Annotated in this window: 5 protein-coding genes and 2 pseudogenes; 6 read left to right on the top strand and 1 reads right to left on the bottom strand. The window is 51.5% G+C overall.

From position 1 onward, the window contains the following. On the top strand, window positions 1–530 hold a 530-nt coding region (locus ACGF63_RS18295), incomplete at its 5' end, for an ISAs1 family transposase (RefSeq protein WP_387632572.1). Window positions 531–574: 44 nt separating this feature from the next. Here the strand turns inward: ACGF63_RS18295 and ACGF63_RS18290 are convergent. Continuing rightward, window positions 575–940 (bottom strand): annotated as a pseudogene (locus ACGF63_RS18290) (transposase); the annotation flags it as partial. Between the two features lie 1,216 nt (window positions 941–2,156). Between ACGF63_RS18290 and ACGF63_RS18285 the strand changes: the two are divergent. The 5 genes and pseudogenes from ACGF63_RS18285 to ACGF63_RS18265 form a co-directional block, all read left to right on the top strand. Beyond that, entirely contained in the window at window positions 2,157–17,747 is a 15,591-nt protein-coding gene (locus tag ACGF63_RS18285) for an amino acid adenylation domain-containing protein (RefSeq protein ID WP_387632571.1), read from the top strand. A 737-nt stretch (window positions 17,748–18,484) separates the two neighbouring features. Further along, entirely contained in the window at window positions 18,485–18,859 is a 375-nt protein-coding gene (locus ACGF63_RS18280) for a LecA/PA-IL family lectin (protein WP_036850572.1), read from the top strand. Window positions 18,860–18,985: 126 nt separating this feature from the next. Next, a pseudogene (locus ACGF63_RS18275) lies at window positions 18,986–19,316 on the top strand (IS1634 family transposase); the annotation flags it as partial. 1,024 nt (window positions 19,317–20,340) lie between these two features. Beyond that, window positions 20,341–30,273, top strand: a complete 9,933-nt coding sequence (locus ACGF63_RS18270) for an amino acid adenylation domain-containing protein (RefSeq protein ID WP_387632569.1) — start codon at window positions 20,341–20,343, stop codon at window positions 30,271–30,273. 1,148 nt (window positions 30,274–31,421) lie between these two features. Continuing rightward, window positions 31,422–45,504 (top strand): amino acid adenylation domain-containing protein (locus ACGF63_RS18265; RefSeq protein ID WP_387632567.1); only part of this gene is annotated, 14,083 nt, incomplete at its 3' end.

Below are 45,504 nucleotides of genomic sequence, written 5' to 3'. Positions count from 1 at the left end.
AGCCGACCCTGGCCGCTGAAGTCAGCGCGCAATTTCACGCTTTTTGGGCGAGTACACCAAAAGATATTGCCGGACCCTCTTTCTGCGAACAATTTGATAATCAGCATGGTCGCCGGGAACATCGCCGATGCTGGCAATTCCCTGTGGGTGAGCAGATGCCCATTTGTCAGAAATGGAAAGCAAAGACGATAATAGCAGTTCAATCTGAGCGGACAGAAAAAGGACGTGGGCATGATTTTGTCCGATTTTATATCAGTAGCCAGCCAATGAATGCGGAGAAAGCCTTGCAAGCGACACGCTCTCACTGGTTGGTGGAAAATCATTTACACGGGTCACTTGATGTTGCGTTTCGAGAAGATAAACTCCAGGCCCGGATGGGATTTGCGGGTGAAAATTTAGCTGTACTAAGAAAATGGATTTTGAACATGCTGAAACAGAATAAATCCCGTAATTTAAGCATGGAAAATAAACGCAGGCTCTGTTGTTTAAATGATGATTATTTATTCGAATCCTTGGGTTTGTTTATATAATGAGCTTTGATGCGTTAGCCCTGTCACATAAGCCCAGTCTTTCACCAACTATTCATGCCGGGAACGGTGTAACTGATATCCCACCCTTCTTTGACAAGACGGATAACCGCCTGTGTGGTGGGCAGAAGATTCGCGGTCAGATAAGCGATAAGTTCCTGAGTCTGTGTTTCGCTGAGATGGTTCTGAGAGCCGCCGTTTTCGGGTTTCAGTTTGCGGTGATTAAGGTCATCGCTGATATGACGATTAACGGTCGTTTCATGAAGACGCAGGGCCTGAGCGATCATAACTGAACTCCAGCCCTCAGAGGCCAGCAGAACCGCTTTTATGCGATCACACTCCCTCTTATCACGGCAGGTGTGATGGAGGTGTTCAAGTTCGGCTTTTTGTTCATTGGTAATGAATATTTTCATGACTGATACAACTCAAGTGCCCCACCGTTTTTTTATGCTCTCCTGTTTCACCTTCCTTGATAAAGATCGCTGTTATTGCGATTAGGTACCATTCCGGCATATAAGTAATTAACGTCAACATGTGTGCCTTTTCGGTATACATCTATAATCACGTGAGCTTTTTTAAGTTCAATTTTGTTGATTCAGGGTACAACCTGTAAGCAAACAGTATCACAAATAAATTTGATATTAAGGGTAACATAGATTTTTACATACCGAATAATTTTTAAGGAAATTATATCTGACTGACAGAATTAATGGATATATATTCCTAATATTATAGTCAGCTTGTTTTTATATTAATCTTTATCAGGCTAAAATACTGACTATTTATAGATATTGGCTGGAAGCTGTAATTTCATGTCACTCATTCTGCCATCAATGGAAATCAAATATATATTTGGATAAGTAATTATTTATGTTATTTTTTATTTTGATATTGTTTATTTCAGGTATTAAATTCAATTGATTTTCATATTTATAATATTTTTCTATTATTGCAAAGGAATATATACGAAAAATTAGTATTAATTTGAAATTATTTACCATCGGTGTTAAATATAATTAGCGTTTACATTAGTTGTATAATTTGATTATTATAAAATAATATGTAGTGAAGCTAGTTTATGTTTTATATGGGAAAATATACATGGGTTTATTGTAACGTTATGATAAATAATATTTTATTGGATTTTTCTTGTTCCTTGGTTATTGGAGGCTATTGATATTTATAAACATCTAATTTTATCTGAAATAATTTCAGTCAGATATTAATACTAAACGGAAAAAATACAGCAAGGACTTAGCGCTCATGCCAGTAGATATATTCAATAGATCCATTTTTATTTAGTTATGGAATTCAGCGTTGGCCAATAAAAAATTGACGTAAATCAAAGGCGCTTATCTAAAAAACAGGAAAAAATGGAATACCTTATTTCGGTTCATCTGATGAACCATTTATTCCGTTGTCAGGAAAATTATCGTCGCAAAATTGTTAATTATGCGGATGTTAACCGGGCTATTACATCCAACAGCTGAGAGAAAGTATTGCTGGAGTATCTTTTGATGCCTGATGTGCTCGTTGTTATTTTTCCGAAAAGTAAAAGAAAAACATTTTTGATGGTTGTTGGAAATAACAGTTTTCAAATATCCAATAGATTCTTGAGGTAGTAAGCAGATGAAAGACAGTATTATCAGAAAGGAAAATACCCTTCAAGCGGGGTTAGTGAGTGTGTCATCAGAAAAGGTGAGTGATGGCATATTTGCGCGAAAGTTTAATGGGTTATCTGAGGCTGAACGCACATTGTTGCTGGAAACCTGGAACGCCACAGAAACCCCGTATCCTGACCATTTATGTATTCATCAGTTGTTTGAACAACAGGCAGAGAAAACCCCAGCAGCCACGGCGTTAATCTCCAAGGATCAGATCCTGAGTTATGCGGAACTGAATGCCCGCGCTAACCGGCTGGCCTGTCAACTGATTGAACAGGGTGTGTACCCGGATGACCACGTGGCGATTCTGTTAGAACGTTCGGTTGAACTGGTAGTGGCTCAGTTGGCTATCCTTAAGGCCGGTGCGGTTTATGTCCCTGTCGATCCCAACGTACCGAATGAGCGGAAAAGCTGGCTGATAAACGATTGTGCTGCCAAATTACTGCTTACTGATATGCAGACGGAAACCCCGGCTGACTTGGTTATTCCGCGGCTCCGTCTTACCCCCGAGACAGAACCGATCCGGGAAGAAGAGCGTTGCAATCTTGATTTATTGGGTTCCAGTACCGGGCCGGCGTATATCATGTACACCTCCGGTTCGACGGGGACACCCAAAGGGGTCATCGTGCCTCATCGGGCTGTTGTCCGGATGGTCATCAATAATGGCTATGCTGACATCAAACCCAATGACCGAATTGCCTTCGCCGCTAACCCGGCTTTCGATGCCAGCACCTTCGAAGTTTGGGCACCGTTGCTCAACGGTGCTGCGCTGGTGGTTATTGATCATACTACGTTGCTGACGCCGCTGGATTTTGTCCAGGCGTTACAGGCGCATTGCATTACGGTCCTGTGGCTGAGTGTCGGGCTGTTTAACCGGCTGGTGGCAGAGCTGTCCCCGGTGTTGCCTCAACTTAAAATGCTGCTGGTTGGGGGAGATGTCCTCGATCCGTATGTCATTACTCAAGTGCTGCGTAAGAACTCGCCACAACAGTTGTTGAATGCCTACGGTCCGAGTGAGGGAACTACGTTTACCACGACCTACCGTATTGACGCGTTAACGTCGGGGACGATTTCTATCCCTATTGGTCGACCCATTGCTAACACCCGGATTTATTTGCTGGATGCCGACGGCCAGCCGGTACCACTGGGGATGACCGGTGAGATTTATGTCGGGGGTGACGGAGTGGCCTGCGGTTATTTCAATCGCCCTGAACTGACCGTTGAACGCTTTCTCACAGACCCATTTAGCGATAAACCGAATGCGCGTATGTACCGGACCGGGGATTTGGCCCGTTATCTGCCGGACGGTAATCTGGAATTCCTGGGCCGTAACGACCAGCAGGTGAAAATCCGCGGTTTCCGGATTGAACCGGGGGAAATTGAGGCCCGGCTGGTGGAATATCCGGCGATACGTGAAGCTGTGGTACAGGCGTTAGGGGAGGGACAGGACAAACAATTGGTTGCCTATGTGCTGACCCAAGAGAATGACGGATTGGCTGCCCGCCTGCGTGAATACCTGAGTGCGCGGTTGCCGGATTATATGGTACCAGTGGCGTTTGTGCGTCTGGATGAATTCCCATTGACGCCGAATGGCAAACTGGATCGCCGGGCGTTGCCGGCACCGGGGGAGGACGCCTTCGCCCGTCAGGTTTATGCCGCGCCGCTAGGAGAGATGGAGATTGTTCTGGCGACCCTTTGGCGCGAATTACTGGGTATTGAGCGAATTAGCCGACATGACAGTTTCTTTGCGTTGGGCGGTCATTCTCTGCTCGGCGTAAGGCTGATTGAACGCCTGCGCAGCCTGGGATTGACACTGGCCGCCCGTAACCTGTTCCAGTGCCCGGTGCTGTCAGAATTGGCCCAGACATTGGCGCAACATCAGGTTGTCGTGGTGCCGCCCAATATCATCACATTAGCGACCACGGCGTTGACGCCAGAAATGTTGCCACTGATTGATCTGACTCAGCCTGAGATTGACCACATTGTTGAACAGGTGCCGGGCGGGATCGCCAATATTCAGGATATCTATGCCCTATCACCGTTGCAAGACGGTATCTTGTTCCATCATCTACTGGCGGAGGAAGGTGATCCCTATCTGCTGGCCTATCCGATGATTTTTGCTGACCGTGCGCTGCTGGACCGCTATCTGGTGGCGATGCAACAAGTGGTTGATCGCCATGATATCCTGCGGACCGCATTTATCTGGCAGGGGTTATCTGCACCGGCGCAGGTGGTCAGGCGTCAGGCGTCTTTATCGGTTACTGAACTGATCCTGGACCCGGCTGACGGGCTGGTTGGTGAGCAATTGGCTCACCGTTTTGACCCGCATCAGTATCGTTTTGATCTGAGTCAGGCCCCATTGTTGTGCTTTGTGGTGGCGCAGGAAACCGATGGCCGCTGGCATGTGCTGCAATTGCAGCATCACCTGATTGGCGACCATACGACAATGGAAGTGATGCACCGTGAAGTGCAGGTCTGTCTTGCCGGGCAGGGCGACAACTTGCCGGTACCGGCACCTTTCCGCAATCTGGTGGCACAGGCCCGGCTGGATGTCAATCAGGCAGAGCATACCCGCTTCTTTACCGACATGCTGGTTGACGTGGATGAGCCGACGTTGCCGTTTGGCCTGATTGAGGTGCATCGTGACGGTTCGCAGGTCACACAATCGCACCGGATGTTATCGTCGGAGCTAAATGATCGCCTTCGTCAGCAGGCAAAACGTCTGGGTGTCAGTGTGGCAACATTGTGTCATCTGGCCTGGGCGCAGGTACTGTCACGGACCAGCGGGCAGAAGAAAGTGGTGTTCGGCACCGTGCTGTTTGGGCGTATGGCAGCGGGGGAAGGGGCTGACAGCGGCATGGGGCTGTTTATCAATACCTTGCCGCTGCGGCTGGATATGGATGACACGCCGGTACATGACAGTGTACGGCTGGCACAGTCCCGGCTGGCCGGATTGTTGGATTATGAACATGCATCACTGGCGCTGGCCCAGCGTTGCAGTGGGGTAGCGGGCGGCACGCCACTGTTTAGTGCCCTGTTGAACTACCGGCATAATGAGCAGCCGCTGATCTCTCATGAGGCTGTACCGGGTATCGAATTCCTGGGTGAACAGGAGCAGACCAACTACCCGTTTGTGCTGTCGGTGGAGGATGGTGGCACAACGCTGGGGCTGACGGTCCAGGTGGTAGCGCCGTTTGAGCCAGACCGGGTATGCGGTTATATGCAACAGTCGCTGGTAAGTCTGGCAGAAGCGCTGGAGCGAGCGCCGGAAATGCCGGTACAGGCACTGAACATTCTGCCTGAAACGGAACGCGCGTTATTGCTGGAAACCTGGAACGCGACTGAAACACTGTATCCTGAGCAGTTATGCATTCATCAGTTGATTGAACAACAGGTAGAAAGAACGCCTGACGCCACCGCGTTGGTGTATGAAGGACAGCTCCTGAGTTATGCCGAATTGAATGCCAATGCCAACCGGCTGGCCCATCAACTGATGGCACTGGGAATAGCACCGGATCAGCGGGTGGCGATCTGCATGGCAAGTTCACCGGCGCGGGTGGTGGGATTGTTGGCGGTGCTGAAAGCCGGTGGCGCCTACGTGCCGCTGGACCCGACTTATCCGGGTGAACGTCTGGCGCATATTCTGAATGATGCGGCTCCCTCAATAATATTGGCTGATGTAACCGGACGGGTAGCGTTGGGTGAGGAGGCGCTTACCGGGCTGACTCTGCTTGATCCGAATACCTTGCCTGATCAATCGGACAGCAACCCGAAAGTACCGGCGCTGACTTCCCGTCATCTGGCCTATGTGATTTACACCTCCGGTTCTACCGGCGTGCCCAAAGGGGTGATGGTTGAACATGGTGGGCTGGTCAATCTTATTCGGGATAAAATTGTCCAGTTTGGTATTCATTCCGGTAACCGGGTGTTGCAGTTCGCTTCATTTGGTTTCGATGCCAGTGTCTGGGAAACCATGATGGCGCTGACCGGTGGCGCGAGTCTGGCTATTCCGGCCGACACGGTTCGTCAGGATCCGCATCGCCTCTGGCATTATCTGGAAGAGCAGGCGGTGACCCACGCTTGTTTAACTCCGGCTCTGCTGCGGGATGGCGCTGATTTACCGGCGCTGACGATAAAGCCGACGGTGATACTGGGCGGTGAAGCGCCCAGCCCGGCACTACTCCAGACATTGAGCCGTCAGGCCACGCTGTTCAATGCCTATGGCCCGACAGAAATTACCGTGTGTGCCACCCACTGGCGTTGTCCGTCAAACTATGCTGATGCGTTGGCACCTATTGGGCGTCCGACAGCGAATACCCGGATTTATCTGCTGGATGACGATGGTCAGCTAGTGCCCTTGGGGGCGGTGGGGGAGCTGTACATTGGTGGTACCGGTGTGACGCGCGGTTATCTCAATCTCCCTGACTTGACCGACGAACGTTTTCTGGCTGACCGGTTTAGTGATGCAACTGATGCGAGAATGTATCGCAGCGGGGATTTGGCTCGTTATTTGCCGGATGGCAATCTGGTGTTTGTTGGCCGTAATGACCAGCAGGTTAAAATCCGTGGATTCCGGATTGAACCGGGTGAAATCGAAGCCCGGTTGACAGAATATCCTGCGGTGCGCGAAGCGTGGGTGCTGGCGCTGGGTGACGGGCAGGACAAACGTCTGGTCGCTTATGTTGTGGCGGAAGAAGCTAACGGATTAGCTGCCCGTTTGCGTGAACATCTGAGTGCTATTTTGCCTGATTATATGGTGCCGGCGACTTTTGTGCGTCTGGACGCCTTCCCGCTGACCCCGAATGGCAAGCGGGATCGTCAGGCATTACCGGCTCCGGGTGAAGATGCCTTTGCCCGTCAGGTTTACGAAGCACCACAAGGAGAGACAGAAACTGCACTGGCGGCTATCTGGCGTGAATTATTAGGCATTGAGCAGATCAGCCGGCATGACAACTTCTTTGCGCTGGGGGGGCATTCACTGTTGGCGGTACGGGTCATGAATCGTATCGCTGCTTTCGGTGTTGAACTGCCGCTGGTTGCCTTATTTACGTCACCGTCACTTGCGGCCTTTGCGGAGAGGATCTGTGCCCAGCGCAATGTGGAAGGGGGGAGATTATCTGAAATTGTTCCCGTCTCCCGTGAGAGTGCTTTACCGCTGTCATTCGCTCAACAGCGTCTGTGGTTTCTGGCGCAGTTTGATGGCGTCAGTGATACCTATCATATTCCGCTGGAATTGCATTTACGTGGTCAGCTTAATATTACCGCCTGGCAGCAGGCGCTGAATCGTCTGTTTGCCCGCCACGAAGCGCTGCGTTCAGTCTTTATCATGGTTGACGGGCAGCCTCAGGTTAAACTGTTACCGGCGGAGTTTGGTCTGCCGGTGAAACAATACGATCTGCGTAACGCGCTTGAAGTCGATGAGCAACTTAAGCTTCTGTGCGTACAGGAGGCGGAAACGCCGTTTGATCTTGCCCGTGGTCCCCTAATCCGTTGCGCGCTGATACAACGGGCCGATGAGGATTACATCTTCTTGCTGACCCAGCATCACATTGTGTCCGATGGTTGGTCCTTAGAGATATTGACATCAGAACTGGGCGCACTTTATACGGCCTACTTAAATGAACAGCCTGATCCCTTGCCACCATTGGCGATTCAATATCCTGATTATGCTGTCTGGCAGCGTAAGGTGTTCTCTGGTGAAGGGTTGCGGGTGCAAAGTGAGTACTGGCACCACACGCTGGCCGATGCTCCGGTATTGCTGGAATTGCCGACAGATCGGCCCCGTCCATCCCGGCAATCATTTACCGGCGGCCGGATACCGGTGCAGATTGATGCCACGTTGGTACAGGCCCTGAAACAGCTGGGAAAACAGCACGGCACCACATTATTTATGACATTGCTGACCGCCTGGGCGGCATTATTGTCGCGCCTGTCCGGGCAGGATGATCTGGTGATCGGCATACCGAGCGCCAACCGCAACCGGCGGGAAATCGAGCTGCTGATCGGCTTCTTTGTCAATACCCTGGCGTTGCGTATTGATTTGTCCGGTACACCGGATATGGTCACGCTGCTCCGGCGTGTGCGGCAGACGACACTGGGCGCGCAGGAGCATCAGGATCTGCCTTTCGAGCAGGTGGTTGAGATTGTACAACCGCCCCGCAGACCGGAACATACCCCGCTATTTCAGGTGATGTTCGCCTGGCAGGAGAGCGACACCGAAGCGTGGCAACTGCCGGGATTAGCGGTGACGCCAGTCGTACAGGGATACGATATTGCTAACTTCGATCTGCAACTAGAATTGACGGAAAAGGCGGGCGAGGTTGTTGGGGAGCTGAATTATTCTTCTGCCCTGTTCAACCCTGAAACGATTGAAAGACAGGTCGGCTATTTGCAGGCCCTATTGCGGGCGATGGTGAACCATCCTCAGCAATCAGTCACGACCGTCAATATCTTGTCATCCACTGAGCGGACATTATTACTGGAAACCTGGAATGCCACCGCAGCGCCGTATCCGGAACAGTTGTGTGTTCATCAGTTGGTTGAACAACAGGTGGAGAAGACCCCGGACGCCATAGCGGTAAATTATGAAAATCATATGCTTAGTTATGCCGAACTGAATGCCCGCGCCAACCGGCTGGCGCATCAGCTTATTGCATTAGGTGTAATACCTGATCAACCGGTAGCCATTTGTGTGACACGATCACTGGAAAGAGTCGTGGGATTGCTGGCGGTGTTGAAAGCGGGCGGGGCTTATGTGCCATTAGATCCGGCTTATCCGGGTGAACGTCTGACTTATCTGCTCACTGATGCTGCGCCAACGATTTTACTAGCAGATGATATCGGACGGGCAGCATTGGGTGAAGAAACACTGGCAACGCTAACCGTGCTCGATCCGAATACCCTGCCGGACCAACCGGACAACAACCCGCAGGTCCCTGATCTCACCTCACGGCATCTGGCGTATGTCATCTACACTTCCGGCTCCACTGGCAGACCGAAAGGGGTGATGATCGAACATCAGAGTGTGGTTAACCTGACGCTGGAACAAATTGTCCAGTTTGATGTTGGTATAACCAGCCGGATGTTGCAATTTGCCTCATTTGGTTTTGATGCCAGCGTCTGGGAAATTATGATGGCGTTGAGCAGTGGGGCTATGTTGGTTATTCCGACTGAAACAATCCGGCAAGACCTGCACCGTCTCTGGTATTACCTGGAAGAACAGAAAGTAACGCACGCCTGCCTGACACCGGCCATGTTCCACGATGGTGCCGGTTTACCGGCGATAACCATAAAGCCCACATTAATATTCGCAGGAGAAGCGCCGGCTACCGCCCTGTTTCAGACATTGTGCGATCAAGCCGATCTGTTCAATGCTTATGGCCCGACGGAAATCACTGTTTGTGCCACCATCTGGAATTGCCCATCAGACTATACCGGGGGATTAATTCCCATCGGCAGTCCGACGGCCAATAAGCGTCTTTATCTGCTGGATAAACACGGTCAGCCGGTGCCGTTGGGCGCAGTAGGTGAGTTATATATTGGCGGTGTCGGTGTAGCGCGTGGTTATCTCAATCGCCCTGAACTGACCGCCGAACGTTTCCTCACTGATCCGTTTAGTGATGACGTTGATGCTCGGATGTATCGCACTGGGGATTTAGCCCGTTACCTGCCGGACGGCAATTTAGTGTTTGCCGGCCGTAATGACCAGCAGGTTAAAATCCGAGGTTTCCGTATTGAGCCGGGGGAAATTGAGGCGCATCTGACCGAACATCCAGCGGTGAGCGAAGCGTTGGTACTGGCGTTGGGTGACGGTCAGGATAAGCGTTTAGTTGCCTATGTAGTCGCGGAGCAGGATAACGGATTGGCCGCCAGTCTGCGTGAACATCTGAGTGATATTTTACCTGACTATATGGTACCGGCGGCTTTTGTGCGTCTGGATACTTTCCCGTTGACGCCGAACGGTAAGTTAGATCGCCGGGCGTTGCCGGTGCCTGATCAACATGCCTTTGCCCGCCAGATTTACGAAGCGCCGCAAGGGGAAATTGAGAGTGCGCTCGCCACTATCTGGCGTGAATTACTGGCAGTTGAACAGGTTGGCCGGCACGACAGCTTCTTTGCGCTGGGTGGTCACTCGCTGCTGGCTGTCAGGATGATTGAACGTTTGCGGCGTATGGGGCTGGGCGTATCGGTCCAAACGCTATTCGAGCATCCGACACTCAGTGTTTTGGCCCAGTCTCTGGCGCAACATTGTGAAATCCCGGTACCTGACAACCGTATTACACCGGATACTCTTGTGCTGACGCCAGAAATGCTGCCGTTGATTGATCTGACTCAGCCTGAGATTGACCGCATAGTTGAACAAGTTCCGGGAGGGATTGCCAACATTCAGGATATCTATGCCTTGTCACCGCTACAGGATGGTATTTTATTTCACCATTTACTGGCAAACGAAGGCGATCCTTATCTGCTGATAACCCAACAGGCTTTTGCGGATCGATCTTTACTGGACCGTTATCTGGCCGCGGTTCAACAGGTGGTTGACCGCCATGATATCCTGCGTACTGCTTTTATCTGGGAAGGGCTATCAGCGCCGGCTCAGGTGGTTTGTCGTCAGGTTCCCTTGTCCATCACAGAATTGACACTCAATCCGGCTGACGGATCGATCAGTGACCAACTGGCCCAACGTTTTGATCCGCGCCGACATCGTATTGACCTGAGTCAGGCTCCGTTGTTGCGCTTTGCAATTGCTCAGGATACTGATGGCCGCTGGATCCTGCTGCAACTACTGCATCACCTGATTGGCGACCATACCACGCTGGAAGTGATGAACAGCGAAGTGCAGGCATATCTTACCGGACGGGGAGACAGCTTACCGGCTTCGACACCTTTCCGTCATCTGGTGGCGCAGGCCCGATTGGGCACTGGCCAGTCAGAACATACCCGTTTCTTTACCGATATGTTGGAGACGGTGGATGAGCCGACGCTGCCGTTCGGCTTGACGGAAATACACCATGACGGCTCGCAGGTGATGGAATCGCACCGGATACTGACGCCTGCACTGAATAGTCGTCTGCGTAATCAGGCTCGGCGTTTGGGGGTCAGTGTGGCGGCGCTGTGTCATTTGGCCTGGGCGCAGGTGTTGTCGCGTACCAGTGGTCAGAAGCAAGTAGTGTTTGGCACGGTGTTGTTTGGGCGTATGCAGGCTGGCGAAGGTGCCGACAATGGCATGGGACTGTTTATTAATACCCTGCCGTTACGGTTGGATATGGATGAAACCCCGGTGCGGGAGAGTGTACAGACCGCCCATACCCGATTGGCGGGATTATTAGCGCATGAACATGCATCACTGGCGCTGGCTCAACGTTGCAGTGGGGTAGCCAGTGGGACACCGCTGTTCAATGCGTTGTTGAATTATCGGCATAATACCCAGCCGGTCACGCCGGATGAAATCATCAGCGATATTGAATTCCTTGGCGCACAGGAGCGGACCAACTACCCGTTTGTGTTGTCGGTAGAGGATGGTGGTTCCGATTTGGGGTTGACTGCTCAGGTCGTGCAGCCATTTAATCCGGAAAGGATATGTGGTTATATGCAACAGGCGCTGGAAAGTCTGGTGATAGCACTTGAACAGACGCCGGAAACGCCGGTACAGACGTTGGAGATCCTGCCGGAAACCGAGCGCACATTGTTGCTGAAAACCTGGAATGCGACCGAAACAACCTATCCTGACCCACTGTGCATTCATCAACTGTTTGAACAACAGGTGGAGAATGCCCCGGACTCTACCGCGTTAGTATATGAAAACCAATCCCTTAGCTATGCGGAATTGAATACCCGTGCCAACCGGCTGGCGCATCAGCTGATCGCGCTGGGTGTCGCACCGGATCAACGGGTGGCGATTTGCGTGGCAAGTTCACCGGCGCGGATAGTGGGGCTGCTGGCAATATTGAAAGCGGGTGGTGCCTACGTGCCGCTGGATCCGGCTTATCCGGGTGAGCGTCTGATTCATATTTTGACCGATGCGGCACCGGCTATTTTATTGGCAGATAATACCGGACGTTCAGCATTAAATGAGCAAATGCTTGCACAGCAAATTGTTCTTGACCCGAATTCATTGCCTGATCAGCCGGACAACAATCCACAAGTTTCTGCATTGACCTCCCGTCATCTATCGTATGTGATTTACACCTCCGGCTCGACCGGTACGCCGAAAGGCGTGATGGTTGAACATGGTGGGCTGGTCAACCTGATCCGGGATAAAATCGCCCAGTTCGCCATTCATTCTCATAGCCGGATGTTGCAATTCGCTTCATTTGGTTTCGATGCCAGTGTCTGGGAAATTATGATGACATTAGGCAGTGGTGCCAGTTTGGCTATTCCTGATGATGCTGTTCGTCAGGACCCGCACCGCCTCTGGCATTATCTGGCAGAGCAATCGGTGACGCACGCTTGTTTGACACCCGCCCTGCTGCGGGATGGCGCTGATTTACCGGCGATGACCATCAAACCAACATTAATACTGGGTGGTGAAGCGCCCAGTGTGGCCTTGCTCCAGACTCTGAGTGGCCGGGCCACGGTATTCAATGCTTATGGCCCGACAGAAATAACCGTTTGTGCCACCGCCTGGCGTTGCCCGTCAGATTATCGGGATGAATTTATTCCTATTGGACGTCCAACCGCCAATACCCGTGTTTATCTGCTGGATGCCTGCGGCCAGCCGGTGCCTTTGGCAGCGGTGGGTGAGCTGTATATTGGTGGTACGGGTGTGGCGCGTGGCTATCTCAATCGCCCTGAACTGACCGGCGAACGTTTCCTGACTGATCCGTTTAGTGACGCAACCAATGCAAGGATGTATCGCACCGGGGATTTGGTTCGCTACCTGCCGGACGGCAATCTGGTATTTGTTGGCCGTAACGACCAGCAGATTAAAATCCGTGGTTTCCGGATTGAACCGGGAGAAATCGAAGTTCGGCTGACAGAATTTTCTGCGGTACGTGAAGCGCTGGTATTGGCTCTGGGTGATGGGCAGGACAAACGTCTGGTTGCCTATGTGGTGGCAGAAGCGGATGACGGGCTGGTTAACCGTCTGCGTGAACATCTGAGCGCGTCGTTGCCTGACTACATGGTACCGGCGGCCTTTGTACGTCTGGACGCATTTCCGCTGACACCTAACGGCAAACTGGATCGCCGGGCGCTACCGGTACCGGGGGAGGAAGCCTTTGCGCGCCAGATTTACGCAGTGCCACAAGGGAAAATGGAAACCGCACTCGCCGCTATTTGGCATGACTTACTGGGCGTTGAGCAGATAAGCCGGTATGACAGCTTCTTTGCCTTGGGTGGTCATTCATTGCTTGCGGTGCGGATGGTTGAACGCTTGCGTAACCTGGGTTTAACGCTGGCAGTACGTGACCTGTTCCAATCTCCGGTACTGGCTGAACTTGCTCAAACCTTGAAACTGAATCAGGGCGAAGGTGTGCCTGCCAACGTCATTACATCGGCAACGGTGGAGTTGACACCGGAAATGTTACCGTTGATTGATCTCACTCAATCTGAGATTGATCACATCGTCGAACAGATACCGGGCGGGATCAGCAATATTCAGGATATCTATGCGTTGTCGCCGTTACAGGACGGCATTCTATTCCATCATCTATTGGCAAACGAAGGCGACCCCTATTTATTGGCAGGTCAGATGGCTTTCGCTGATCGGCCTCTGTTGGACCGTTATCTGGCTGCGGTTCAACAGGTGATCAACCGCCATGACATCCTGCGTACCGCTTTTATCTGGGAAGGGTTATCTGTTCCTGCTCAGGTGGTTTGCCGTCAAGTGCGATTGTCGGTGACTGAACTGACACTGGATCCAACTGACGGGCCAGTCAGTGACCAGTTAGCGCAACATTTTGATCCGCGCCGGCATCGTATTGATTTGGGACAGGCACCGTTGTTGCGCTTTATTGTGGCACCGGAGACCGATGGCCGCTGGATTGTACTGCAACTGATGCATCATCTGATTGGTGACCATACCGCGCTGGATGTGATGAGCAACGAAGTTCAGGCCTATCTTGATGGACAGCTTGACGGACAAGAAAGCAATCTGCCTGCACCGGCACCTTTCCGCAATCTGGTGGCGCAGGCCCGGCTGGGGGTGAGTCAGGAGCAGCATATTCGCTTCTTTACCGACATGTTGGCCGAGGTGGATGAACCCACGTTGCCGTTCGGATTGACTGAGGTACATCATGATGGCTCACAAATGACAGAATCATACCGGATGTTGACTGCCGGGCTGAATGACCGCTTACGCAGTCAGGCCCGGCGTCTGGGCGTGAGCCTGGCCGCCTTGTGTCATCTGGCTTGGGCGCAGGTGTTATCGCGTACCAGCGGACAGGAGCAAGTGGTATTCGGCACGGTATTGTTCGGGCGCATGGCCGCCGGTGAAGGTGCCGACAGTGGCATGGGACTGTTTATCAATACCTTGCCGCTGCGGCTGGATCTGGATAATACCCCGGTACAAGACAGTGTACAGGTGGCACATCGTCGGCTGGCGGGATTGTTGACACATGAACATGCGTCACTGGCGCTGGCTCAACGTTGCAGTGGGGTGCAAGGTGGAACTCCGCTGTTCAGTACCTTGCTGAACTACCGGCACAACGCATTGCCGACGGCTTCGAATGAAATCATGGACGGTGTTGAATTCCTTGGTGCACAAGAGCGGACCAACTATCCGTTTACGCTGTCAGTGGAAGATTTTGGTGAAGCGCTGGGTTTAACCGCGCAAATTGTCCAGCCATTTGACCCGGAGCGGGTATGTGGTTATATGCAACAGGCGCTGGAAAGTTTGGTCGCGGCACTTGAACAGGCCCCGGAAACGCCGGTGCGGATGCTGGAAATCCTGCCTGAAACCGAGAGGAATTTGCTGCTGAAAACCTGGAACGCGACGGAAACCGCGTATCCTGACCCACTGTGCATTCATCAACTGTTTGAACAACAAACGGAGAAAAATCCGGATGCCACGGCGTTGATCTATGAAGAGCAAGCCCTCAGTTATGCGGAGCTGAACGCCTGTGCCAACCGGCTGGCTTATCAATTAATTGAACTGGGTGTGCAGCCTGATCAACCGGTGGCGATTTGTGTGAAGCGTTCGCCATCAAGGATTGCAGGGCTATTAGCCGTACTGAAAGCGGGTGGTGCCTATGTGCCACTGGATCCGGCCTATCCGGGTGATCGTCTGGCTTATATGCTGAATGATGCCGCTCCGTCGGTGGTACTGGCGGATAATACCGGCCGTGCCGCACTGGGTGAAGAAGCACTTGCGAAATTAACCGTACTTGACCCGAATACTCTGCCTGACCAGCCGGACAACAACCCACAGATTCCTGCGTTAACTTCACGGCATCTGGCTTATGTGATTTATACTTCCGGCTCGACCGGTATGCCGAAAGGGGTGATGGTTGAACATCGTGGGTTGGTCAACCTTATCCGGGATAAAATCAGCCAGTTTGACATTCATTCCCATAGCCGGATGTTGCAATTCGCCTCATTTGGTTTCGATGCCAGCGTCTGGGAAATCATGATGGCATTGTGTGGTGGTGCCACCCTGGATATTCCTGCCGACACGGTTCGTCAGGATCCGCTGCGCCTTTGGCATTATCTGGAAGAACAGGCGGTGACTCACGCTTGCCTGACACCGGCTCTGCTGCGGGATGGGGCTGATTTACCGGAAATAACCATAAGACCAACATTAATATTGGGCGGTGAAGCGCCCAGCGCGGCATTGCTTCAGGCACTGCGTGGCCGGGCCACGCTGTTCAATGCTTACGGCCCGACAGAAATCACGGTATGTGCTACTACCTGGCGTTGTCCGGCAGATTATACAGATGCATTAATTCCCATCGGCCGTCCGACGGCCAACACCAATGTTTATCTGCTGGATGCTTGCGGCCAGCCGGTCCCATTGGGAGCGGTAGGGGAATTGTATCTTGGTGGTGACGGTGTTGCGCGTGGCTATCTCAATCGCTCTGACCTGACCACTGAACGTTTCCTGGCTGATCCGTTTAGTCAGTCACAGGATGCTCGGATGTACCAAACCGGGGACTTGGCCCGCTACTTGCCGGATGGCAATCTGGTATTTATTGGCCGTAACGACCAGCAAGTTAAAATCCGCGGATTCCGTATTGAACCGGGTGAGATCGAAGCCCGGCTGGTGGAGTACCCTGCTGTGCGTGAGGCTATCGTACTGGCTCTGGGGGACGGGCAGGATAAACGTCTGGTGGCTTATGTCGTGGCACCAGCGAATGATGGATTGGCTACCTGTTTGTATAGCCATCTGAGAGCACTGTTGCCTGACTACATGGTACCGGCGGCGTTTGTACGTCTGGACGCATTTCCGCTGACCCCTAACGGTAAGCTGGATCGCCGGGCGCTGCCGCAACCTGATCAGCATGCTTTTGCTCATCAAGCCTATGAAGCACCGCAGGGGGAGGTTGAGATCGCATTGGCTGCTATTTGGCGTGAATTGCTGGACGTTGAGCAGATAGGCCGGTATGACAATTTCTTTGCCTTGGGTGGACATTCGCTGCTTGCCATGCGGATGATCAACCTTGCCGCAGGTCGTGGTTTGATGTGTACATTGAATAATCTCTTCCAATTCCCTGTGCTGGCTGAATTGGTATCAAAAATCACATTAGATCCACTGTCCCAGCCGCAAAGCAGTGCGATACCTGTGCGGCCATCCGGAATGGAGCCGCCGTTATTCTTTGTGCCCAGCGGCATGGATGATTACTCCTATGTTTTTGGATTAGCTCAACATATTCAGTCAGACTATCCGATTTATGCATTGCCATGGCCGTCCATCAATGAGGAACAGGTATCAACTATTGAAGCGTTGGCTGCCAAAATGATCACCTTTATGAAGGCGGTTCAACCGGAAGGCCGATACCGGATCTACGGTTACTCTTCTGGTGGAGTATTGGCTTATGCTATTGCCCAGCAACTTTTGAACGCCGGTGAGACCGTCGATTTCCTGGGTTTGATTGATACGCCTGCCCCTCACTGCTTCAAGCAGCAGGTCATTCAACTAAAACTCCAGTTTCTGGCTGAACTGGCAAAACAGTCGGGAGGGGAACATGAAGAGGAGATTGCGGTATTGCATCAGAGAATCGATAAACTGAATTTGGTGCAATTTATTGCCGCGGCGCAGGAACTGGAACTATACCCGGCAAATCTGTGTCCTGATTTGATCGCAAAACGTTGGGAACAGATGGGGAATTATATGCAAATGGTCAAAGAATATGAACCACAAGCTTTGGCGATAACGCTCCACCAATTCTATGCGATGGAATCTTATCCGCAGATCCCTTTCGTTACGGAAGCCACATTGCCTTCCTTGAGTATGGAACCGTCGTTAGGTTGGAAGCAGGTCGTGCCTGATTCTTCGCTCCAGCTAACCTCTGTACCGGGCGATCATTTTAGCCTGATGGAAGACAGTGAAAATAAAACCATTTTGGCTAAAACCTTAAGTATGGCGTTGGCAATGAATTGTGAAGCGGAGGCGGTGTAATGTCAGTGATATTACAGGAATAAAAAGCGGTTATTGACGATAATGTTGTCCGGTTAAAGATGTTTATAATGGCCGGACATCTCTTCTCAAGTAAAATTAAGGTAAAGAACTCGCCACGCTTTTTATCGTTAAATTTATTTAATAACGCCTTATTACATCAACAATAGTGAAAAGTCTGACGGATTAATTAACCTGAAAGGTTATAATGATTAAATGGGTATTTAAGCATTGATAGATTGCAAAAATAGCTTGGAAAATAATGAGTTGTATTTATTTTGGCGTTAAATCGCATTCAAGGAATAAAATAGGTGTGAACAAGTTTAAGTTGGTGTATTTAATGTATCGCGATTTTGTATAAAAATACAATATACTTATGCTGTAAATAATCCAGTTCGTATTCATTTAAATCATTTTTTTAATTGTCTGATTAACCTGTTCAATATTCTTATTTATCTTCTTTTACCGGGTCGGGTATATAAGCATTAATAAAACCAATTATTTTTATCATCTTTTACCGCAAGATTTATGATGAACAGGTTTTAAACCGTTATTAAAATCCATTTTTTAACCTCTGGTTTTAACCGTTGTTCTAAAAATCATTTTTACTAACATAGTTCACAATATCTGATGTTTTTCATTGCTCCCCCAGTCATAAAAAGATAAATTCTCTTTCAGCCAAATATGCAAACATCTTTGGAAAAACTATTCTCATAAAACATAATTTCGAGGGTAATACTATGTATGATTGGTCAGGAAGTGTCCCAGCTAATGCTGCAAGCGGTCAACCCACAGGACTTATTCTCAAACAAGGAGATATAATCTCTGTTATTGCCAAAGGTTGGGTAAAGTTCGGCTATGGAGACAATCAATGGGCCGCACCTCAGGGTTCTATACCTACTCATCAGCTAAATTCACTCGACGCGCTCAGTGCTAAAATCGGCGATAAAATCTACGACATAGGCAATGGAGTACTTCATAAAACTATTCCCGTAGATGGAGAATTAATACTTTTATTCAATGACGCACCAGGTTATTACGGTGACAATTCAGGTAAATTTCTTGTCGATGTCATAATAGAGTCTCGATATTCCCCTCTGGAGGAAAGAAAATAAAAATCGAGTGAATACGTATTACCAATGAAAGTAATAAACATTCTCATTAATATAATGCCAGGTGAAAAATCATATTATTTCACTTGGCAAATGGCATCCCACAATTCCCTTTCCTTATTTCGGCACCTCCGGCCACTCAACATGGGGATGTTTATTTTGGTCACCAACGAAATGGATAATGATGTGCTTGATATGGAAGCATTACTTTCCACTTACAAAACCCAACAAAAGGTTGAGTGGGGCTTCCGGTTCCTGAAAAGCCCGGAGTTCCTGATATCCACCCTGTATCTGAAAAAACCAGCAGACTCAGTCTCCCACAGCACGTTGGGTGTTTTTAACTTTCGAAGGGATTAACACCTTTGAATTTCAAGAACACCGGATGGTGACGGGAATGCAGCCATACCAGAATGCATTGTTGAAAATATTGGGCCAATTATATGAGTCTTTTTATTCCTGAATGGGGTACGGAAATAATAGCAACATATTTATTGATATTAATGTATTTAACTTATCTTGATTCAATAATATCTTATCTTCATTGGGATAATGAGCGTTAATAAGTGTGAAAAATAGGTTGATATAATCGTTTATATATTTTTAGGTATTTTTTAATTAATAAATGTTAAATGAATCGATTATTTATACTACGCGATATTAAATATATATGAATATCAGATAAATCACATTGTTTATTGTTGTAAAATAATCAACAATGAAGTTATTTAAATTTACAATTGTTTTGCTGCGGTATGTGATATAATGGAATTTATATTTTATCATGATCTGATTATTACAAGGCAATATGTAATCAAGTTATTTTTAATTTTTTATTCCCTATTTTTTGGTATTTACGTTATCGGCATTTTTTACTATTGAAAAATAATGTGTTATAAATTATTTTAATCTGATGTTATATTTTTGAATGATTTTATTATAAATGTTTAATAAGTCTAATTTGGTATTGAAATATACTTTCCTTATTAGATCTCAGGAGCTTTTTTTAGGCGGTTATTTGGTTAACTTATTGATAATATTTAATTAATTTTCATATTTTTTTGTGAACACTTAATGTTTTTTCGAAATTATTTTAATTTGGTATTAATGGGAAGTGGATAACATATAACATTGATTTGGCACTTATGCATAATTAATGTAGTTGATGGTTCCATTTAAAATTATGGGATTCAGCGTTAGACAATAAAAATTGCATAAAATGAATCGAATTTATCTAAAAACAGGGGCGAAAATGGGATGTCTTATTCTGACTTATAAGATGAATTATTTATTCCTTTATCAGGGAAATTAGCGTCGAAGAATTGCTGATTATAGGGTTATTAGCCGGGTTATGGCATACCGATCTGATTGTTTTGAATTAATGTCAGAAGTATCGGCTTCTATTTCTTGGGGGCAAAAACATGGGTGATGACTGTCAGAAATGACAGTTTTCAAAAATCTAACAGATTCGTTGAGGTATATGATAGATGAAAGATAACATTGCTAAAGTGGGAAATGTTCTTAAATCTGAATTCCTTTCTCAGATGTCAGAAAACATAATCGACTCAAATTATGCGTCACGACAGACTCAAAATACAAAAAATATCCTCCAGACCCTCACATCCAGTGAATTATTCTGGTATGAGCGTCTTACTGATTTGCAACCATTCCAATTACCTTTCGAAACCGCAGGAGAACAAGCGGAACCCAGATGGGCAATGAGTCTTTGGCAGTCTCTGTTGCCAAAAAATGGGGAAGAGGACTCATTGCGGACACTGTTACAAGCATTCGCTATCTATCTTGCTCGCTTAACTCAGCAGACTGAATTTCAAATCGGTTGGTGCGTGGATGAGGTAAAAGGTCAATCAGCAGATCTGGCGCCGGTGGTGCCCATGACCATTGAGGTGGCGTTTGATAAGCCGTGGGGGGCGATAGCTGACTGGGTTGATGACGAGCTTACCCTGTTGGCGCGGCACCGGACATTTAGTCGTGATCTCCTCGCCCGTGTTCCTTCATTGCGGGCTATCCCGGCGTTGGCAACCCGCCGGCCGTGGCAGATAGCTGTCTCTGTGATACAGGATGACAGAGACGGCGATCAGGAGGCACCTGGCGAATTGCTGACCCTCCAGGTGAATGCGCAAGGCGGTTTTCGCTGGGTATACGATGCAAACCGTCTGAGCTGGGAAGTGGTTCAGCGAATGGGTGAGCACTTACAGGTGTTGGTATCATCGAAAAGGGTGGGTGATGAAATTCCTGTTTGGCAATTGAATTTACTGCCGGAGGCTGAACGGACATTGTTGCTGGAAACCTGGAACGCCACGGAAACCCCGTATCCTGACCCGTTATGTATTCATCAGTTGTTTGAACAACAGGCAGAGCAAACCCCGCAGGCGACGGCGCTGGTGTATCAAGAACAACCCCTCAGTTATGCGGAGCTGAATGCTCATGCCAACCGGTTAGCTCATCAACTGATTATGTTAGGTGTAACACCAGACCAACGGGTAGCGATTTGCGTGGCACGTTCCCCGACGATGGTGGTGGGATTATTGGCGGTACTGAAAGCAGGTGGCGCTTATGTGCCGCTGGACCCAACCTATCCGGGGGAACGTCTGGCGTATATTCTGAATGATACTGCCCCGGCAGTGGTATTGGCTGATGCGATTGGCCGGGCGGCGCTGGGTGAAAAGGCGCTGGCGGAATTGACGGTACTTGATCCAAATATTTTGCCGGATCAGCCGGACAGTAATCCGCAGGTCCCGGCGTTGACACCTCAGCATCTGGCTTACGTCATCTACACCTCTGGCTCAACCGGGCAACCGAAAGGCGTGATGGTAGAGCATCAGGCGATGTATCAGCGTCATCTGGGTTTTAATGATCTCTTTGCTGTCACGGCGCAAGACCGGGTGTTGCAATTTGCCTCTTTCGCTTTTGATGTTTCAATAGAAGAATTATTCTCGTCATTATGCAACGGTGCCACGCTGGTGATGCGGGATGATAGCTGGCTGGCTTCGGTGCCGGAATTTATTGCCTTAGCCTGGCAAAGCCGTATCACGGTGATGTCTCTGCCTGCGTTGTTCTGGTCAGAACTGATTGCCAGAGGCCATGAATTATCGCTGCCGGATTGCCTCAGGCTCATCATCATTGGGGGTGAGGCGGTCAAAAAGAGCGCCATTCAGGATTGGTTTACGCGGGAAATCCATCGACCCCAACTCTTGAACGCTTATGGTCCGACGGAAAATACCGTGACGGCGACTTGTAAGGAAATATTATCCCAGGCAGATGATAATTCTATCGGCCGGCCGGTTAAGAATACCTGCGTCTACCTGCTGGACAGATATGGTCAACCCGTCCCATTAGGCTGCATTGGTGAAATGTATATTGGCGGCGTTGGGGTGGCTCGGGGTTATCTTAACCGGCCGGAATTGAGCGCGGAACGTTTTATATCGGATCCCTTTAGTCCGGTAGCGGGTGCGCGGATGTATCGCTCCGGGGATTTGGCCCGTTACCTGCCGAACGGTGATCTGGAATTTCTGGGCCGTAACGACGAGCAGGTTAAAATCCGTGGCTTCCGGATTGAACCGGGGGAGATTGAAACCCGCTTGATGGAACACCCGGCAGTGCAAGAGGCAGTGGTGCTGGCGCTGGATGGCGGGCAGGAAAAACGTCTGGTCGCCTATGTGGCTGCGCAAGCACATGAGGGATTGGCTGTCAGTTTGCGTGAACATTTGAGTGCCGTTTTGCCTGACTATATGGTCCCGGCAGCTTTTGTGCGTCTGGAGTCCTTCCCGCAGACCCCGAGTGGTAAGTTGGATCGCCGGGCATTACCGGCACCGGGGGAGGATGATTTTGCCCGTCAGATTTACGAAGCACCACAAGGGGAGGCAGAGATCACCCTTGCCGCCCTTTGGCGTGAGTTATTGGGCATTGAGCAGATAAGCCGGCATGATAGCTTCTTTGCGTTGGGTGGCCATTCACTGCTTGGCGTGCAGATGATTGAACGTCTGCGTCACCAGGGGTTGACACTGGCAGCACGTGATCTGTTCCAATCGCCGGTGCTGGCAAAACTGGCTCAAACGTTGGGGCAGCACCAGGCCATGATGATACCTGCTAATGTCATTACGCCAGCGACGACGACACTCACGCCGGAGATGTTGCCGCTGATTGATCTGACTCAGACTGATATTGATCATATTGTCGGGCAGGTGCCGGGCGGGATGGAAAATATTCAGGATATTTATGGGTTGTCGCCATTGCAGGACGGTATCTTGTTCCATCATTTGTTGACAAAGGAAGGCGATCCATACTTATTGCTCTATCCGGTGGCCTTTGCTAACCGTGATCTGCTGGACCGCTATCTGGACGCGGTGCAACAGGCGGTTGATCGCCATGACATCCTGCGCACTTCTTTTCTCTGGGAAGGATTGTCAGTGCCGGCGCAGGTGGTCTGGCGCCGGGCGCAGTTGTCAGTAACTGAACTGACGCTGGACCCGGCTGACGGCCCGGTCATTGACCAGTTAACCCAGCGTTTTGACCCAAGTCAGCACCGTTTTGACCTGAGTCAGGCCCCGCTATTGCGTTTTGTTGTCGCCCAGGAAACCGATGGCCGCTGGTTCTTATTGGAGTTGCTGCATCACTTGATCGGCGACCACGAAACAATGGAAGTGATGAACCGTGAAGTGCAGGCGCATTTTTCCGGACAGGGGGATCGTCTGCCTGACCCGGTTCCATTCCGCAATCTGGTAGCGGAGGCCCGGCTGGGGGTGAGTCAGGAAGCGCATACCCGTTTCTTTACCGACATGTTGGCGGAGGTGGATGAGCCGACGTTACCGTTTGGGTTGGCGGATGTGCATCTTGATGGATCTCAGGAGGTGGGTTCCCATCGGATGTTGACGGCTGAGTTGAATGACCGTCTGCGCAGTCTGGCCCGGCGATTGGGTGTCAGTCTGGCAGCGTTGTGTCATCTGGCCTGGGCGCAGGTATTGTCGCGTACCAGCGGGCAGGAGAAAGTGGTGTTCGGTACCGTGCTGTTTGGGCGTATGGCGGTGGGGGAAGGGGCTGACAGTGGTATGGGGCTGTTTATCAATACCCTGCCGTTGCGGTTGGATATCGATGATACCCCGGTACGGGACAGTGTGCGGGCGGTGCATCTGCAACTGGCCGGATTGCTGGAACATGAACATGCTTCACTGGCGCTGGCCCAGCAGTGCAGCGGGGTTGCCAGTGGTGTGCCTCTCTTTAGTGCCTTGTTGAACTACCGGCATAATTATCAGCCGGATCCACTGGATGAAACGATGGCCGGGATTGAATTCTTGGGTGAATATGAGCAGACTAACTATCCGTTTGCGTTGTCGGTGGAGGATTTTGGTGAATCCCTGGGACTGACTGCTAATGTGGTGCAACCATTCGATCCGGAAAGGATATGCAGTTATGTGCAGCAGGCGCTGGAGAGTTTGGTGGAGACACTTGAGCAGGCCCCAGAGACACCGGTACGGGCTCTGAACATCCTGCCGGAAACGGAACGTACGCTGTTACTGGAAACCTGGAACACCACGGAACCTTTCTATCCTGACGTGTTGTGTATTCATCAATTGTTTGAACAACAGGCAGAGCAAACCCCGCAGGCGACAGCACTGGTGTATCAAGAGCAGACGCTCAGTTATGCTGAATTAAATGCTTGTGCCAACCGTCTGGCCCATCAACTGATTGCACTGGGTGTTACACCTGACCAGCCGGTGGCAATTTGCGTGGCACGTTCTCCGGCGATGGTGGTGGCATTGTTAGCCGTGCTGAAAGCCGGTGGTGCCTATGTGCCGTTGGATTCAACCTACCCGGGGGAACGTCTGGTATATATCCTGAATGATACGGCGCCGTCAGTGGTGTTGGCTGATGCGACCGGCTGGGCGGCGTTGGGTGAAGCCGCGCTGGCTGGGTTGACGGTACTTGACCCGAATATTCTGCCAGACCAGCCGGACAGCAACCCGTGGGTCCCTGCGTTGACGCCTCAGCATCTGGCGTATGTGATTTACACCTCCGGTTCAACCGGGCAGCCGAAAGGGGTGATGGTAGAGCATCAGGCGATTTATCAACGGTATCTGGGCTTTAATGAGACCTATGCCGTCACGGCGCAAGACCGGGTGTTGCAATTTGCCGCTTTTGCGTTTGATGTTTCAGTGGAAGATTTTTTCTCGTCATTATGTAATGGCGCTACGTTGGTTCTTCGCGATGACAGTTGGCTGGCTTCGATGCCGGAATTTATTGCCTTAACCCGGCAATATCGTATTACGATTATTTCTCTGCCGACTTTATTCTGGTCTGAACTGGCGGCCAGAGATACGGGGTTACCGTTGCCGGATTGCCTCAGGCTCATCATCATTGGCGGTGAGGCGGTCAAAAAAAGCGCTATTCAGGACTGGTTTTCCCATGAAACCCACCGGCCCCGGCTATTGAATGGTTATGGCCCGACGGAAAATACCGTGACGGTGACTTATAAGGAAGTGTTATCCCCAGAGGATGACCGTTCTATCGGCCGGCCAGCTAAAAATTCCTGCATTTACCTGTTGGACCAATATAACCAACCGGTACCCTTAGGCTGTGTTGGCGAAATGTATATTGGCGGTGTGGGTGTGGCGCGGGGTTATCTCAATCGCCCTGACTTGACCGCTGAGCGTTTCCTTATGGATCCGTTTAACGATAAACCGGATGCACGCATGTACCGGACCGGGGATTTGGCCCGTTACCTGCCGGACGGTGACTTGGAATTCCTGGGCCGCAACGACCAGCAGGTCAAAATCCGCGGTTTCCGGATTGAGCTGGGGGAAATTGAAACCCGGTTGGTGGAGTACCCAGAGGTGCAAGAGGCGGCAGTGCTGGCGCTGGATGACGGGCAGAATAAACGGCTGGTGGCCTATGTGGCAGCGGAGGAGAAGGAGGGATTGGCAGCCCATTTGCGCGAGCATTTAAGTGCAATGTTACCTGACTATATGGTACCGGCGGTCTTTGTGCGTCTGGAGTCCTTCCCGCAGACCCCGAATGGTAAGTTGGATCGCCGGGCATTACCGGCACCGGGGGAGGATGATTTTGCCCGTCAGGTTTACGAAGCTCCGCAAGGGGAGGTTGAGATCGCTCTGGCGGCTATCTGGTGTGAGTTACTGGGCATTGAGCAGATAAGCCGGCATGACAGCTTCTTTGCGTTGGGCGGCCATTCACTGCTCGCTGTGCGGATGATTGAACGCCTGCGTCGCCAGGGGTTGACATTAGTGGCGCGTGATCTGTTTCAGTCGCCGGTGCTGTCAGAGTTGGCCCAAATGTTGGGGCGGCATCAGGCCATAAGGGTACCGCCTAATATCATTACGCCAGCGACGACGAAACTGACTCCAGCGATGTTGCCGCTGATTGATCTGACTCAGTCTGAGATTGATCGCATTGTTGGGCAGGTGCCGGGCGGGATGGCGAATATTCAGGATATCTATGCGCTGTCGCCGTTACAGGACGGTATTCTGTTCCACCATCTGTTGGAAAAGGAAGGCGACCCGTACTTGCTGCTCTATCCGGTGGTCTTTGCTAACCGCGCTCTGCTGGACCGTTATCTGGCGGCGGTGCAGCAGGCGATTGATCGCCATGATATCTTGCGTACGGCTTTCATCTGGGAAGGATTATCAGCGCCGGCTCAGGTGGTTTGGCGTCAGGCGACCTTGCCGGTAACTGAACTGACATTAGACCCGGCTGACGGCCCGGTCATTGACCAGTTAACCCGGCGTTTTGATCCAGGTCACCATCGTCTCGACCTGAGTCAGGCTCCGCTCCTGCGTTTTGTTATCGCCCAGGAAACTGATGGTCGCTGGTTTTTACTGGAATTACAGCATCACTTGATTGGCGACCATGAAACGATGGAAGTGATGAACCGTGAGGTTCAGGCCTGTTTCTCCGGGCAGGAGGACCCTCTGCCTGACCCGGTGCCGTTCCGCAATCTGGTGGCAGAGGCCCGGTTGGGAGTGAGTCAGGCAGAGCATACCCGCTTCTTTACCGACATGTTGGCGCAGGTGGATGAGCCAACATTGCCGTTCGGGCTGACAGAGGTATATCGTGATGGATCTCAGATGACGGAAGCCCATCGGATGTTGACTACTGGGTTAAATGACCGCCTGCGTAGTCAGGCCCGGCGTTTGGGCATCAGTTTAGCGGCGTTGTGTCATCTGGCTTGGGCGCAGGTGTTGTCGCATACCAGCGGGCAGGAGAAAGTGGTGTTCGGTACCGTCCTGTTTGGGCGGATGCAGGCAGGTGAAGGTGCCGATAATGGTATGGGATTGTTTATCAATACCCTGCCGTTACGCCTGGATATCGATGATACCTCGGTACGGGACAGTGTACAGGCAGCTCATCGCCGGCTGGCCGGATTATTGGGGCATGAGCATGCTTCACTGGCGCTGGCCCAGCGGTGCAGTGGGGTTGCCAGTGGCACATCACTCTTTAGTACCTTGTTCAACTATCGACATAATTATCAGCCGGTGACTCCGGATGAAACGATGGACGGGATTGAATTCCTGGACACACAGGAGCGGACTAACTACCCATTAGGACTGTCGATGGAGGACGATGGCTCCACTTTGGGGCTGACTGCTCTGGTGGTGCAACCGTTTGATCCGGATCGGATATGCGGTTATATGCAGCAGGCGTTGGAAAGTTTGATCGAGGCGCTTGAACAAGCGCCGGAAACGCCGGTACGGTCACTGAACATCCTACCGGAAACGGAACGCACGTTGTTGCTGGAAACCTGGAACGCCACAGAAACCGCGTATCCTGACGCGTTATGCATTCATCAGTTGTTTGAACAACAGGTAGAGCAAACCCCGCAGGCGACGGCACTGGTGTATCAGGAGCAGATCCTCAGTTATGCTGAATTAAATGCCCGCGCCAACCGCCTGGCCCATCAACTGATTGCGCTGGGTGTCATACCGGACCAGCGAGTGGCGATTTGTGTGGCCCGCTCCCCGGCGATAGTAGTGGCGTTGCTGGCGGTGTTGAAAGCCGGTGGTGCCTATGTGCCGCTGGACCCAACCTATCCGGAAGAGCGTCTGGCGTATATCCTGAATGATACGGCCCCGGCAGTGGTATTGGCTGATGAAGCCGGACGGGTAGCGCTGGGAGAAGAAGCGCTGGCTGGTCTGACGGTACTTGATCCAAATACCTTGCCTGACCAGCCGGACAGCAACCCGCAGGTTCCTGCGTTGACGCCACAGCATCTGATTTATGTCATCTATACCTCTGGTTCTACTGGGCAGCCGAAAGGGGTGATGGTGGAACATCAGTCGGTGTATCAACGTCATCTGGGTTTTAATGATCTCTATGCGGTCACGGCGCAAGACCGGGTGCTGCAATTCGCCTCTTTTGCTTTTGATGTTTCAGTGGAAGAACTTTTCTCGTCATTATGCAATGGTGCCACGCTGGTGATGCGTGATGATAGCTGGCTGGCCTCTGCACAGGAGTTTATTGCTTTAGCCTGGCAAAACCGTATTACGGTGATATCTCTGCCTGCGTTATTTTGGTCCGAACTGATTGCCAGAGACAATCCATCACCGCTGCCGGATTGCATTCGGCTCATCATCATTGGTGGTGAGGAGGTTAAAAAGAGCGCTATTCAGGACTGGTTTACGCGAGAAACCCATCGACCCCGGTTATTGAACGCTTATGGCCCGACGGAAAATACCGTGACTGCGACCTGTAAGGCGGTGTTATCCCCTGTGGATGATAGTTCTATTGGCCGGCCGGTTAAAAATACCTACGTTTACCTATTGGACAGAGACGGTCAACCGGTGCCATTAGGCTGCATGGGTGAAATGTATATTGGTGGCGTCGGTGTAGCGCGCGGTTATCTTAACCAACCGGAATTGAGCGCAGAACGTTTTATACCGGATCCTTTTAGTCCGGTATCTGGTGCGCGGATGTATCGCACTGGGGATTTGGCCCGCTATCTGCCGGACGGTAATCTGGAATTCCTCGGCCGTAATGATCATCAGGTGAAAATCCGCGGCTTCCGTATTGAACTGGGGGAGATTGAAACCCGGCTGGTGGAACACCCGGCGGTACAAGAGGCGGCAGTACTGGTGCGGGAAGATGGGCAGGACAAGCATCTGGTCGCTTATGTGGTGGCGGAAAAGAGTGATGGGTTGGCAGCCCGTTTGCGTGAACACTTGAGTGCAATGTTACCTGACTATATGGTGCCGTCGGCTTTTGTGCGTTTGGATGCCTTTCCGTTGACGCCAAACGGCAAACTGGACCGTCAGGCATTACCCGCACCGGACGAAGAGGCGTTTGTCCGTCAGGCTTACGCAGCGCCACAAGGAGAAACAGAAACTGTATTGGCGGCGATTTGGTGTGAATTGCTGGGGGTTGAGCAGGTCAGCCGGCATGACAACTTCTTCGCGCTGGGGGGCCACTCACTGCTCGCCATGCGAATGACCAATCTTGCCGTAGGCCGGGGTTTGATTTGTACATTGAATGCCTTGTTCCAATTTCCGGTGCTGGCCGAATTGGCGGCGAAAATCACCTCAGATTTGCTGTCTCAGCCGCAATGTGCTGCCATATCAGTGCGACCTGCCGGAACAGATCTGCCGCTGTTCTTTGTTCCCAGTGGCATGGGGGATTACTCCTATGTCTTCGGGCTGGCTCAACATATCCGGTCAGGTTATCCGATTTATGCGCTGCCCTGGCCGTCCATCAGTGAAGAACCGATGTCGACGGTGGAAGAGCAGGCGGTCAGAATGATCAGCTTGATGAAAGCGGTTCAACCGACAGGCCCGTACCGGATAAGTGGTTACTCTTCCGGCGGTATATTGGCTTATGCTATTGCCCGGCAGCTTTTGCATGCCGGTGAGACGGTGAACTTCCTGGGGCTGATTGATACGCCGGCTCCTCATTATTTCGGGGAGCAATCCGCACAACCTAAACATCAGTTCCTGGCTGAGCTGGCACGACAGTCAGGGGAGGAGTGCACAGAAGAGGTTGCGGAGTTGTACCGGCGAATTGATGAGTTGAATTTGGTGCAGTTTATTGCAGCGGCACAGGAATTGGCGCTATACCCTGCCAGTCTGCGGCCTGATTTAATCGCAAAACGTTGGGAGCAGATAGAGCGTTATACGCAAATAGTCAGAGAGTATGAACCGCAAGCATTAGCGTTAACGCTGCATCAGTTTTATGCGAGAGAGCCTTCTCCTTCTGTGTCTTTTGTCACGGATGAAAAGCCAAAGTCGTTAGATATAGAACCGTCATTAGGCTGGGCGCAGGTCATGCCTGACTCTTCACTTCAGTTGATGGCTATTTCAGGTAATCATTTCAGTTTGTTGGAGGATAAGGAGCATAGAGTGGCTTTAGCTCATGCTCTGAATAAGGCATTGGCAATACATTGTGATGGGGGGACGTTGTAATACGGAGATATTAACCATTATAGAATAATTTAACGTTGGTATGATAATCCGGTATATATTGTTTATACCGGATTGTTTCTCTATTAAAGTAGAAAAAGAAACGCGATAATTTCCACGGGAGTTATTTTTTTGGATTTTTTTATTATTGCTATTTTATATTGTGTGATCTGAATCTGGTTTTATTGTTGGTTTTATTTTTTGTTAATTGCCTTGGTCTCAAAATTATATATTTAGTTGTAGAATTATTGTTGGAAAGGTTTCTTGTCATAAATAATTGTGAGAAGATAATCGACAAAGTGATCATGGAAATGTGTTTTTGGTGGTAATATAGGCTGATTTAATTATCTTTCATTTCATGATCTCGTTTTGAGTCATATTGGGTTTATTGTAAATAACTCGAGATAATTAAAAGGCTACCTAATTGGGAGTAATGGCCGTTATTGTGAATAAAGGGTTAATATGGACAGTGTGCAGAAACCGGCATGTACATATAATACGTGAGAACGACTCGATTCGTCTGTCCTTGGCATAGAACTACAGTACGTTCGAAAGCTATTTTTTGTCTGAATGTTGCCCAGGTTCGTTCTTTATTATAAAGAATGGAAAATAAAATAGCCCTATGGAATAGGCAATAAGCGTGAAAAAGTGATGTAGAAAAGTCTAAATGTATATTTTGGCAGGTATATGAAAATTGAATAATATTAAACTCTGTCCCAGCTTGTATTACGTGTTGGTAAATATCGCTAGATGTCCTAAAAATCGCATTAAAGAACGATTTGATTGGAATGCGTTCGGTTGCAATCAATATTTGATCGCGTTAATTGTTATGCTGCTAACGTTATTTTATTATTATAAAATAATATATTATTAAATTAATTTTAATTTGTAATTTTTTCATAGAAATAAGAATTTAGTATTTTATTTGCACAATGAGTTGGCTTATTTGTTCCGCTGTCAGGTAAGTTAGCATCAAAGGGTTGCTAATTGGCAGTTATTAATCAGGTGATGTCACAGCATCTGTGTGTCTTGAATTAATGTCAGATATGTCCGTTTTTATTTCTTGGGGGCAAGAAGTAAGAAAGAAATATTGGTGATGGTTGTCAGGAATGACAATTCTCAAATTTCTAACAGATTCGTTGAGGTAATAGATGAAAGGTAACGTTACTACAGAGGGAAATGTTCTTAAAGCCGAAACTCTCTCTCAGATGTCATGTGAAAATATAACTCATAATATAAATGATACATCGATTCTATCACGCACGTGCGTCGTGGTGGGGGGGACGACCCTTGCGGTGTTCTGCGCCGAGCAAATTCAGGCAGCCGGGCATATCATACAAGCGGTGCTATCTACTGATACGGTTTTACAAACATGGGCTGCTCGACAAGGGATTGTTTGTGTGAACTCGGTTGATGCATTACAAGAACACATCACGTTACATCCTGTCGATTGGCTTTTCTCCATCGTCAACCCAATCATCTTGCCGGTGTCGCTAATTGGGCAGATTCGCGGCGGCGCTTTTAATTATCATGATAGTCCTTTGCCACGTTATGCGGGCAATCATGCAACTTCCTGGGCGTTGTTAGCCCAGGAGACGCATTATGCTATTTCCTGGCACTGTATTGAAGGTGGTGTGGATACCGGCGATATTGCCGTGCAATGGCCGGTATTGATTGAGGAACACGATAACGCTTTCTCGTTGAATCTGAAATGTTATCAGGCGGCTCAGAAAGGGTTTATTGAACTTTTGAAAGATTTGGGTCACGGCACATTTGTGACTTATCCGCAGGATCTCACGCAACGGAGCTTCTATGCTCAGTCACGTCGCCCCGATGGAGGGGGGTATTTGTATTGGAAACAATCGGGAGAGGCACTGTCAGCTTTGGTGCGAGCATTAGATTTTGGCGAGAATTACGTAAATCCATTGGGTTGCCCTAAACTGTTACTCGAACAGGGCACGGTGCAAATTTCCTGGCTTCAACGGTTGAACACGTGTTCTGAGGGGGTACCCGGTACACTGATTAAGGTGGAGGAGGATGCCTGGCAGGTGACGACCGGCAGTGAGGATGTTCGTATCGGCGGGTTCGCCACCCTTGAAGGTCACTTGCTGTCTGCCAGGGAGCTTGCCGATATATCGGAACTCAGTCCGGGTAAACCGCTGCCTCTGCTTTCCTCACAGCAGGCTCAAAATATAAAAAATACCCTTCAAGCCCTCGCACCCAGTGAATCATTTTGGTATGAGCGCCTTGCCTCTTTGCAGCCAATCCAGTTACCTTTTGAAATGATGGGGGAACAGACAGAACCCCAATGGGTAATGAGTCCCTGGCAGCCTCCATTGCCAAAAAACGATGAAGAGGAGCCATTACAGGCACTGTTGCAGGTATTGGTTATCTATCTTGCGCGTCTGACTCAACAGGCTGAATTCCAAATCGGTTGGTGCGTGGATGAGGTCAAAGGTAAGTCGGCAGATGTTTTGGCACCGGTGGTCCCCATGACCATTGAAGTGGCGTTTGATAAGCCCTGGAGTGCAGTAGCTGGCTGGGTTGATGATGAACTTGCCCGATTGGCACAGCACCGGACATTTAGCCGTGACCTCTTCACCCGTTCTCCTTTACTGCGGGCTATCCCGGCATTAAGAACCAACTGGCCGTGGCAGATCGCCGTCTCTGTGATACAGGATGACAGACCGTGTGATCAGGAAGTATCCGGCGAATTGCTGACGCTTCAGATGAATGCACAGGGCGGTTTTCGCTGGATCTATGATGAAAATCGCCTGAGTCCGGAAGTGATTTTGCGGATGAGTGAGCATTTATCGGTGCTGGCATTGTCGAAAAGGAGCGGTGATGAAATTCCCGTCTGGCAGCTTAATTTGTTGCCGGAGGCTGAACGTACGCTGTTACTGGAAACGTGGAACGCCACAGAAACTGTGTATCCTGATACGTTGTGTATTCATCAGTTGTTTGAACAACAGGTGGAGAAAACACCAGAAGCGACGGCACTGATAGCGGGAGATAAGACCTTCAGCTATACGGGATTGAATACGCGGGCTAACCGGTTGGCTCGTCAGCTGATCCAACAAGGGGTTGGTCCCGGTGATCATGTTGCGTTTCTGTTAGAGCGATCAATGGAACTGGTGGTGGCTCAATTGGCTATTCTCAAAGCGGGTGCCGTTTACGTGCCGATTGATCCCAATGTGCCGGATGAACGGAAAAACTGGTTGATGAGCGATTGTTCAGCCAGGTTGTTGCTCACTGATACACGGGATGATATTCCGGCTAACCTGGCTGTTCCGCTGTTGCGTCTCTTTGATGAGACAGACACGAATAGAGAGGAAGATCGCCTCAACCCTGATTTGCCGCGTTCCAGCACAGAATTGGCGTATATCATGTATACCTCCGGTTCTACCGGTACGCCTAAAGGGGTTCTGGTGCCTCATCGTGCGGTGGTCCGGCTGGTCATCAACAACGGGTATGCTGAAATTGGACCGGATGACCGGGTGGCCTTTGCCGCTAATCCGGCTTTCGATGCCAGTACGTTTGAAGTCTGGACACCATTGCTCAATGGTGGCGCGTTAGTGGTTGTCGAGCACGTCACTTTGCTGACACCGCAAACGTTTGTACAGGCTTTACAGGTTCACCGAATGACTGTTCTGTGGCTGAGTGTTGGATTGTTTAACCAGCTGGCGGCGGAGCTGTCGCCGGTTCTTCCGCAAATAAAGCTTCTGATTGTCGGGGGAGATGCCCTTGATCCCCATGTCATTAGGCAGGTATTGAGCACGAGTCCGCCACAACAGCTATTAAATGGCTATGGGCCGAGTGAAGGCACTACCTTTACGGCGACATACCGAATCAATGCATTGGCGCAGGGAGCGGCCCGTATCCCTATTGGCCGACCGGTAGCCAACACGCGAGTTTATCTGTTGGATGCATATGGTCAGCCAGTGCCGTTGGGGGGGACCGGAGAGATTTATGTCGGGGGAGATGGGGTTGCCTGTGGTTATCTTAATCGTCCTGAATTAACCGCAGAATATTTCCTTGTCGATCCGTTTAGTGATAACCCGGATGCTCGCATGTACCGCACCGGGGATTTGGCACGTTATCTGCCGGACGGCAATCTGGAGTTTCTTGGCCGTAATGATCAGCAGGTTAAAATCCGTGGTTTCCGCATTGAACCGGGGGAAATTGAGGCCCGGTTGGCAGAGTACTCTGCGGTACGTGAGGCTGCGGTGTTGGTTCAAGGGGAAGGGGCGGATAAACGGCTGGTGGCCTATGTGGTGGCACCCGCAGATGAGAAGCTGGTGAACAGTCTGCGGGCCCACCTGAGTGCCATTCTGCCTGATTATATGGTGCCGTCAGCCTTTGTGCGGCTGGATGTGTTTCCATTAACGCCTAACGGTAAATTGGATCGTCGAGCATTGCCGGCACCGGATAATGAAGCCTTTGCCCGTCAGGTTTATGAAGCACCACAAGGGGAAACGGAAATCGCATTGGCGGCGATTTGGCGTGAATTACTGGGGATTGAACAGGTCAGCCGGTATGACAGCTTTTTTACCTTGGGTGGTCATTCGCTGATCGCGATACGGGTGGTTGAACGTTTGCGTCACCTGGGATTGACCCTGACGGCGCGTGATCTGTTCCAGTTTCCGGTGCTGTTTGAACTGGCTCAGTCACTGGGACAGCACCAGGCGGTGATAGTGCCGCCTAACGTCATAACACCGGCAACCACGGCACTGACGCCGGAGATGTTGCCGCTGATCGATCTGACTCAGATTGACATTGACTGCATCGTTGGGCGGGTGCCGGGTGGGGTGACCAATATTCAGGATATCTATGCCTTGTCGCCGTTGCAGGACGGTATTTTGTTCCACCACTTACTGGCAAACGAAGGTGATCCGTATCTGTTGACAGGTCAGATGGCCTTTGCTGACCGGTCTCTATTAGATCGTTATCTGGAAGCGGTTCAACGAACGGTTGATCGGCACGATATCTTACGTACCGTCTTTATCTGGCAAGAATTGTCAGTGCCGGTGCAGGTAGTCTGGCGTCAGGCCCAATTGTCGGTGACGGAACTGACATTGAACCCAGCTGACGGCTCGGTCAGTGACCAGTTAACCCGGTGCTTTGATCCGCGTCATCATCGTCTTGACCTAGGGGAGGCTCCGTTATTGCGCTTTGTGGTGGCGCAGGAGACTGATGGCCGTTGGATTGCCCTGCAACTTCTGCATCATCTGATTGGTGACCATGAAACGATGGAAGTGATGCACCGTGAAGTTCAGACGTATCTTATCGGTCAGGAGGATAACCTGCCTGACCCAGTTCCTTTCCGTAATTTGGTGGCACAGGCTCGGCTGGGGGTGAGCCAGGAAGCGCATACCCGTTTCTTTACCGAGATGCTGGCGGCGGTGGATGAACCGACGCTGCCATTCGGGCTGACAGAGGTGCACCGCGACGGCTCACAGGTGACGGAATTTCACCGGATGTTGGCGCCTGAGCTGAATGATCGTCTGCGCAGTCAGGCCCGGCATTTGGGGGTCAGTCTGGCGGCCCTGTGTCATCTGGCTTGGGCGCAGGTGTTATCGCGTGCCAGCGGGCAGGAGAAAGTGGTGTTCGGCACGGTGTTGTTTGGGCGTATGCAGGCAGGGGACAGCGCCGACAATGGTATGGGGCTGTTTATTAATACCTTGCCGTTGCAATTGGATATCGATGAGACTTCGGTACGGGACAGCGTTCATGCCGCCCATACCCGACTCGCCGGATTATTAGCCCATGAGCACGCGTCACTGGCGCTGGCCCAGCGTTGCAGTGGGGTGAAGGGTGAGTTGCCACTCTTTAGTAGCCTGTTGAATTATCGGCACAATACTTTGTCGGCAACGTCAGCTGAACTTATCAACGGTATTGAATTTCTTGGCATACAAGAGCGGACCAACTACCCGTTTGTGCTGTCGGTGGAAGATTTTGGCGGATCCCTGGGGCTGACGGCTCAGGTCGTGCAACCGTTTGATCCGAAAAACCTGTGCGGTTATATGCAGCAGGTACTGGAAAGTCTGGTGGAGGCGCTTGAGCAAACCCCGGAAATGCCTGTTTGGGCATTGGAAATCTTGCCGGAAGCGGAGCGTACATTACTGTTAAAAACCTGGAATGCCACGGAAACTGTATATCCTGATGCGTTGTGTATTCATCAGTTGTTTGAACAGCAAGTGGAGAAAACCCCAGAAGCGACGGCACTGATCGCGGGAGAGAAGACCCTTAGCTATACGGAATTGAATGCCTGTGCTAACCAGTTGACTCATCAGCTGATCGAACAAGGGGTTTGTCCTGGTGATCATGTTGCGCTCCTGTTAGAGCGGTCGATGGAACTGGTGGTGGCCCAATTAGCTATTCTTAAAGCTGGTGCCGTTTACATGCCGATTGATCCCAGTATGCCGGATGAGCGGAAAAACTGGCTAATGAGGGATTCTTCAGCCAGGTTGCTGCTCACCGATACACGGGCGGATATTCCGGCTAACCTGACGGTTCCGCTGTTGCGTCTCTTTGATGAGACAGATACGAGTAGAGAGAAAGATCGCTTAAACCCTGATTTACCGTGTTCCAGTGACGGATTGGCATATATCATGTATACCTCCGGTTCTACCGGTACACCCAAAGGGGTCCTGGTGCCTCATCGTGCGGTGGTCCGGCTGGTCATCAATAATGGCTATGCCGAAATTGGACCGGATGACCGGGTGGCTTTTGCGGCTAATCCGGCTTTCGATGCCAGCACGTTTGAAGTCTGGGCACCGTTGCTTAATGGCGGTGCGTTAGTGGTGGTCGATCGTGTCACTTTGCTGACTCCGCTGGAGTTTGTACACGTTCTACAGGTTCAGCGAATGACTGTGCTGTGGCTGAGTGTCGGATTGTTTAACCAGCTGGCGGCGGAGCTGTCGCCGGTTCTTCCGCAGATAAGGCTGCTGATTGTTGGCGGAGATGCCCTTGATCCCCATGTTATCGGGCAGGTATTGAGCACGAGTCCGCCACAACAGTTATTGAATGGCTATGGGCCGAGTGAAGGCACTACCTTTACGACGACATACCGTATCACGGCATTAGCACAGGGAGCGATCCGCATCCCTATTGGCCGACCGGTAGCCAACTCGCGGGTTTATCTGTTGGATACGCATGGTCAGCCAGTGCCGTTGGGGGGGACTGGGGAGATTTATGTGGGGGGCGATGGGGTTGCTTGTGGTTATCTTAATCATCCTGAATTGACGGCTGAACGTTTTCTGGTTGATCCGTTCAGTGATAACCCGGATGCACGCATGTACCGCACCGGGGATTTGGCGCGTTATCTGCCGGACGGCAATCTGGAGTTCCTGGGCCGCAACGATCAGCAGGTGAAAATTCGCGGTTTCCGCATTGAACTGGGGGAAATTGAAGCCCGGTTGGCAGAGCATCCAGCGGTGCGTGAGGTTGCGGTGTTGGTACGGGGGGAAGGGGCGGATAAACGGCTGGTGGCCTATGTGGTGGAACCAACGGATGAGGGGCTGATGAATAGCCTGCGTGCCCACCTGAGTACCGTTTTGCCTGATTATATGGTGCCGTCGGCCTTTGTGTGTCTGGATGCGTTTCCATTGACCCCGAACGGTAAGTTGGATCGTCGTGCGCTACCGGCACCGGACAATGAAGTCGTTGACCGCCAGGTTTACGCGGCACCGCAAGGTGAAACAGAAATCGCTCTGGCGGCGATTTGGTGTGAGTTACTGGGGATTGCGCAGATAAGCCGGTATGACAGCTTCTTTGCCCTGGGCGGCCATTCATTACTCGCTATACGTATGATTGAACGCCTGCGTCACCTGGGATTGACACTGACGGCGCGTGATCTGTTCCAGTTTCCGGTGTTGTTTGAACTGGCCCGGTCACTGGGACAGCACCAGGCTGTGATAGTACCGCCTAACGTCATAACCCCGGCAACCAAGGCGCTGACGCCGGCGATGTTGCCGCTGATTGACTTGACTCAGCCTGACATTGACCACATCGTCGCTCAGGTACCGGGTGGGATCGTCAATATTCAGGATATTTATGCGTTGTCGCCGTTGCAGGATGGCATTTTATTTCATCATCTGTTGGCAAATGAAGGTGATCCGTATCTGTTGATGGGGCAGATGGCTTTTGCTGACCGGTCTCTGTTAGATCGTTATCTGGCAGCGGTTCAACGGGTGGTTGATCGGCACGATATCTTACGTACGGCTTTTATCTGGCAAGGATTGTCAGTGCCGGCGCAGGTGGTCTGGCGTCAGGCTCAATTGTCGGTGACTGAACTGACATTAAATCCGGCTGACGGTTCAATCAGTGATCAGTTAACCCGACGTTTTGATCCGCGTCATCATCGTCTCGACTTGGGGGAAGCGCCGTTATTGCGCTTTGTGGTGTCGCAGGAGACTGATGGCCGCTGGATTGTCCTGCAATTGCTGCATCACCTGATTGGCGACCATGAAACGATGGAAGTGATGCACCGCGAAGTCCAGGTGTATCTGACGGGGCAGGAGGATAGCCTGCCTGCGCCGACACCGTTCCGCAATTTGGTGGCTCAGGTCCGGCTGGGGGAGAGTCAGGAAGCGCATACCCGTTTCTTTACCGACATGTTAGCGGCGGTAGATGAGCCAACCCTGCCGTTCGGATTGACGGAGGTGCATAGTGATGGTTCACAGGTGATGGAATCCCACCGGATGTTGGCACCTGAGCTGAATGGCCGTCTGCGCAGTCAGGCCCGGCGTTTGGGTGTCAGTCTGGCGGCGTTGTGTCATCTGGCCTGGGCCCAGGTATTGTCGCGTACCAGCAATCAACAGAAAGTGGTGTTTGGCACCGTGTTGTTTGGGCGTATGGCGGCGGGAGAAGGCGCTGACAGTGGCATGGGGCTGTTTATCAATACCTTGCCGCTGCGGCTGGATATTGATGATACCCCGGTACAGGACAGCGTGCAGGCTGCCCATACCCGACTGGCCGGACTATTGGAACATGAACACGCGTCACTGGCGCTGGCCCAGCGTTGCAGCGGGGTGCAGGGTGAGCTGCCACTCTTTAATAGCCTGTTGAATTATCGGCACAATACCTTGCCGGCAACATCGGATGACATCATAAGCGGTATTGAATTTCTGGGCGCACAAGAGCGGACCAACTATCCGTTAATGCTGTCAGTAGAAGATTTTGGTGAAGCCTTGGGACTGACGGTTCAGGTAGTGCAGCCGTTTGATCCGGAAAGGATAGGCGGCTATATGCAACAGGCACTGGAGAGCCTGGTGGCGGTACTGGAACAGGCCCCGGAAACGCCGGTACGGCAGTTGGAAATTCTGCCGGAAGCAGAGCGTATGTTGTTGTTAAAAACCTGGAACGCGACAGAAACAGTTTACCCTGACCAGTTATGCATTCATCAGTTGTTTGAACAACAGGTGGAGAAAACCCCGGACGCGCCCGCGTTAGTGTATGAAGAGCAAACTCTCAGTTATGCCGAATTAAATGCCCGTGCCAACCAGCTGGCCCATCAGCTGATTGCACTGGGTGTCGAGCCAGATCAGCGGGTGGCGATTTGTGCGTCACGTTCCCCGGCAATGGTGGTGGGATTGTTGGCGGTAATGAAAGCGGGTGGGGCTTATGTACCGTTAGATCCGGCTTATCCTGGTGGGCGTCTGGCCCATATTCTGACTGATGCTGCCCCGGCTATGGTGCTGGCGGATGAAGCCGGTCGTACTGTGTTGGGCGAGGAAGCGTTGTCTGCGCTGACTGTGCTCGACCCGAATACCTTGCTTGATCAACCGGATAGTAATCCACAGGTCCCTGCGCTGACTGCCCGGCACCTGGCGTATGTGATTTACACCTCCGGCTCCACAGGGGTGCCAAAAGGGGTGATGATTGAGCACCGGAATACAGTGAACTTCCTGCACTGGGCCCAGCAGGCTTTTGACGCGGAAGAGGTCCGGGAGATGTTTTTCTCGACGTCGATGAATTTCGACCTGTCCATTTTTGAATGTTTTATGCCGTTGTCTTATGGTGCGGCGATTCATCTGGTCGAGGATGTCCTGTCATTGATGCGGCATCCCCGACCGGTGACCTTGATTAACTCAGTCCCGTCGGCGATGAAACCGTTATTGCAGGCTCAGGCGCTGATGGCGTCGGTTCATACCGTCAATCTGGCGGGTGAACCGCTTAAAAGTGCCTTAATTGAACAGATTTTTGAAGAAACGCGGGTACAGCGGTTATGTAATCTCTATGGGCCTTCTGAAACGACAACCTATTCTACCTGGTTGCCGATACAGCGGGGTGACCGGATTATTGAAAGTATCGGGCGTCCGATAGCCAACACCGGCTTGTATTTGCTGGACGGGTATGGTCAGCCGGTGCCGCTGGGCGTGGTGGGGGAAATTTATATCGGCGGGGCGGGTGTGGCGCGGGGCTATTTCAATCGCCCTGACCTGACGGCGGACCGTTTCCTTATCGATCCGTTCAGTGATAATCCGGGTGCGCGCATGTACCGCACCGGCGATCTGGCCCGCTACCTGCCGGACGGCAACCTGGCGTTCCTGGGCCGTAATGACCAGCAGGTTAAGATCCGGGGTTTCCGCATTGAACCGGGGGAAATTGAGGCCCGGCTGGTGGAACACCCCGCAGTGAGTGAATCGGTGGTATTGGCACAGGGGGAAGGGCAGGAGAAACGGCTGGTGGCTTATGTGGTGGCACCCGCAGATGAGGGATTGATTAATAGCCTGCGTGAACATCTGAGCGTTCAGTTGCCTGACTACATGGTGCCGTCGGCCTTTGTGCGGCTGGATGCCTTCCCGTTAACCCCGAACGGTAAGCTGGATCGTCAGGCGTTGCCGGCAGCGGACAATGAAGCGGTTGCCCGTCAGGTTTACGCCGCGCCGCAGGGCGAAACAGAAATCACTCTGGCCGCGATTTGGCGTGAAATCCTGGGGATTGAGCAAATCAGCCGGCATGACAATTTCTTTGCCCTGGGCGGCCATTCGTTGCTGGCGGTACGGGTGATGAACCGTGTCGCGGCGTTCGGTGTCGAACTGTCGCTGGCGACCTTGTTTAAATTCCCTACTTTGGCGGCTTTTGCCGAGGTCATGCAGGCCCGGTCTGGTCAACCGGACCCTATTCTGCCGGCCATCATGCCGATATCCCGTGAGGGTGAATTGCCGCTGTCATTTGCTCAACAGCGCCTGTGGTTTCTGGCACAGCTTGAGGGGGTCAGCGAGACTTATCATATCTCGATGGCCCTGCGCTTACGTGGTCAACTGGATATCATGGCCTGGCAAAAGGCACTGGATACCTTGTTTGCCCGTCATGAAGCGTTACGCTCTGTCTTTGTCTCTATTGAGGGGCAGCCACAAGTGCAGCTGTTGGCACCGGATAGCGGCTTGCGGCTATCTCAACATGACCTGCGTGGGCTCCCGGATGAGGAGGGGGTTCTTGAGCGTCTGTGTGCCGAGGAAGTTCGTGCGTCATTTAACCTTGACCGTGGCCCGCTGATCCGCGCCAGTCTTATCCGGCTCACCGATGACGAATATCGGTTCCTGCTCATTCAGCATCACATTGTTTCCGATGGCTGGTCTGTCGATGTGTTGATACGTGAACTGAGCGCACTTTATACGGCGTTTCTGGCCGGGCAACCGGATCCGCTGCCCCCGCTGGCGATTCAATACCCGGATTACGCCGCCTGGCAGCGTCAGTGGTTGTCAGCGGAACGTGTTCAGGTTCAATCTGACTATTGGCGTACTCTGTTGGCTGATGCACCGGTTCTGCTGGATTTACCCACTGACCGGCCCCGTCCGTCGGAGCAGTCGTTTACCGGGCATACCGTGCCGATTAACCTGGATACGGCATTAACGACGGCGCTTAAACGGCTGAGTGAGCAGCACGGTGTCACGTTATTTATGACGCTGTTGTCAGCCTGGGCGGTGGTCCTGTCGCGCCTGTCAGGTCAGGACGATGTGGTGATAGGCACACCGAGTGCAGGCCGCAGTCGTCAGGAAGTGGAATCGCTGATCGGATTCTTTGTCAATACACTGGCGTTGCGTGTTGATTTATCGGATGAGCTGACGGTGACGGAGTTGCTGGCGCGTGTGCGGCAGACCGTTTTAGCGGCACAGGAGCACCAGGATTTACCGTTTGAGCAGGTGGTGGAAATCGTGCAGCCGCCGCGCCGACTGGCGCATACGCCGTTGTTCCAGGTCATGTTTGCCTGGCAGAACAATGAGAACACGGCCTGGCAATTACCGGGGCTGGCCGTATCACCGGTCGATCAGGTCTCTGATATTGATATTGTCAAATTTGATCTTGAACTGAATCTGTCAGAAGAGAAGGGGCGGATTGTCGGTGCGTTGAGTTATGCCACTGCCCTTTTTGATCACTCGACGATAGAGCGGCAGGTGGGATATCTGCACGCGGTGCTACAAGAGATGGTCGCTCATGCTCAACAGCGGATCGGGAAGATTGATATTCTGGCACCGTCGGAGCGCAGGTTGTTGCTGGAAACCAGGAACGCGACGGAAACCCCTTATCCTGACGCGTTATGTATTCATCAGTTGTTTGAGCAACAGGTAGAGAAAAACCCGGACGCGCCCGCGTTAGTGTATGAAGAGCAAACTCTCAGTTATGTCGAATTAAATGCCTGCGCCAACCGGCTGGCCCATCAACTTATCGCACTAGGGGTTGTACCCGACCAGCGGGTGGCGATTTGTGTGGCACGTTCACCGGCAATGGTGGTGGGCTTGTTGGCGGTAATGAAAGCGGGCGGAGCGTATGTGCCGTTAGATCCGGCTTATCCTGGCGCGCGTCTGGCCCATATTTTGACCGATGCTGCCCCGGCTATGGTGCTGGCGGATGAAGCCGGTCGTGCCGGATTGGGTGAGGAAACCCTGGCTGCGCTGACCGTGCTTGACCCTAATACCTTGCTTGATCAACCGGATAGTAATCCACAGGTCCCTGCGCTGACTGCCCGGCACCTGGCGTATGTGATTTACACCTCCGGCTCCACAGGGGTGCCAAAAGGGGTGATGATTGAGCACCGGAATACGGTGAACTTCCTGCACTGGGCCCAGCAGGCTTTTGGCGCGGAAGAAATCCGGGAGACACTGTTCTCAACGTCGATGAATTTCGACCTGTCCATTTTCGAATGTTTTATGCCGTTATCCTGTGGTGCGGCGATCCATCTGGTCGAGGATGTCCTGTCATTGATGCGGCATCCCCGGCCGGTGAGTTTGATTAACTCAGTCCCGTCGGCAATGAAACCGTTGTTGCAGTCTCAGGCGCTGATGGCGTCGGTCCATACCGTCAATCTGGCGGGTGAGCCGCTTAAAAGTGCTCTGATTGAACAGATTTTCGCAGAAACGCCGGTGCAACGGTTATGTAATCTCTATGGACCTTCCGAAACGACAACCTATTCTGCCTGGATATCGATACAGCGGGGTGACCGGGTGATTGAAAGTATCGGGCGTCCGATAGCCAACACCGGCCTTTACTTGCTGGACGGGTATGGTCAGCCGGTGCCGCTGGGTGTGGTGGGGGAAATTTATATCGGGGGCGCGGGAGTGGCGCGTGGCTACCTCAATCGCCCAGACTTGACAGCGGACCGTTTCCTTATCGATCCGTTTAGTGGTGTGCCAGATGCCCGTATGTACCGCACCGGCGATTTGGCCCGCTACCTGCCGGACGGCAACCTGGCGTTCCTGGGCCGTAATGACCAGCAGGTTAAGATCCGGGGTTTCCGCATTGAACCGGGGGAAATAGAAGCCCGGCTGGTGGAACACCCGGCGGTGAGTGAGTCGGCGGTATTGGCGCAGGGTGAAGGGCAGGAGAAACGGCTGGTGGCTTATGTGGTGGCACCCGCGGATAAGGGGCTGGTCAATAGCCTGCATACTTATCTGAGTGCCATTTTACCGGATTATATGGTGCCGTCGGCCTTTGTGCGGCTGGATGCCTTCCCGTTAACCCCGAACGGCAAGCTGGATCGTCAGGCGTTGCCGGCAGCGGACAATGAAGCGGTTGCCCGTCAGGTTTACGCCGCGCCGCAGGGCGAAACAGAAATCGCGCTGGCGGCGATTTGGCGTGAAATCCTGGGGATTGAGCAAATCAGCCGGCATGACAATTTCTTTGCCCTGGGCGGCCATTCGTTGCTGGCGGTACGGGTGATGAACCGTGTCGCGGCGTTCGGTGTTGAACTGTCGCTGGCGACCCTGTTTAAATCCCCTACGTTAAGGGTTTTTGCCGAGGTCATGCAGGCCCGGTCTGGTCAACCGGCCCCTGTTCTGCCGGCCATCGTGCCGATAGCCCGTGAGGGTGAGTTGCCGCTGTCATTTGCTCAACAGCGCCTGTGGTTCCTGGCACAGCTTGAGGGGGTCAGCGAGACTTATCATATCCCGATGGCCCTGCGCTTACGTGGTCAGCTGGATATCATGGCCTGGCAAAAGGCGCTGGATACCTTGTTTGCCCGTCATGAAGCGTTACGCTCTGTCTTTGTTTCTGTGGATGGTCAGCCACAAGTACGTCTGTTGGAGCCGGATAGTGGCTTACTGTTATCTCAATATGACCTACGCGGGATACCAGATGCTGATGTTGTTCTTGAGCGTCTGAGCGTGGAGGAAGCCCATGCGTCATTTGATCTTGACAGCGGCCCGCTTATCCGCGCCTGTCTTATCCGGATTACCGATGACGAATATCAATTTTTGCTGACCCAACATCACATTATTTCCGATGGCTGGTCTGCCAATGTGCTGGTACAGGAATTGAACACGCTCTACACGGCGTTTATGGACGGGCAATCTGATCCGTTGCCGCCATTGGCGATTCAATACCCGGATTACGCCGCCTGGCAGCGTCAGTGGTTGCTGGCGGAACGGACCCAACGGCAATCCGACTATTGGCGTGCGATATTGGCTGACGCCCCGGTTCTGCTGGATTTACCTACTGACCGGCCCCGTCCGCAGGAGCAGTCATTTGTTGGGCATGCCGTGCCGGTTAACCTGGATCCGGCATTAACGACGGCGCTTAAACGGCTGAGTGAACAGCACGGTGTCACCTTATTTATGACGCTGTTGTCAGCCTGGGCGGTGGTCCTGTCGCGCCTGTCAGGTCAGGACGATGTGGTGATAGGCACACCGAGTGCAGGCCGCAGTCGTCAGGAAGTGGAGTCGCTGATCGGGTTCTTTGTCAATACGCTGGCGTTGCGTGTTGATTTATCCGGTGAGCTGACGGTGACGGAGT

The sequence above is a fragment of the Photorhabdus sp. RM322S genome, from assembly GCF_042879395.1.
Taxonomy (GTDB): domain Bacteria; phylum Pseudomonadota; class Gammaproteobacteria; order Enterobacterales; family Enterobacteriaceae; genus Photorhabdus; species Photorhabdus khanii.
The sequence above is the reverse complement of the archived record's forward strand: the minus strand, read 5'-3'. Positions and strand labels throughout refer to the sequence as shown.

Excerpts from the sequence above, each read along its gene's own strand:
- ACGF63_RS18280 (WP_036850572.1), top strand. The coding sequence starts at position 18,485 with ATGTATGATTGGTCAGGAAGTGTCCCAGCTAATGCTGCAAGCGGTCAA.
- ACGF63_RS18285 (WP_387632571.1), top strand. The coding sequence starts at position 2,157 with ATGAAAGACAGTATTATCAGAAAGGAAAATACCCTTCAAGCGGGGTTA.
- ACGF63_RS18270 (WP_387632569.1), top strand. The coding sequence starts at position 20,341 with ATGAAAGATAACATTGCTAAAGTGGGAAATGTTCTTAAATCTGAATTC.